At 44.7% G+C, this 57,671-nt stretch carries 51 protein-coding genes (2 of these 51 running past the window's edge); 33 read left to right on the forward strand and 18 right to left on the reverse strand.

The features are described 5' to 3' along the window. From tamL to EMP01_RS08790, 9 genes are all read left to right on the forward strand, one after another. Positions 1-1,824: the 3' portion of a translocation and assembly module lipoprotein TamL gene (gene tamL / locus EMP01_RS08750; RefSeq protein WP_129021129.1), read on the forward strand. Its footprint begins 495 nt before the window's first position; 1,824 of the gene's 2,319 nt are visible here — the last part of the coding sequence; its start codon lies beyond the left edge, outside the window; the stop codon is at positions 1,822-1,824. A 93-nt stretch (positions 1,825-1,917) separates the two neighbouring features. Further along, positions 1,918-2,286, forward strand: coding sequence for a hypothetical protein (locus EMP01_RS08755; protein WP_129021130.1), 369 nt, complete (start codon positions 1,918-1,920; stop codon positions 2,284-2,286). 119 nt (positions 2,287-2,405) lie between these two features. Further along, positions 2,406-3,200, forward strand: coding sequence for a FixH family protein (locus EMP01_RS08760; RefSeq protein WP_129021131.1), 795 nt, complete (start codon positions 2,406-2,408; stop codon positions 3,198-3,200). 54 nt (positions 3,201-3,254) lie between these two features. Next, positions 3,255-5,264, forward strand: a complete 2,010-nt coding sequence (locus tag EMP01_RS08765; protein ID WP_161971273.1) for a TonB-dependent receptor — start codon at positions 3,255-3,257, stop codon at positions 5,262-5,264. Positions 5,265-5,424: 160 nt separating this feature from the next. After that, entirely contained in the window at positions 5,425-5,721 is a 297-nt protein-coding gene (locus EMP01_RS08770; RefSeq protein ID WP_129021133.1) for a hypothetical protein, read from the forward strand. Positions 5,722-5,751: 30 nt separating this feature from the next. Continuing rightward, on the forward strand, positions 5,752-6,111 hold the full coding sequence (locus EMP01_RS08775) for a DUF6970 domain-containing protein (RefSeq protein ID WP_129021134.1): 360 nt from the start codon (positions 5,752-5,754) through the stop codon (positions 6,109-6,111). 48 nt (positions 6,112-6,159) lie between these two features. After that, entirely contained in the window at positions 6,160-6,411 is a 252-nt protein-coding gene (locus tag EMP01_RS08780; protein WP_129021135.1) for a BPTI/Kunitz-type proteinase inhibitor domain-containing protein, read from the forward strand. Positions 6,412-6,440: 29 nt separating this feature from the next. Next, positions 6,441-7,013, forward strand: a complete 573-nt coding sequence (locus tag EMP01_RS08785) for an RNA polymerase sigma factor (RefSeq protein ID WP_129021136.1) — start codon at positions 6,441-6,443, stop codon at positions 7,011-7,013. After that, positions 7,010-8,254 (forward strand): anti-sigma factor, encoded by a 1,245-nt coding sequence (locus EMP01_RS08790; RefSeq protein WP_129021137.1) that lies wholly within the window; start codon positions 7,010-7,012, stop codon positions 8,252-8,254. The genes EMP01_RS08785 and EMP01_RS08790 overlap by 4 nt, the downstream gene beginning before the upstream one ends. A 72-nt stretch (positions 8,255-8,326) precedes the next feature. Here the strand turns inward: EMP01_RS08790 and EMP01_RS08795 are convergent, their stop codons facing one another. Beyond that, positions 8,327-9,448, reverse strand: a complete 1,122-nt coding sequence (locus EMP01_RS08795) for an endonuclease (RefSeq protein WP_129021138.1) — start codon at positions 9,446-9,448, stop codon at positions 8,327-8,329. A 179-nt stretch (positions 9,449-9,627) separates the two neighbouring features. On the opposite strand from EMP01_RS08795, the gene EMP01_RS08800 reads away from it, so the two are divergent. Then, positions 9,628-11,610: an alpha-ketoacid dehydrogenase subunit alpha/beta gene (locus EMP01_RS08800; protein WP_129021139.1), complete on the forward strand. Its 1,983-nt coding sequence runs from the start codon at positions 9,628-9,630 to the stop codon at positions 11,608-11,610. Between the two features lie 62 nt (positions 11,611-11,672). On the opposite strand, the gene EMP01_RS08805 is transcribed toward EMP01_RS08800, so the two are convergent. Next, complete coding sequence (locus EMP01_RS08805; protein WP_129021140.1) at positions 11,673-12,413, reverse strand: phytanoyl-CoA dioxygenase family protein; 741 nt, start codon at positions 12,411-12,413, stop codon at positions 11,673-11,675. A 3-nt stretch (positions 12,414-12,416) separates the two neighbouring features. Then, entirely contained in the window at positions 12,417-13,196 is a 780-nt protein-coding gene (locus EMP01_RS08810; RefSeq protein WP_129021141.1) for an alpha/beta hydrolase, read from the reverse strand. Between the two features lie 127 nt (positions 13,197-13,323). On the opposite strand from EMP01_RS08810, the gene EMP01_RS08815 reads away from it, so the two are divergent. From EMP01_RS08815 to EMP01_RS08835, 5 genes are all read left to right on the forward strand, one after another. Beyond that, positions 13,324-13,695 (forward strand): hypothetical protein, encoded by a 372-nt coding sequence (locus tag EMP01_RS08815; protein ID WP_129021142.1) that lies wholly within the window; start codon positions 13,324-13,326, stop codon positions 13,693-13,695. Positions 13,696-13,732: 37 nt separating this feature from the next. After that, entirely contained in the window at positions 13,733-15,151 is a 1,419-nt protein-coding gene (locus EMP01_RS08820; protein WP_237559505.1) for an aminotransferase-like domain-containing protein, read from the forward strand. Between the two features lie 215 nt (positions 15,152-15,366). Continuing rightward, positions 15,367-16,815 (forward strand): glucosamine inositolphosphorylceramide transferase family protein, encoded by a 1,449-nt coding sequence (locus tag EMP01_RS08825; RefSeq protein ID WP_129021143.1) that lies wholly within the window; start codon positions 15,367-15,369, stop codon positions 16,813-16,815. Between the two features lie 330 nt (positions 16,816-17,145). Continuing rightward, complete coding sequence (locus EMP01_RS08830) at positions 17,146-17,949, forward strand: DUF3658 domain-containing protein (RefSeq protein WP_161971274.1); 804 nt, start codon at positions 17,146-17,148, stop codon at positions 17,947-17,949. Positions 17,950-17,960: 11 nt separating this feature from the next. Then, on the forward strand, positions 17,961-18,326 hold the full coding sequence (locus EMP01_RS08835) for a polysaccharide biosynthesis C-terminal domain-containing protein (RefSeq protein WP_129021145.1): 366 nt from the start codon (positions 17,961-17,963) through the stop codon (positions 18,324-18,326). Here EMP01_RS08835 and EMP01_RS08840 read toward each other — a convergent pair whose 3' ends face one another. Both EMP01_RS08840 and EMP01_RS08845 read right to left on the reverse strand, forming a co-directional pair. Continuing rightward, positions 18,327-19,460 (reverse strand): RsmB/NOP family class I SAM-dependent RNA methyltransferase, encoded by a 1,134-nt coding sequence (locus tag EMP01_RS08840; protein ID WP_129021146.1) that lies wholly within the window; start codon positions 19,458-19,460, stop codon positions 18,327-18,329. An 8-nt stretch (positions 19,461-19,468) separates the two neighbouring features. Beyond that, complete coding sequence (locus EMP01_RS08845; RefSeq protein ID WP_129021147.1) at positions 19,469-20,377, reverse strand: energy transducer TonB; 909 nt, start codon at positions 20,375-20,377, stop codon at positions 19,469-19,471. Positions 20,378-20,578: 201 nt separating this feature from the next. Between EMP01_RS08845 and EMP01_RS08850 the strand changes: the two genes are divergently transcribed. The 4 genes from EMP01_RS08850 to EMP01_RS08865 all read left to right on the forward strand — a co-directional run bounded on the left by EMP01_RS08850 (position 20,579) and on the right by EMP01_RS08865 (position 27,235). Continuing rightward, the gene (locus EMP01_RS08850; protein WP_129021148.1) at positions 20,579-23,614 is read left to right on the forward strand and encodes a fibronectin type III domain-containing protein; all 3,036 of its coding nucleotides are present in this window, start codon (positions 20,579-20,581) and stop codon (positions 23,612-23,614) included. Positions 23,615-23,748: 134 nt separating this feature from the next. Then, positions 23,749-24,585 (forward strand): carboxylating nicotinate-nucleotide diphosphorylase, encoded by an 837-nt coding sequence (nadC, locus tag EMP01_RS08855; protein WP_129021149.1) that lies wholly within the window; start codon positions 23,749-23,751, stop codon positions 24,583-24,585. Positions 24,586-24,592: 7 nt separating this feature from the next. Continuing rightward, positions 24,593-25,480, forward strand: a complete 888-nt coding sequence (locus tag EMP01_RS08860; RefSeq protein ID WP_129021150.1) for a diacylglycerol/lipid kinase family protein — start codon at positions 24,593-24,595, stop codon at positions 25,478-25,480. 99 nt (positions 25,481-25,579) lie between these two features. Beyond that, positions 25,580-27,235 carry a S41 family peptidase gene (locus EMP01_RS08865; protein ID WP_129021151.1) on the forward strand — a complete coding sequence of 552 codons (1,656 nt, stop codon included), beginning with the start codon at positions 25,580-25,582 and terminating at the stop codon, positions 27,233-27,235. Here the strand turns inward: EMP01_RS08865 and EMP01_RS08870 are convergent. Next, positions 27,194-27,634, reverse strand: a complete 441-nt coding sequence (locus EMP01_RS08870; RefSeq protein ID WP_129021152.1) for a type I restriction enzyme HsdR N-terminal domain-containing protein — start codon at positions 27,632-27,634, stop codon at positions 27,194-27,196. The genes EMP01_RS08865 and EMP01_RS08870 overlap by 42 nt on opposite strands. 114 nt (positions 27,635-27,748) lie before the next feature. Between EMP01_RS08870 and EMP01_RS08875 the strand changes: the two genes are divergently transcribed. Beyond that, positions 27,749-28,519, forward strand: a complete 771-nt coding sequence (locus tag EMP01_RS08875) for an AMP nucleosidase (RefSeq protein ID WP_129021153.1) — start codon at positions 27,749-27,751, stop codon at positions 28,517-28,519. Here the strand turns inward: EMP01_RS08875 and EMP01_RS08880 are convergent. The 7 genes from EMP01_RS08880 to EMP01_RS08910 all read right to left on the reverse strand — a co-directional run bounded on the left by EMP01_RS08880 (position 28,511) and on the right by EMP01_RS08910 (position 36,253). Next, positions 28,511-30,124, reverse strand: coding sequence for a M1 family metallopeptidase (locus tag EMP01_RS08880; protein WP_129021154.1), 1,614 nt, complete (start codon positions 30,122-30,124; stop codon positions 28,511-28,513). The two genes, EMP01_RS08875 and EMP01_RS08880, sit on opposite strands and share 9 nt — an antisense overlap. Before the next feature lie 105 nt (positions 30,125-30,229). After that, positions 30,230-31,150 (reverse strand): FKBP-type peptidyl-prolyl cis-trans isomerase, encoded by a 921-nt coding sequence (locus EMP01_RS08885; RefSeq protein WP_129021155.1) that lies wholly within the window; start codon positions 31,148-31,150, stop codon positions 30,230-30,232. A gap of 22 nt (positions 31,151-31,172) precedes the next feature. Next, positions 31,173-32,171, reverse strand: a complete 999-nt coding sequence (locus tag EMP01_RS08890; protein WP_129021156.1) for a DHH family phosphoesterase — start codon at positions 32,169-32,171, stop codon at positions 31,173-31,175. A 123-nt stretch (positions 32,172-32,294) separates the two neighbouring features. Beyond that, positions 32,295-33,050, reverse strand: coding sequence for an LVIVD repeat-containing protein (locus EMP01_RS08895; protein WP_129021297.1), 756 nt, complete (start codon positions 33,048-33,050; stop codon positions 32,295-32,297). Between the two features lie 5 nt (positions 33,051-33,055). Further along, positions 33,056-33,577 (reverse strand): hypothetical protein, encoded by a 522-nt coding sequence (locus tag EMP01_RS08900; protein ID WP_129021157.1) that lies wholly within the window; start codon positions 33,575-33,577, stop codon positions 33,056-33,058. 218 nt (positions 33,578-33,795) lie between these two features. Continuing rightward, positions 33,796-35,022, reverse strand: coding sequence for a 2-oxoglutarate dehydrogenase complex dihydrolipoyllysine-residue succinyltransferase (odhB, locus tag EMP01_RS08905; RefSeq protein WP_129021158.1), 1,227 nt, complete (start codon positions 35,020-35,022; stop codon positions 33,796-33,798). A 124-nt stretch (positions 35,023-35,146) separates the two neighbouring features. Continuing rightward, positions 35,147-36,253, reverse strand: coding sequence for a glycosyltransferase (locus EMP01_RS08910; protein WP_161971276.1), 1,107 nt, complete (start codon positions 36,251-36,253; stop codon positions 35,147-35,149). Positions 36,254-36,396: 143 nt separating this feature from the next. Here EMP01_RS08910 and EMP01_RS15770 point away from each other — a divergent pair, with 143 nt between their 5' ends. The 4 genes from EMP01_RS15770 (at position 36,397) to EMP01_RS08925 (ending at position 42,881) form a co-directional block, all read left to right on the forward strand. Beyond that, positions 36,397-36,531, forward strand: a complete 135-nt coding sequence (locus EMP01_RS15770) for a hypothetical protein (RefSeq protein ID WP_262707777.1) — start codon at positions 36,397-36,399, stop codon at positions 36,529-36,531. Between the two features lie 98 nt (positions 36,532-36,629). Further along, positions 36,630-39,053, forward strand: coding sequence for a TonB-dependent receptor (locus EMP01_RS08915; RefSeq protein ID WP_129021160.1), 2,424 nt, complete (start codon positions 36,630-36,632; stop codon positions 39,051-39,053). A gap of 148 nt (positions 39,054-39,201) precedes the next feature. Continuing rightward, entirely contained in the window at positions 39,202-40,851 is a 1,650-nt protein-coding gene (locus EMP01_RS08920; protein WP_129021161.1) for a S41 family peptidase, read from the forward strand. 110 nt (positions 40,852-40,961) lie between these two features. Then, on the forward strand, positions 40,962-42,881 hold the full coding sequence (locus tag EMP01_RS08925; RefSeq protein WP_129021162.1) for a T9SS type A sorting domain-containing protein: 1,920 nt from the start codon (positions 40,962-40,964) through the stop codon (positions 42,879-42,881). A gap of 55 nt (positions 42,882-42,936) precedes the next feature. Here EMP01_RS08925 and EMP01_RS08930 read toward each other — a convergent pair whose 3' ends face one another. Genes EMP01_RS08930 through EMP01_RS08940 form a run of 3 tightly spaced genes read right to left on the reverse strand, consistent with a single transcriptional unit; the run spans position 42,937 to position 44,895 of the window. Further along, complete coding sequence (locus tag EMP01_RS08930) at positions 42,937-43,587, reverse strand: hypothetical protein (protein WP_129021163.1); 651 nt, start codon at positions 43,585-43,587, stop codon at positions 42,937-42,939. A 28-nt stretch (positions 43,588-43,615) separates the two neighbouring features. Further along, positions 43,616-44,104 (reverse strand): hypothetical protein, encoded by a 489-nt coding sequence (locus tag EMP01_RS08935; protein WP_129021164.1) that lies wholly within the window; start codon positions 44,102-44,104, stop codon positions 43,616-43,618. Between the two features lie 11 nt (positions 44,105-44,115). Continuing rightward, positions 44,116-44,895 (reverse strand): alpha/beta fold hydrolase, encoded by a 780-nt coding sequence (locus EMP01_RS08940; RefSeq protein ID WP_129021165.1) that lies wholly within the window; start codon positions 44,893-44,895, stop codon positions 44,116-44,118. 133 nt (positions 44,896-45,028) lie between these two features. Here EMP01_RS08940 and EMP01_RS08945 point away from each other — a divergent pair, with 133 nt between their 5' ends. From EMP01_RS08945 to EMP01_RS08970, 6 genes are all read left to right on the forward strand, one after another. Then, entirely contained in the window at positions 45,029-46,612 is a 1,584-nt protein-coding gene (locus EMP01_RS08945) for a peptide chain release factor 3 (protein ID WP_129021166.1), read from the forward strand. 44 nt (positions 46,613-46,656) lie between these two features. After that, positions 46,657-47,307 (forward strand): LysE family translocator, encoded by a 651-nt coding sequence (locus EMP01_RS08950; protein ID WP_129021167.1) that lies wholly within the window; start codon positions 46,657-46,659, stop codon positions 47,305-47,307. Positions 47,308-47,539: 232 nt separating this feature from the next. Then, positions 47,540-50,302, forward strand: coding sequence for a bifunctional aconitate hydratase 2/2-methylisocitrate dehydratase (locus EMP01_RS08955; RefSeq protein WP_129021168.1), 2,763 nt, complete (start codon positions 47,540-47,542; stop codon positions 50,300-50,302). Positions 50,303-50,581: 279 nt separating this feature from the next. Then, positions 50,582-52,807, forward strand: a complete 2,226-nt coding sequence (locus tag EMP01_RS08960; RefSeq protein WP_262707778.1) for an aconitate hydratase — start codon at positions 50,582-50,584, stop codon at positions 52,805-52,807. Positions 52,808-53,132: 325 nt separating this feature from the next. Next, entirely contained in the window at positions 53,133-53,696 is a 564-nt protein-coding gene (locus EMP01_RS08965; protein ID WP_129021170.1) for an ExbD/TolR family protein, read from the forward strand. 77 nt (positions 53,697-53,773) lie between these two features. Continuing rightward, complete coding sequence (locus tag EMP01_RS08970) at positions 53,774-54,406, forward strand: YiiX/YebB-like N1pC/P60 family cysteine hydrolase (protein WP_129021171.1); 633 nt, start codon at positions 53,774-53,776, stop codon at positions 54,404-54,406. 79 nt (positions 54,407-54,485) lie between these two features. Here the strand turns inward: EMP01_RS08970 and EMP01_RS08975 are convergent, their stop codons facing one another. Both EMP01_RS08975 and EMP01_RS08980 read right to left on the reverse strand, forming a co-directional pair. Then, complete coding sequence (locus EMP01_RS08975) at positions 54,486-55,076, reverse strand: hypothetical protein (protein WP_129021172.1); 591 nt, start codon at positions 55,074-55,076, stop codon at positions 54,486-54,488. Between the two features lie 5 nt (positions 55,077-55,081). Beyond that, a complete protein-coding gene (locus EMP01_RS08980; RefSeq protein WP_161971278.1) occupies positions 55,082-55,528 on the reverse strand; it encodes a hypothetical protein in 447 nt (148 codons plus the stop codon). Between the two features lie 495 nt (positions 55,529-56,023). Between EMP01_RS08980 and EMP01_RS08985 the strand changes: the two genes are divergently transcribed. The 3 genes in view from EMP01_RS08985 to EMP01_RS08995 are tightly spaced (at most 3 nt apart) and all read left to right on the forward strand, a layout consistent with a single transcriptional unit that may run on beyond the window. Next, complete coding sequence (locus EMP01_RS08985; protein ID WP_129021174.1) at positions 56,024-56,599, forward strand: hypothetical protein; 576 nt, start codon at positions 56,024-56,026, stop codon at positions 56,597-56,599. A 3-nt stretch (positions 56,600-56,602) separates the two neighbouring features. Next, positions 56,603-57,226 (forward strand): hypothetical protein, encoded by a 624-nt coding sequence (locus EMP01_RS08990; RefSeq protein ID WP_129021175.1) that lies wholly within the window; start codon positions 56,603-56,605, stop codon positions 57,224-57,226. Continuing rightward, on the forward strand, positions 57,211-57,671 hold the 5' portion of the coding sequence (locus EMP01_RS08995) for a sensor histidine kinase (protein WP_129021176.1). The gene runs 313 nt beyond the window's last position; the window shows 461 of its 774 coding nt (coding positions 1-461); it begins with the start codon at positions 57,211-57,213; its stop codon lies beyond the right edge, outside the window. The genes EMP01_RS08990 and EMP01_RS08995 overlap by 16 nt, the downstream gene beginning before the upstream one ends.

Consider the following 57,671-nt stretch of genomic DNA (forward strand, 5'->3'; position numbering starts at 1 on the left):
TACCTCACCGGAGATACTACAGCGCTTGCTGCAGAGATCCGTAATGTGGCAGACAAGTCATTACTGAAAAAAGGAAACCCATACCTGCTCGATGCTGTAATGGCTGACCGCGACCGTATAGATGATTACCTCAAAAATATGGGGTACTACTATTTTTCTCCCGACTACCTGATTGCCAAAGTTGATACTGGAACCAATACAGATTCTATTGATGTGCATATGCAGCTGAAGTCGGATCTCATGCCACCTAAAACGTTTCAGCAGTACCGCATCAAGGATATTTATGTCAATACAAACTATATAGCCCGGAGCAATACAGACAGTACTGCGGCCAATCGCCGCCGTAATATGGATACTATTCCATATGAGCACTATAGTGTGATACAGCGCCGCGAGAATTTCAGGCCGGTACTCTTCAAAACTGCCATCCAGCAGAAACCCGGCGATCTGTACAGCAAAAGGAAACAGAATCTTACGCTGAACCGACTGGTGAGTTTGAACGCTTTTAAATTCATTAAAAGTGAGCTGACAGATACTTATGACAGTACCGGGCTGCCTCTGCTGACCGCATTATATAACCTTACTCCTGCGCCATCTAAAGCACTCAGTTTCGAAACTTCTGCATTCTCGCAGAATGATAGCAGGGTAGGGTCCCGCTTATCTGTCGGGTGGAAACACCGCAATATATTTAAAGGAGCAGAGCAGTTGGAGATAAAACTCAGCGGCGGATTTGAAATGCAGTATGGAGGGGCTCAGAAACGACCTAACCTCTTTCAGGCAGGGCTGGAAACGAATTTATCCGTACCGCGTTTGTTGTTCGGAAGTTTGTTTAAGGTGTCTACGACCAGTGCATTTGTGCCCCGTAGCTATGTTAAGCTGGGCTATAACTACTATTTGAGTGAGACCACTTATCGCCTCAATACATTTAACTTCGGGCTGGGCTATCAATGGAGAGAGTCTATTAATAAAGAGCATAAACTATACCCGGTCAATATTACCTTTGTACGTACCGATACGTTTAAGAATGCTTCGGACTTCTATATTAGCAACATTATCTTTAACGGGGTTATCATAGGATCAACATATCAGTTTACCTATAATTCACAGATAGCCGGTCGTAAAGATGTTAACTTCTTCTTCGACGGACTGTTAGACCTGTCGGGTAATATCCTGGGGCTGGCACAGAAAACAAGCCTGAGCAAAGAGCCGGAGAAAATATTCGGAAACCCATATGCACAGTATGTAAAAGTACAGACCGATTTCAGGGTGTACAAAACTTTTGGAAAGGAGAATATGTGGGCCAACCGACTGTTCCTCGGTGCGGGTTATGCCTATGGCAACTCCTACAAAATGCCCAATATTAAGCAGTTCTTTGCCGGTGGGGCCAGCAGTTTAAGAGGCTTCCGTTCCCGCTTCCTGGGGCCGGGCTCCTTCCATACCAGCAAAAGCACCACTAACTTCCTGGAGCTGTTGGGCGATATTAAGATGGAGGCCAATACAGAGTTCCGCACACCATTATACTCTACCTGGCTTAAAGGTGCTGTGTTTGCAGATGCAGGTAATATATGGCTCCTGAGAGATGATCCGACTATGCCGGGAGGTGTATTTTCTAAGAATTTTATCAGTGATATAGCAGTAAGCGGAGGTCTGGGCTTACGTTTTGACTTCTCTATCCTTGTACTCCGTTTGGACTTTGGTATGCCGCTGCGTAAACCATGGATGGACCCGGGAGAAAAATGGGTGATCAACCGCATTGATTTCAGTTCCAAAGCCTGGAGGCAGGAAAATATCGTGTTTAACTTAGCAATCGGGTATCCGTTCTAAAATATATCAAGTGGCTGACCAATTGGTCAGCCACTTGTCATTTAATACAGTTTCTTTGTCTCTTATTAATGGTAAATACCTACCTTTGCCGCGATGAAGAAAGGTATACTTTGCTTACTGTTCCTGGCAACGCTTTTGCAAGCGTTTAGTAAGGTAGTGATCTATATCGACTTCAAACTCAACGAAAATTATATTGCACAAACCTTATGTGAAAATAAGGCCCGCCCGCAGTTACATTGTAACGGTAAATGTCAATTGTCCAAACAGCTGAAGAAAGACGAGGAGAACAGCAAGGAAAATAAAAAGACCATACAGGAAGCCGTTTATTATTGTAATGCTGCTCATTTCGAGATCACGTTAGTAACCTACTTTCTTTCAGCGCCTGCCTACCAGACGCATGTCGCTTCTACTTTACAGGCCGATAAGCAGCGCATATTTCATCCCCCCGATTATTTAGTATAGTGATTTATTGTTGAAGCCACAAAGGCTTCTTTATGTTATCGTACATAGGTACGCTTGTATTGCTATACCAGCAATTATTGTCGTACCTGTATTTATCCTGTATTAAATAAAAAATAAAAATGAGAAAAATATTTGCGCTTGTATGCGTAGCCATCGCTTTATGTACCTACACTTCCTGTAAATCTAAAAATAATGATCCTAAGCCAGGTATCGAAACGCCGGCCAAAAGTCAGTTAGGAACAGCAAGCACCACAGACTATATCATAACCCTGTATGCAGATACCCCCTTACTATTTACAGGGTATAACAGATTATATGTAAAAGTACAGGACGCTACCGGTGCAGTCAGCAGCACAGCCAATGTAAGCATTCACCCGCTGATGGAGATGAGCACCATGTCACACTCCACCCCATACGAACAGGTAAGTTACGATGCGGCTACAGGGTTATATTCCGGTGCCGCAGTATTCATTATGCCTACGGCAGATGATGATGCCTGGAAAATGGAAGTAACTGTAAACGGACAAAAAGTAGCTATTCCTGTTACAGTAGGCACCTTTCCTACAAAAGTGATCAGCATAAGCATGGGTAGCGATAACACCACATATATTGTGTCCCTGTTGCGTCCGGCAACCTGGAAAGTAGGTATGAATGATGTAGAGTTTACCGTTCATAAGATCACCGATATGATGAATTTTCCTGCCCTGGATAACCTCACGATCGAAATGACCCCTGAAATGCCCTCTATGGGCCACGGTTCTCCGAATAACATTAGCCCGGTAAGCACCGGCAAAGGACATTATAAGGGTAAAGTAAATTATACCATGACCGGCGACTGGCGCCTGCACCTGAAAGTATCAGATGCCAGCGGAACTGTACTGTTACAGGACGCGTTTATAGATATTTTATTTTAACCGGAGCAGCCGGCGGTGTCCTTGATGCCGCCGGCCGTTCACAATAAGAAACATATGCGTATACCTTTATATGCCTTATTGCTGTGCTCCGTACCCTTTATGGTTCATGCACAATCAGAAACCGATTCCGTGCACCACAGCTATACACTCAGTACCGTCAATTATACCATTCTCGGACAACGATACCAGAAGAACTATACCCGCAGCCGGGAGCTGCAGCAATCTACAGATCGCTTGCTGGAACGCATACCTGGAGTAACCATGATTCGCAGGGGAAACTTTGCCATGGAGCCAACCTTAAGGGGCCTGAGCGCCGCACAGATCAACATGACGATAGATGGCATGCAACTGTTCGGTGCCTGTACCGATCGTATGGACCCGATCAGTTCCTATGTAGAACCCAATAATATGGAGCGCATACAGCTGGGCTTCAGTCCGAACGGAGAGCAGCATAATGCAAGTGTGGGTGGCGGACTTAATTTCAGCCTGAAACAAGCACAAACCGGTGTGGCAAAAGTATGGTCCGGGCTGGTCGGGGCGGGGTATGAGACCAATGCCACCGCTACACAAACCATTGCAGCACTGCAATATTCCCGTTCCCGTTTTGCCATAAGTGCAAACGGCGTCTGGCGCAGAGCCGGTAACTATACCGCAGGTAAAGGGCAGGAGATTGCCTTCTCACAATACAATAAATGGAACCTCGGTCTGAGTGCCGTATACCTGCTGAAGCCCAACCAGCAACTGAGGGTAGATTACCTGCAGGATGAAGGGTATAATATCGGTTATCCCGCATTGACGATGGATGTCTCTTTCGCCAAAGCCAAAATAGGATCGGCCAGTTATATATATACCCCTACAGGAATGAAGCTCAAAAGCTGGGAGAGCAAAGTATACTATAATTATATAGACCATGCAATGGACGACACCAAACGTCCGGCCTGGCAGGTACCCATACATATGGATATGCCGGGCACCTCGCAGACGATGGGCTTATACTCCAGGGCTAAATGGTATTATACCAATCATTTTCTGGAAGCACAGTTTACCGCATACAGCAACAGGCTGCATGCCGAAATGACGATGTATCCTAAGAATGCAGCAGAGATGTTTATGCTCACCCTCCCGGATGTGCAGCGCACCGTATATGGCATCGATCTTAAGGATAAAATATACCTGGGGCAGGACTGGACATTGAGCCCGTCGCTTACGGTGAATTATGTACAATCAGATATCTATACTGAACTGGGCAAAGAAACCCTGTCCAGCCTCTTTACCGGCTCCCTGGATCGTAAAAACCTGGTCTGGAATGCGGGGCTGAATGCGGAGAAGCAGATTAATGGCCGATGGATGCTGTTCGGGCAACTGAGTCGTGGTGCCCGCAGCGCATCTGCCCAGGAACTATACGCCTTTTACCTGTTCAATAGGATGGATAATTTTGATTACATCGGTAATAAAGACCTTAAACAGGAAACCTCTGTAAACGCCAGTCTGGGCATGTCCTATCATCAGCACCGGCTGCATATACAGCCGCAACTGTTTGTATATCGCTTCAGTAATTATATAGTTGGCCAGCGCAAGCAAGGCTACAGCACCATGACGATCGGTGCCAGTGGCGTGAAGCAATATGTCAATATCCCGGATGCTTTACTGTATGGAGGAGAATTATATGCAACGTACCGGCCATGGGATAAATGGTATATACAATCCACCAACAGCATCAGCATAGGACTGGACAATGCCGGTAATGCTTTACCACTCATACCCCCTTTTAAATCGATAAACCGTATCGAATATACACCGTCAAAATATGGTTTTTATGCAGAGAGTATCAGCCAGAGCCGGCAGGATCGTATCAGTACCGTAGTGTACGGAGAGCGGGCTTCAATAGGATTCACCATATTTAATGTAGGTGCCGGACGCAACTTTACCATAGGTAAGAATACCCTGAATGTACATGCAGCAGTCTATAATATACTGGATAAGCAGTATTACGAACACTTAGACATCCTCAAGCTCTACCGTCCGGGCAGGAATGTGGCCCTTAATCTTAGTCTTACTTTTTAGCAATACATACAATTGTTGCCATCATAATATGCTGTTTCTGAAAAGAAGCAGCATATTTTTTTTCATTTATCTAAGATTTGTTAAAAGGCCTGCGTCTATATATATAACCCTGTCCCCGGTAAAAGGGATTGTATATTTTACCCTGTAAACCCTGTCTATCATGAAAAAGTATTTAGTGGCTTTAGCAGTATGTAGCGTAACCGGACTGAGTTCCTGCATACGATGTGTAAAAATGAAGTATGTTACCGTTGTGAAAGACTGTACCGGCGTATACCTGAGAGATCAGCAAAAGGATTACCGCGTGTGTAATTATGAGATGCTGGATGGGTATAATAACGGAGCAAGCGTTCAGGCCCAATACAAGACTATCGGTTCCTGTCCTACATTGGATACCGGCGCCGTATGCGCAATGTTGCATCCTTCAGAAGGACTGATAGAATTATATTCGGTAGAATAATGCCCGTTATAACCCTTTAAATGATCCGTCATGAAAACGCTAACCCTATTTTCTATGTTGACACTGAGCACCCTATTGCTCAGTTGCGATAAGATTAATCCGCCCGGCTGTCCTCCTCCATTCGGGAAAGAATGTGTAGAGCGGAAGTTACTGGTCTTCCAGGAAGATGAAAATACCTGCGCAGATGCCACCATCAATTCATATATGTTCCAGGGCGAGCTGGTGTATGTGATGGATTATGGCACCTGTATTGCAGATATGACTTCTGAAGTGCTGAACGATGATTGCCGTACACTGGGCTACCTGGGTGGTTTTGCCGGTGGCAGTACCATCAATGGTGTAGATTTCTGGAGCAATGCCACATTCGTTGCCCAGATCTGGCATAAATAGTATTGAATAAATCCCTATTTATTATATAACCCTAAAAAAAGTAAAACCATGAAAGCAATCATCAGTATTTTAGCAGTAGCAATTGTAGGATTTTCTTCCTGCTCTAAAAAATGTTCAACCGCAGAAGGCCCTTGTAACGATAAAGTGCCTGTGGGTGAAGCTTGCCAGGCTTATTTTCAGCGCTGGTTCTTTAACCCTGCAACCAATAGCTGCGAGCTGAAAGCATACAGCGGCTGTTCCCAGAAAGGCTTTGCCACAGAGCAGGAGTGCAATGCATGTAAGTGCAAAAAAGATAGTTAAACGTAAAATTAATACAGGCAAACCTGTAGATGGATTATATAGACGAAAAGCTACATTACCTGATTTCCGGATGTATTAAAGGCGAGGCCTTAATGCAAAGGGAATTCTATTACACTTATTACAGCACCTTGATGAAGGTGAGTATCCGTTATGCGCCTACCTCCGAAGATGCGGAACAGTGGGTGCATGACGGTTTTTTGAAGATATATAATAACCTGGGACAATATAAATTTGAAGGATCTTTTGAAGGCTGGATCAAACGGGTAATGAGTCGTGTATGCCTCGACCAGTTACGTGCGATCAACGCCCTGAAAAATGAAGTAGACAAGAACACCATTTACAATACCGACAGTCATCTGCTCGAGAGTCCGATAGAGAATGAGATACACCGTAAACTATCTGCGGCAGATATTGTACACATACTAAAGAAACTACCGGAGAAGCAAAAAGTTGTATTCAACCTTTATGTATTCGAAGGGTACAGTCATAAAGAAATCGCAGATGTACTGACTATAACCGAAAACCATTCGCACTGGTTATTATTCCAGGCGCGGAAAACCTTGAAAAGTATTTTGACAAACGCACATAATTTTCAGATATGAGTGACGAGATCAGAGAGCAGGAATGGAAGGCCATGTGGGAAAACCAGGAGTTTAAACCTCCTGCAGACGGCTGGGAAAAGATGGCGCGTGCGCTGTCCGGAACAGACGTGGCCCCGGCTCCGAAGCTGATACCTTGGTGGGGCTGGCGTCGTTATGGTAAAATAGCGGCTGCAGCAGCAGTGCTGAGCTTAGGTACCTGGAGTATCTGGCAGTTCAGCAACCAGCCGGCTATGACCAGAGATGCTTCCGAAACCATGATCGCACAGGCTCCCGAACAGGAAGCGCCTACTCCTGCGGCCGTTGTCGCACAACCGCAAAGTGAGCCCACTACCGATGCCATAGCACCGGTAAGAAATGAAGCGCAGCATACCTTTGCAGCATCGGCAGCAGTGCCGGGAAAGGCTTTACAGGAGCCCGGCTATACCTTCCGGAAAAAGCCGGAAGTTGATATCCTGCAGGATGTTCCGGTAATCGTTAAGGTACAGGCCGAAGAGATAAAGGACCCGATCAATATTACACCAGCCAGGCCATTGCAGCCGGAGGTGTCCTCTAAAGAAGTGGCTGGCAATAAAAGCAATCGTTCCGGTTTCGAACCGATTACCCATCAGACCAGCTATTTTGATGAGCCGCAGCTGGACAAGTCAATGAGTATAGGACTGGCCGCAAACATCGGTAAACCCAACCTGGGTAATGTACAGTATAATGTAGGCGTTGTTCTGCGTAAAGAATGGACGGATGCCTTTTATACCGAAGCTTCTTTAAGCATGGCGGCAACAGATGTACGCTTCAATGAACATGCGCGATATGGTATCTCCTACAAAAGCGGAGAAATGGTGAGCTCAGACGGATTGAATGCCGCTGCTGCCAATACAATCGGGGAGACGCAGAATATATATGGAAACAATATCCTGGGTGTAGGTATTGCACCTATGGTCGGGTATAAAGTGACCAAACAGGTATCTCTGTCCATTGGGGTAGACCTGTATCGCAACATCAATACAGGCCTTAACCTGTATTATAACAGTGATATTGCCCAGAAGGACATTAAAGCGATGTCTATGGTGAAAAATGTATCTCCTTGGGATTCGGGGGTGAAAGGGCAGCTGGGTGTTCGTATCAATAAAGCACTTTCTGTACTTGGACAGTACCGCCAGGGACTGACCAATTATATCAGTACCGATCAGAAAAGCTATAAAAGTAGTCTCTTTAATATCGGGTTGATGTACCGCTTCCAGCCATAGGCCGGATTTGAAGTCTATAAAAAGTGTTGCGCGCCGGCTTTGCCGGCGCGCAACACTTTTTATACTGTATATTTATGCTTTAACCAGTTTACGGACGGCCAGGCCTTTGGCAGTCTTTACCTTAAGGATGTACACCCCCGAAGGGTATTCACTCAGGTTGATCTGTTTGCTGAAGCTAGTTGCATGCACTGCTTCAATACTCCAGATCATACGGCCATCCAGTGTTTGTACAGCAATCATCTGTATGGCATCCTGTACTGTTGTTTCAATATTGATGTACACTATACCCGTAGATGGATTGGGATACATGGCCACATAAGCCAGTTGCTCCTGTACCGGCATAATGGTGGTCGGCGTATCTGGTTCGCAATTCGTATTGCCCCAGATACAATCTACATATTCCGGGTGGTCAATATAAGGATTACGGTTATGCTGATAGGTATATGCAGCATTGTTACGGTCAATCTCTCTCTGGCTCACCGGGTCCTGGTGATGCCATTGTAATAACAGATCAGCATACCATTGCTGTAGTCCTCTTGTAGTGGTACCATCCAGTATATTACCCTGGCTGAAGCTGGGAATACTGCTCTGGTAGCGGGTTACAAAGTAAAAAGTTGCACGGGCTATATCTCCCTTGAATTCATCGATCGGCTCAAACACAGTGCCAGAGTAGCCTGCAGCACTGTTGGCCCCCAGTTTAGAACCATTGCTCGAAGTCCAGGTAGGGTTATTTACTTTTCCGTAAGGATAATTGCTGCGTTTGCCATTCACAAATCCGTCTGTAGGAATCACAAACTGGATGTCATGCTTCATCGGAGCATTACTGTTGAACAGGCTTTGTGGCACAATATGCTCCCGGTTATAACAGTCTCCTTCACCATTGTAATTACCACAGCGGTCACTGGTTTGCGCAGCGCTGTAGGTATACGCATCCGTACCACTCGGTTTTTCGGAATACATATCCAGCAGGGTACCGTCATTTTCATAATAATGATCTACATCGGTTGTCTGGTAACCAGTATACAATCCACCGTAACCATTATCTATATGCCCCAGGCTGATGATATTGGAGAGCTTTGTTTTCAGGGCATAACCCGTATTGCCGTTTGCCGCATTATAGTAACCGGCAGGGATCTGTGCCCATGCCGCAGCAGTACCTGCCATGAATAATCTAAAGCAGAGAATTTTTTTCATATCACACAAAAACAGGCGCCAAAGGTAGATTGATTATGTAATGATCGGCCTTTTGTAATATCATCTTTCTGTTAAATTGAGCGCGCATCAAAAACCTTGACTTGTGCATAATTTATCTATATATACGGCCGTGGCAGATAGGTAAAATATATTACCTTTGGGCAAATTTTTTAGAATCCATGCAATTTGATCATAAGCACTTCGACAAAGACCTGTTGATACAATTATATGCGGGCCTGGTAAAACCCCGGATGATAGAAGAAAAGATGTTGATTTTGCTGCGTCAGGGCAGAGTAAGCAAATGGTTTAGCGGTATTGGCCAGGAGGCGATTGCCGTAGGAGCTACTATGGCGCTGGACAGTGATGAGTATATCATGCCCCTGCACCGCAACCTGGGCGTATTCACCGCCCGTAAAATGCCTTTTTCTAAATTATTCCTGCAATGGCAGGGCAAAAAAGAGGGCTACAGTAAAGGCCGTGAGCGTTCATTCCACTTCGGTAGTAATGAGCATCATATCTGTGGTATGATCTCCCACCTGGGACCTCAGCTGGCTATTGCTGATGGTATTGCCCTGGCACATAAATTACAGAAAGAACAAAAAGTATCCCTTGCCTTTTCCGGCGATGGTGGTACCAGTGAAGGGGACTTCCACGAAGCGCTGAATACAGCAGCTGTATGGGGCTTACCGGTTATTTTCCTGATCGAAAACAATGGTTACGGATTAAGTACTCCGAGCAGCGAACAATTTATCTGTAAACAACTGGCCGATAAAGCTGTTGGTTATGGAATGGCTTCAAAAATAATAGATGGTAATAACATCCTGGAAGTATACCAGGCGATCAAAGAAGCCCGCGAATACTGTATTACAGAGCAGAAGCCGATCCTGATCGAAGCCATGACCTTCCGTATGCGTGGTCATGAAGAGGCTAGTGGCGTGAAGTATGTACCGAAAGAACTGTTTGAATTATGGGGTAAGAAAGACCCGGTACAGAACTATGAAGACTTCCTGAAAAAAGAAAATATCATTGATGATGCACAGATCGCAGCGATCCGTGAAGCGATTCAGCAGGAGATTGAAGCCGGTCTGGAGATCGGTTTTGCGGCTGAAGCCATCAAACCGGATACCGCAGAAGAAGTAGCAGATGTATTTGTGCCGTATAAAGCAGAAAATACAGTGATTACCGATAGCTGTGCAAAGAGCGAAAAGAAATTTATTCAGGCCATCAGTGATGCCATGCGCCAGGCCATGGAACGTCATCCTAAACTGGTTTTGATGGGTCAGGATATCGCTGAATACGGCGGAGCCTTCAAAGTAACCGAAGGTATGATGGAACAGTTTGGTAAGGAGCGTGTGCGCAATACACCATTATGTGAGAGTGCTATTATCGGTACCGCACTGGGGCTGTCCATCAAAGGATATAAAGCCATGATGGAAATGCAGTTTGCCGATTTCGCAACGGTAGGTTTCAATCAGATCATCAATAACCTCGCTAAAATTCATTACCGCTGGGGGCAAAATGCCGACGTAGTCGTGCGTATGCCGACAGGTGCCGGAGTAGGAGCGGGTCCGTTCCACTCTCAGAGCAATGAAGCATGGTTTACCCATACACCGGGATTAAAAGTTGTATATCCATCTACACCGGAAGATGCGAAAGGCTTACTGTTGGCATCTTTTGAAGATCCGAATCCGGTTATCTTCTTCGAGCATAAAGCCTTGTACAGAAGTGTAAGCGGACAGGTACCTGATGATTACTATACCATTGAGATTGGTAAGGCAAGACTGGTACAGGAAGGTAGCGATGTGTCTATCATTACTTATGGTAGCGGCGTACACTGGGCTACAGATTATGCGAAGCAGCATCCTGAATTTTCTATCGACATCCTGGATCTGAGAACGCTGTCTCCGCTGGATTATGAAGCCATCGAAGCCAGTGTGAAACGTACCGGTAAAGTATTACTCTTACATGAAGATTGTCTGATGGGCGGTATTGGCGGAGAGATTTCTGCGTGGATCTCTGAAAACTGTTTCCAGTACCTGGATGCGCCGATCGTGCGTTGTGCGAGCCTGGATACACCAATCCCATTTGCGATTGAACTGGAGCAGAACTTCCTGGCTAAGGGCAGACTGGATGAGTCTGTACAGAAGCTGATGCAATTCTAAAATATTATATTACAATTCAGAATAAAATAGCTGTGGCGCACCAAAGGTGCGCCACAGCTATTTTATGGATTCAAGCCATTAAGCTCCAGTTTCTCCGACCACTCCAATGGTTGGGGTAAATCCTGATTGCTTAATTCAATATGAAGAACTCTTCTCCTTTTCTGGCCTATGCTGCGGGCAGAGCTATGTAAAAGCAACGGTTTCATGAGCATGGCACCACCGGCGGGAACAAAACATTGCACTTCTTTATTCGTATTCCAGTCAATAAGCTCAGGTCTGTATACACCCTGTATATGAGAGCCGGATATTACTTTTAATGCCCCGTTCTGTGCATCGGTATCATCAAGATGTATCCTCACTGTATACATACGTTCAAGTAATTCGACCGGAGGTTGTACGGTGTACTGACCGGGTTTGTTACTCCATGGTCCGTAACCATCAATCTCAGTTTTCTCCGCCACTGTTATCATCATATCTTGATGGTAAGCCACAAACCAGTTAGCCTCTTCAGGCTTATCAAAATAGATACTTTTTACTATGAAATAATCTTTGCCAAATACCTCTTGGACTAGCTTCTTGAAGTTGTTATTATATATTAAGGATGTAAGCTCAGGAATTTTTTTAAGACATTGTCTTATGGCAAATACCTTTTGTGTCTTCTCTGAAGGCATGTCAGCATGAGCATTCAGATCAATGATCCGTATCATTTCACAAATCTCAGCATCTGTATATAATCGTGGTATAGTTGCGTGTCCGTCTCGTATAAAATTATCCTTAACGGTTGCATAATAGCTTAAGTTCATTGTTTATTTTTCTTGTAAAAATTGCTTTATATATCCATTGATCTCTGCTTGCTGGGCCTCTGTACCACCATCATCCATATCATTATGAATGGTAGCCGGTAGTTTAATGATTTTCATGCCCAGCTTTTTCGCCTCTGCTGCTGCAGGTAATACGCCCTCATCTGCAGGCTGATCGCTGGATCTGAGCGTGTAAATCTTTGGCTTCCTGGTGCGGGGCAGGGCCATACGCCTGTTGTCCAGTGCTATTACTTTCGAAACAATACCCGGATATTTTTGCGGAAACAGTGCACTCATATCTCCGCCATTGGAATGCCCGATCAGTACAATGTTGCGCGTATTACACTGTGCCGCATAATGCGACTGCGCATAGCGAATCACGAACAGGATATTATCCGCTCCTTTCTCCCAGAATGGTCTGCGAACAATCTGTGGCTTCCCTTCCATCGGAATCAGCTCATCGGTAGGGAGCTCATGCTGTATACTAATGACCATATAACCCTGCCAGGCCAGGAAGTTACAGATACCCCTATAGGTAAGGTAACTGCCAGGATCATTGGCCCCATAACCATGACTGAAGATGACGAGCCCGGGACTGATAATGCCAGGCATAGGTCTGAAAACAGCTATGGGTATAGGCCGGGAACGTGCTTTGTCGAATAGGGTAAGCGTATCCGGACGCACCGTCAACAGCGATTTTTGTTGTTTTTGCTGTGCATAAACTCCTTTAGGCAAACCAGGCAGTAAGCATAAAAGTAAGCCTAGCAGCGATACTATGCGATTCATAGAGATTGTGTTATGGCACTAAAAGTACAAAATATATGCAGGTTGAACTGTGTCCTATTTAATAGGTGTTTCTGTATCTGTGTCCATTCAAGTGTTCGGTCTAGCTTTACAGTATAAAAATCTGGTTATGAAAACAAAAGCTCATCAACACAGGGAAGTGCACTATAGTCCGGTATACCTGTCCGGTCTCAAATCATTGATTGATATTTACCGTGAACAAGGAGCAGGTACCGTACTTAATGCGGGTTTTGGACTGCCGCTGGTACAGGCCAGCCTGGGCACCGAAGTGCTTGGCTTTTCATCGGTCAGTATTTCAGAAGAGGGTAGTCCGGTCATCCGTTATTTTGGTAAAGCTGGGTTTGATACAACTGTTATCCGGCAAGAGTTAGCACACAGAGCGCAAGAAGAGCTGGATCATTCTTTCGGTAAGGTTGAGGATGTAGCTGCGATACAGGCACAGATTACCAGGTTGGTCGGCTGGCTGAATAATTGCAATTAGCCACCGGTATTATTATACCTTTGAAAGAGACAATATTATGGCTGTGAGAAAAGAAATACTTTATCTTAAGATAGCACGCGTACTGGAAGAGCAGGTCGTTAATGGCACCCTTAAACCGGGCGATAAATTACCTTCTTTGCGATCGGTACAGAAAATGTATAATGTAAGCCTGAATACGGCTAAACAGGTGTTCTGGGAGCTTGAAAGCAAGTCACTGGTAGAATCCCGTCCCCAGTCCGGCTATTTTGTGAGTCCGGCAGCGCAGCGCAAGCGCGCTCTGCCTTCTGTAGGCAAGATCAAGACAAGCAGTGGAGAACAGCCGCAGGACCTGATCACAAAAGTATTCGATACTTTGTATGATAAGGAGATCACCCAATTTTCTCTGGGGCTTCCCGATCAGAGCCTGCTGCCCATTGCCAAGTTGAACAAGGGCATTATCAACGCTGTGCGTAATATGAAAGATGGTGGCGTCAGTTATGAGCCGGTGCAGGGTAATCTTAATCTGCGCCGCACGGTAGCGAAATGGTCACTGATCCTGGAAGGTAAAATTACCGAAGATGATATCGTAACCACTTCTGGTACCATGAATGCCATTTTTAACTGCCTTATGGCCGTTACCCGGCCCGGCGATACGGTGGCGGTAGAGAGCCCGGTATATTTTGGCATCATTCAGATCGTCACTTCTCTGAAACTGAATGTGATCGAGATTCCTACGCATCCCGTAACGGGCATAGACCTGGATGCGGTTAAAAAGGTATTGCCTAAACTCAATGCCTGCTGTTTTATCAGCAATTTCAGCAATCCGCTGGGATGCCTTATGCCGGATGAGCATAAGCAAGAGCTGGTACGGATGCTTACTGAGTATGATATTCCACTCATAGAAGACGACCTGTACGGCAATCTCTTCTTCGGGCCTTCAAGGCCCAAACCTTGTAAATACTACGATGAAGCGGGTATTGTTATGTGGTGTGGTTCAGTATCTAAAACGCTGGCCCCCGGTTACCGGGTGGGCTGGGTAGCACCGGGCAAGTACAAGGACAAGATCCTTCACCAGAAATTACTACAAACCATATCCACGCCCTCTTTATACCAGGAAGTCGTGGCTGACTTTATGAATTACGGTCGCTACGACCATCACCTCCACACCTTCCGCAAAACACTGTATGCAAACTGTCTGCGATACCAGCGCGCAATAGAAATGTACTTCCCCGATCATACCCGTATATCGCAACCACAGGGCGGTTTCATGTTATGGCTGGAGCTGGATAAAAAAGTCGATACGGCCGAACTGTTTGACATAGCTATCAAACAAAAGATAGGATTTGCTCCTGGACGTATGTTTACACAGTACAACCAGTACAATAACTGTATGCGGCTGAACTATGGCCTGGCCTGGAACGATAAGTTGGAGTTTGATCTGAAGCGCCTGGGCAATATGGTTAAGGATGCATTATAATTGCACATACAGGCCTTTTTGTAATAAACTATCTGTTAAAATGTAATGTAAATTTTTATATACAACTTTGTTTGTATACTTTTCCGGTGCATAGCTGTCACACTAAGCAGCTATATACAGTATTTCCAACTAAAACCTATCAGCAGAATACTGTATCAGTATAAGGAGTAATGTGTAACCGACCCCCTAAGGTCTGGTGAAATTTATGATTTAATATGAGAGCACCACCGCTTTACCTGATTGTCTTGCATAAAACAATCAGCGCTTATGAACGTGCCATATTGCATGCTTTGTTAGAACATGCAGGAGATTATTGTGCTGTGTATATACTGAATACGGCACGTCCAGCAGTCAAAAAAAATCCCATTCTTTCATTTATAGATCGTCGTTTACTAACCTTTAAGGTACCTGCACTGGAGCCTTGTGCACTGGAAGATACCCTGTCTGATTATCCCGGTATGCAGCGGTATGAAGAAGGAATGATCGCAACGTGTACCTATGCCATATGCCTTACAGAAAGCGTACTGGAAGTACTTCCGCTGACATTCAAAAAAGCATATCGTCCGGAAATGGATAAAGATCACTGGTACGATGCAGCCATCAGGAAAGAACAGTATACCAATGTGCGGTTGTCATCACGCCAAAGCGGTCATACCTGGGAAACCTGCCATGAATTATCTTTTGCAACAATCAGGGGAATATATAATAACCGCGATAAGGCATTGTACTACCTGACCTACCTCGTATTAGGCCAGATCAAGGATAATCCCCGCCCGGTGCATCTTTCAAGATATCCATCCTATACGATGAGTCATCTGATAAGATACTATCTCAGACTTTGCCTGTTTTTATTAATACGTAAACTTTGTTTCTGGTCCGGAAAGTACAGCTGGAAGATAGCCCTGATCCGTCAGGAAAAAGTATCTTTTATCGGGCAGCCTGAGAAGAGCTTCTGGGCCGATCCCTTCCTGGTCCGGAAGGGCGGAGAAAATTTTGTCTTTTTTGAAGAGATGGATCGGAGTACCGGTAAAGGACATATTTCGGTAATCATGCTTGATGAAAATGGGAAATCATCCGGCAAGCCTGCGAAAGTACTCGGACAGCCGTTTCATTTGTCCTTTCCAAATGTATTCAAACACGAAGATCAGTATTATATGATGCCGGAACAAAGCAGCTCCGGTAAGCTGTCTGTTTATAAAGCAATACAGTTTCCCCATGTATGGGCAGAGGAAATGGTGATGATAGAAGGCATGAATATACTGGACCCCTTATGGCTATTTCATGAGGGTAAGTACTGGCTCTTCTTTAATAAAATAGAAGAGGAAGAGTATGATAATAATGAACGCTTATATATTTACTATTCCGACAATCTATTCAGCAACGACTGGAAACCGCATAAAAAGAACCCGGTAATTATTGACATGCACAAAGCCCGTAATGCAGGGCAGATCTATTGTAAAGAAGGTATTTTGTACAGGCCCTCTCAGAATTGCGGAGCAACCTATGGTTCCGAAATCATGATCAACAGGATCGTAAAACTGAGTGAGGAGGAATATGAAGAAGAGGCTGTAGAGCAGCTAAGCCGTTATAACAAATACTATGGTATGCATACCTTTAACGGAGATGAACAACTCCAGATCATAGACCTGTTGGTTAAAGGGTAAATTGCTTTATTTTCTGTGGAGCCGGAAAACCAAAAATACCCCGATAATCCCGGCCGGGACTATCAAAGGATATTTTCAGTTTCATAGGTTTTAGCTGTTAGGTGTGGTTCTGTTTAAGTGTGTTTTGTTTTAGTTTCTGAAGCAAAAGTATATTCAATATTCCAGCCAATAAAAAGTCCGGCACTAACTTTGGTTGTGTTTTTTCATAAAAGTATTGTTTACAGCAGTATGCAGCCATACTTTTGATGGGTATTGGATATCAAAGCAGCTGTCTTTCCCCTTTTAATATACCGGTGCATTGCATCTTTTTTGTAAATTGCGGCTATGAAAATGGTACATATCCTAGTAGGTGATATCGCCGGAGATGCGGTTAAGCAGGCATTGTCTTCAGATACAGAAGAGGCTTCTGTAATGGTGGTTAAAGATGTATTTAATGTAGGACCCCTGCGTTCAGAAACCCTTAAGTTTTCTGAGCTGCGCAGCCAGTTCTGGCAAGAGGTGTCGGGTGATCAGCATGAAATAGTGGTTGATGATCTCGATCGCCTGATGGAGCTGTCTACCGGTCTGACCAATGAAACCATTGATCAGGTATGCTTCTGGATGGGCAGTATTCCTGCAGATGTATGTACTTATTTCTGGTTACTGCATTTTCTCAGAAAGCATATGGGCAAACTGTATGTCATCAATATCAATGGCCTTCCATTCCTGGACGATGAGGGTAAACTATTCTATCCCGAAAGCATTGCAGCCTTACCTCCGCGCCAGGTATTGAAAGCGCTTAAACTGGCCAGAGCCATTACCCCATCAGAATGGGAGACAGAGGGAGATGAGTGGAAACGACTGATTCATGAAGAGGGGATGGGCATACGCCAGAATGAAGGCGGCCGTAAGATCAACAGCAAGCCCATTACTGCATATGATAAATTATTGCTGGATGCCTGTACGGCCCAGCCTCAGAAGATCAATAAACTCGTGGGCCAGCTGATGGCTAAGCATAAGATCTATACTGGTGACCGATTCCTGATCTGGCGCCTGCGTGAGCTGGAGCGTGCACAGAGACTCAGTCTCACAAAAGATACTGTAAAATTGTTTGACGGATCGGCCGCTACAACTTCGGAAGAAGTGGCTTCTTAAATTATACCACTATGGTACGCATTACTCCATTAGAATTAATCGGGACAGATGACAGGGGTTATACCTGTGAATACTTTCATGAACGCATGGGCAGACACCTGGTTATCTTTCGCAAAGCGGGTACGATCAGTGGCAACCATTATCATAAGGGCACATCACTCTCCAAACAACCGGAAATACTAATCCTGCTCTCCGGTACCGCCATCTTACGTTATGGCAATATACAGGAGGCGGCAATTATCCGTGTAGAGCTGGATGTGCCTTCTAAAATTGAGATAGATCCCTATGTATGGCATGAGCTGGAAACCAAGACCGACTGTACATTGATCGAGCTGGGTTCCCTTTCCGAGCATAATGCAGATACCTACCGTATCTGATTAAGGTTTGCGTTGGATTAGTGCAGCGTACATACTGTCCGCATGCGCATCCACTCCATTCAGTAACTGCTCTGCAACCAGCTCCATATCAGGGTTTGTTTGCAGGAGGCGTTGTACTACAGCTTCATTCTCAGCTGTAAATACAGAACAGGTAATATACAGGAAATAGCCGCCCGGCTTCACTTTACGACAGGTGTTGCGCGCAATGCTCCATTGCAGGTCTGCAAAATGCAGCAGCTTATCGGGGTGAAAGAAATAAAACTGTTCCGGTGTTCGGGCCCAGGTACCGCTGCCAGAGCAGGGCACATCAGAGATTACCCAGTCATACTCCCCTTGAATTTCGCCAGACACCGCACCGGCATCACTGCTATCCACCACTTTGGTCTGCACAAATTTATGGCCATATAACCTTGCCCGTTCTTTCAGGTTGTGCAGTATCGTAGGACGGATGTCTGTAGATAATACAGTAGCCTCCGGATAAGTATCTTTCAGCAATAACATCTTGCCACCTGCACCAGCGCAGGTATCCCATACTTTAATTGCTTTCTGGTCCGCATCCGCATGTTGTTTCAGCAGGTCCATACCATGCTGGGAGCTGTAATCCTGCACCACGTAATCCTTAGGGTCCAATAGCTTGTCGATCTGTGTGCTGTTCGGCAGGGATATAGCATGTTCATCAGGCAGGGTATAGCTGATCTCCTGCTGTTGTAATATTTGAAATGTTCGCTCGCGGTTATGGCGCAGGCGCAGGAATAATCGTGGTTGTTGCAACATCGCTTTCTTCCAGGTGTCTGCTTCCATGCCGCTGGTAAGCTGTATACCGGGAAATGGAGCTGTTATATCCCATTGCACCGGATGGGCTTCCATGCCATCCAGCATGCGCTGAAGGAACGCATTTTCTATGCCGCATTGCAACATACCTTCCCGGACAATATCCCATATGTTCTGACTGGATGATGGTGTCACAAACCGGGCAAACCGGTAATAAGTATATATCGCATCTGAAATCGCTCTGCGATCGCGTGAGCCCAGTTTGGGATGCGTTTTGAAATGTTGCTTTAAATGATGGCTAAGGGGCAGCTTCCCGTCGTATGAACCGATGAGGGTTTCTACTGCCTGTCTGAGGTAGTACATGAATTATTTTATCGGCCGGTACCGGCTTTGAAATTGATTATGATCACACCGTTTTGCTCAACAGGAGCAGACGGTAGTTTATTGAAGCGAATGGCTTTTACTTTTTGCTCTGCAATAGCACGTATGGTACTGTTTGCCGCAGAGAGAATCGTGTAGCGGGTAATGGCACCATCACGGTTCACCCATACTTTCACGCTTACTTTGCCCCCTTCGCGGAATTCAGCTCTTTTGTCCGGGCTGGCAACAATGTTGCGGCCATTAACCCCACCACTATAGCTTAATCCGTTAGGATCACCACCTGGCTTACCTTTCAGTCCATTGCCCGTACCATCACCACGACTGGTTGCACCTGGTGCATCCTGGTCTGAACCATTACCACCGGGACCAGTGCTGCCGTTATAAGAATATTTCGGAGTAGCATTACTGCGTGCTCCGGTATTGGTACTGGCTGCAGCATTACGGCTGTTACTGTTGTTAGATGGTTGCGGAGGTTTATTATTAGGTCGGTTATTGGATACCGGGGTATTGGGGTTCGGTGTTTTATTATTGGTCACTGCACGTTTCAGCACTGCAGTAGCATGTGCATGTTCTGTTGTCGCAACCTCATCATTGTTTTCATCCTGGTTGATGTCTGCTTCGCTGCTGGATGAAGTTTCTGTATTACCACCATCAGCACTGCTGCCGGCATCGGCCGTAGCGGTAAGCGGGGCAGGGGCGCCCATGACCATTTCAGCTGGGTCAATACCCAGGCCATTATCCGAAGTACCCAGTGCAGTAGTCAGTTCCACATCAAAGGTCTGCAGCTCAGGCGGAGCCACAGACTGGTATTTCACAAAGAAAAAGGCCAGCAGCAGCAATGCGTGTATGCCCAGGGTCAGCGATAATGCTTTGGTATTTTTGACGCTTTCGAAAGTCACTACAGAATGGTTTTACATGCAATAATACTTATTTTTTGCAAGATAAGCGGTTAAGGAAATACTTAAAATGCAGATATGGTAAACTTACAAAATGTTTAGTCCCGTATTTGACAACAATTTCTTAAAGAGGGATTAAGATTGCCTTAACCTGTGCCGGCTACTTTTGCCATTCAATTTTTTCTCCTGCTATATTTTTTTCTTATGAACAGAGTGTTACAACTACTGTGTGGCTTGGTGTGTGCAATATGTATGCCCTTCCTTGCTACAGCACAAGCCGTAAATCCTTATTTACAGGCCATCACGCCCAACTCGATTGTTGTTAACTGGAAAACCAATGCTGCGCTTAGTCCGCAGGTACGTTTCGGGCTTTCCCCGACCAACCTGGATATGCTGATCGGTGGCAGCACACAGTTAATGAACGATGTAAATTATAATAATGATTACTATTATCATACGGTGAAACTGCATGGTCTGCAACCAGCAACCAAGTATTACTATCGTGTCTTGAGTGGTACAGACTCCAGTGCGGTACAGTCTTTCCGAACCCTGCCTGTTGCCGGTGCAGCGCCCAATGCATCTAATCACCTGCGCTTCCTGATCCTGGGCGATAACCAGATCAAGGCCGAGCCGCGTTATGACTCACTGATGATGTCGGCAAAAAGAAAAATGACGCAGCTGTACGGTGCTAATTTTAATGATTCGGTTTCCTTTATCCTGAACCTGGGCGATCAGGTGGATGTAGGTACGCTGGATCACTATGAGCATGTACACCTGGATAAATCTAAATACCTGTCCGGCCTGTTGCCGATACAAACGGCAGTAGGTAACCACGAGACCTATGGTACACTGAAGATGCAAGCCTATTACGACCACTTCTTCCTGGATAGCATGCAATATAAAGGCATCTATTCCGGTTCTGAAGAGTATTATGCCTTCCAGGCAGGTAATATGGTGATCATCTACATGAACACCGAATCCAGCGCGGCCAATAGCACGCAGTTCAACTGGGTGAAACGTGTAATCGATACCCTGAATAATGATGCTTCTGTAAAATGGTTTATCACCATAGGCCACCGTCCTTATCAGGCAGAGCAATATGTTGGCGATATCTCTACATGGGTGCGTAATACAGTTGTGCCATACGCCTTACAGTCGCCTAAGTACTTTATGAATGTAGGGGCACATCACCACTTATACGCCCGCGGGCAGATGGAAAACCAGCCTGCCTATAATATCATCTCCGGTGGTACTGCATGGAACCAGTACTGGGGTATGGCTACAGAACAAAACTTTGATGATGTACAGAAGACCATTTCCAACTGGGCATACCAGCTGGTAGATGTGGATATGGCTAATGATAAAGTTTCTGTAGTAACCTATTCTATCGGTAGTATCTACGGTACTAAGGATAATGTCGTGATTGACTCTTTCTATCGCAGTAAACAACTGGCTGTGCCTAATGCACCGCAGATCACCAATACCTTCCCGGACTCCCTGCAATTGCCGGTAACCCTTACGGCATCAGCTTTTGCTTCTACTGCCAATGAGCAACTGAACTCAACAGAATTCCAGGTTGCCGCAGATCGCAACTTCGGTGTGTTAGAGAAGAAATCATATCGTCATTACGAAGACCTGTTCGGAACTGTGACCGGTTCCACACCAGATACCACCAAAAACCAGAACCTTGGCCTGGATATTACACAATATACGGTACCTGCTGGCGCGGTAGGTAATGGCTGGCATTATGTGCGGGCACGCTATCGCGATAGAAATCAGTCCTGGTCTGCATGGTCAGTTACCGATTCCTTTAAGGTGTACAATAGTGTTGTATTCAACCCGGCGATAAGCCTCGATACCAACCGCTATGGCATTGGAGACACCGTAAGAGTAGCTTTCTCTGGTAGCTCTACTAATCCTGCTGCATGGATCGGTATTTACCGCAAGGGAGAGAGCCCGAGTACCAATACCTCTGTTACCTGGAAAACCACAAATGGTAATGTGAGCGGTGTGCTGAAATTTAACCTGAGTACGAAAAATGAATATTATGCTGCACTGTTTCAGGACGGCGGTTATACTGAAATTGCACCACGCGTACCCTTCTACTACGGACCTAAGCCTACACTGACTACGGCACAGAGCAATTATAATGTAGGAACGACTGTACCGGTGACCTTCAGTAATGCACCGGCGATGACAAACGACTGGATCGGTATCTACAAAGTAGGTATGAATCCCGGTACAGGCGCAGGTACCAGCCCTTCTGTAAAATGGTCTTATGTTGGCGGTTCGGCTAACGGTACCTATAATGTAAGCGGATTGGCAAAAGGATATTACTTTGCCACGTACCTCCTGAAAGATGCGTACTTTGAAGCCACAGAAAGAACTTACTTCTCTGTAGGAGATAGTATTACCACCCTGACTACAGATAAGTCGAACTATAACCTTGGTGAGTACATTGGTGCTACATGGGTAGACGGACCGGGTAATCCTAAAGACTGGCTTGGTATTTACGGCGCAGCTATGGATCCTAATACAGACGATTTTGTAAGCTATACCTATATCGATGGCCTTCCTGCAGGTTCCCGCAGCATTCCGGATACCTCTATGCCGAACCAACCAGGCAACTACTTTATCGTACTGTTCACCAATGACTCTTATAATGAAGTATCTAACCGTGTGTATTTCCAGATGATCAGCACGCCGCTGGGCATGAACCTGATGCACTTCGATGGTAAAGTATTCGGCTTCGATCACCTGCTGAACTGGGAAGTGAATAAAGAAGAGCCGGGAGATCAGTTTACCCTGCAATACAGTACAGATGCCAAACATTTTACCGATCTGTATCATACGACGTATAATCCTGCTGCAAACGGGAAGTATGAGTATATGAATAAAGCGACACAAACAGGCAATAACTTCTACCGCCTGCAGATGCGCAGTGCAGACGGCACACAGGCCTACAGCGAGATTGTAAAGATTCATCGTGATGAGACCGGCGAAAATAAAGTAAGCGTTTATCCTAACCCTGCACAGAACGGAGGCCGTAGTATGATCGAATCGCCATACCCGATCGAGAAGATAGAGGTGGCCGATGCTACCGGCCGTACCCTGTACCAGAGCCGCAATGTGAATGATAATAAATTCTCTCTGCTGCACCAGGATTTACCACCGGGTACTTATTTTATCAAAATATACTCCCGTAAATTATACACCGCTAAACTGGTGATCACCCAATAGAAATTAAATCAGGATATAAGCCCGGCTGACAGCAATGTTGACCGGGCTTTTCTGTTTACGGAATATTAAATTATAGCGATTGCTTGGCAGGAGTAGGGATAAGCTTATATTTGCCCTGAATAAAAACGAGAAAGATGACTGCTCTTGAATTTATACACGCCGCCCTGGAAGAGGATGTGCGTACCGGTGATTACTCCACACTGGCCTGCATTCCCAAAGAAGCAAGAGGCAAGGCTATACTGAAAATAAAAGAAGATGGTATCCTGGCCGGAATGAAATGGGCGCAGGATATTTTTCATTACCTGGAGCCGGATGCCCGCTTTAATCTTTTTATGAAAGATGGTGATGCGATCCGCTACGGAGATATTGCTTTTGAAGTAGAAGCCGGTGTACATACCATTCTTAAGGCAGAGCGCCTGGTCCTGAATACCATGCAGCGCATGAGTGGCATTGCCAGCATGACCAAGCGTTATGTAGACAAGATCAAAGATTATCCTACCCGCATTCTCGATACCCGTAAGACCACACCATTATTCCGTATGCAGGAAAAGCAGGCGGTACTGATCGGTGGCGGACATAACCATCGTTATGGCTTGTATGATATGGTGATGCTTAAAGATAATCATATCGATTTCTGCGGAGGAATAGAGAAAGCGATCCTGCAGACGCAGGCCTATCTCAAAGCCCATCACCTGGACCTGAAAATAGAAGTAGAAACCCGTAATATAGAAGATGTACGCAAGGTGCTGGCCACCGGTGGCGTAGACCGTATTATGCTGGACAATTATAAACCGGAACAGATCATTGAAGCCGTGGCCCTGATCAATGGTGCGGCCGAAACCGAAGCATCCGGTGGTATTCACTTCGATAACCTGGAGCAGTATGCTGCTACCGGGGTCGATTTCATTTCCGTAGGGGCCCTTACGCATCATGCGGTAAGCCTGGACATCAGCCTCAAAGCAGAAATCTAAGCACCTTATGTCTGAACTGAAATCAATCCTGTTTATCATCAATCCCAAAGCGGGTGTTGATAGGGTAAAAGCGATACAGGATGCGATCGTAAACATACTGGATAAATCTGTTTTTGATATCCGTTTTGCCTATACTGAATACCCCAAACATGGTATAGAACTGGCACGCAAAGCTGCTGCAGACCGTATCGACATCGTCGTTTCTGTAGGTGGTGATGGTTCCTTGAATGATGTTGTGACCGGACTGCAGGGTAGTGATATCATACTGGGCATTATTCCCAAAGGTTCGGGAAATGGCCTGGCCCGTTCTATCGGCATTCCTTTGAAGCTGGAAAAAGCACTGGAAGTTATTAACGGTTTTAATGTACAGGCGCTGGATGTAGGCATGGCCAATGACCATTACTTCATCAGCAACACCGGTGTCGGCTTTGATGCCCTTATTACCAAAGCCTTTGAAGGCAACGATGCACGGGGCTTTAAAACATACCTCAGCCTTATCCTGAAACACTTTCGCCGGTTTAAGGCCCAGGAGTGGATACTGAATATCGACGGTAAAGAGGTGCGCGAAAAAGCCTTTATGATTACCATAGCGAATGCACCCCAACTCGGGTATAACTTCTTCATTGCCCCGCAGGCCAAGCTGAATGACGGTATGCTCGATATTGTCGTGATCCGGGAGCACCCCAGTCTGCTTACCCCGGTTATAGGTTTGCAGGCCTTTATGGGAGCCATACAGCAGAGCCGTTATGTGCAGCATTACTCCGGTAAGGAAATCCGGATCAGCAACCCTAAGAATAGTATCATGCAGGTGGATGGAGATGCTGTTTCCTGCCATGCCGGCGAGCCAATCGGGATCAGCATAATGCCTAAGGCTATCAAGGTATTAGTGCCCTGATTTTTTATGCACATATTGTGGGTTAATATAGGTCAATAAATAAAAAAAATTGGGTGTTTACATTAATATTCAATTAATTTTGCATACTCATTGACCATTATGTCCGACCGGCTGCCCAAAATTCGTACCAAAAACATCTGGATTCCTTTAATGCTCGCTATTGTACTGATAGTAGGGCTTATTTCTGGTTTCTATCTGAATAAATACCTGGGCAGTAAAAGAGACTTTGCGACCATCCTGGAGCGCAATGACCGCCTGGAAGAAATGATCGACATCATTCATGAAAAATATGTCGACTCTATCAGCTCCGATTCTTTGTATAACGATGCGATTGAGGGTATTTTAAGCCACCTCGATCCGCACACTTCTTATATTCCCGCTAAAGATTTTGAAGCCGTGAACGCCACGCTGGAAGGTAACTTCAAGGGTGTGGGTATGGAATACCAGATTGTGCGCGATACGCCTATGGTGTCCATGATCACGCTGAACAGTCCCGCATTCTTTGCCGGTATCGAAACCGGAGATCAGTTATTGAAGATCAATGATACTGTTGTAGCCGGGGTGAATGTATCCAAGGCGGAACTGGTGCGCCGCGTGCGTAAAAATCCTGCTCCGGAAGTAAACATTACCCTGTATCGTCCGATCGAACAACGTACCATCACCCTTAAGGTGAAGAAAGGGGAAGTGCCGGTGGGTAGTATTGATGCGGCGTATATGCTGGATAAAGAAACCGGATATATCAAGATCAAAAGATTCTCTGCCAATACTTATGACGAATTCCTGAAGTCCTGTACTTACCTGAAGGAAAGCGGGATGAAGAAACTGATCGTGGATGTGCGCCAGAATGCCGGAGGCTATCTGGAGGCCGCTACAGAGATCGCCGATGAATTTATCAATGGCAATAAACTGCTGGTATATACTTACGGGTCCAAGATCGGTAGAGAGAATTATAATGCATATCGCAACGGTATTTTTGAGACTGGTCGCCTGATGATTATGGTAGATGAGGCCAGTGCCTCTGCCAGTGAGATCCTGGCCGGTGCCATACAGGACTGGGACCGTGGCGTGATCATTGGTCGTAATACTTACGGTAAAGGTCTGGTACAGGAACAGTTTGAAATGGGTGATGGTGCAGCCATGCGCATTACCGTAGCCCGTTATTATACGCCGGTAGGCCGCAGTATACAGCGCTCTTACGAAGATGGCCGTGATAAGTACTTCTGGGAACAACAGCAGAATCGTGAGGGAATAGATACAATGATGCGCGGACCGAAATTCTACACAGGAGAAAATAACCGTGTGGTATACGGTGGTGGCGGTATTGAACCTGATGTTACCGTAACCCGCGATGAAGAATCTTACTCTCCGGTACTGGCCAAAATTATTAATGATCCAAGATTAGACCAGTTCATTTATCAGTATTTTCTGAGTCACTATAAGTTATTTAAGTCTTTACAATCCTTCCGGGATTTTGACGCAAGAGTGTATTTCGACCCAAGTCTGTCCCGCGCACTGGATGCCGTAGGTAATGAGATCTCACCACAATATGCCATGATTGTACGCATCAAACCTAATGAAATGAAGCTGTTACAAAACTATGTAAAAGCTTCCTGGGCAAGGATTTTGTATAGCAATGAAGGGTATTATAAAGTGATGAACCGTAGTGATAAGATGCTGAATGATGCACAGAAGATCATTAACGGGGAAGAGTACTCAAAAATTATAAACGGGCAGCGAGGTAAGCCAGCTCAGTAATCCATTTTTATTTTCTGCACAAAAGGTCTGCTGGCCGTTACTGATCATAAAGTACGGGCACTGCAGCATTTTGTAATAATTGAGGGTCTGTTTCAGTGTATCTTCATTCAGGTCTATAGCAGCTGCCTTAAACTCCAGCAGCATCCACGGTTTGCGGTCATGGTCGTAGATTACCGCATCATACCGCTTACGCATATTATTCACGAGCAGTAGTTTTTCTACAGAGATCAGGCCCTGAGGATATTGCGCCTTTTGCACCAGCGAGGCCAGCACATTCTGGCGCACCCATTCCTCCGGAGTCAGGATGACGTATTTCTTGCGGAAGGCATCAAATATCATCTGCTTGCCCAGCTCCACTTTAATATTGAATGAAGGTTCCGGAAATTCAAGTGCAATCATGATGCGCAAAGATGCCTAAAAAATCCGGCATTTGCAGCGCGTGTAAGCCCTTTAATTTTTTATTAAATGCCTGTAGTAGCTTTCATTGGCGGGGAAAATGTGCTAAATTGCCATATGAAAACAAAAAGCGAAATAGTTAATGATTGGCTGCCCCGCTATACCGGCCAGGCTTTGGAGCATTTTGGAGATTATATTCTGTTATGCAATTTTCAGAACTATGTAGAGATGTTTGCCGAAATGCACCAGGTGCCTGTGGTGGGAAGAGACAAGCCCATGACCTGTGCTACTGCAGACGGTATTACCATAATTAATTTCGGTATGGGCAGTCCCACAGCTGCTACTATCATGGACCTCTTATCCGCTATTACCCCTAAGGCCGTATTGTTTCTGGGCAAATGTGGCGGTATCAAGAGTAAAACGGTTGTAGGTGATCTTATTCTGCCCATTGCGGCCATAAGAGGAGAGGGAACCAGTAATGATTACTTTCCGCCAGAAGTGCCCGCCCTGCCGGCTTTTGCCTTGCAGAAAGCGATTTCAACCACTATACGCGATCACCATAAAGACTACTGGACCGGTACGGTATATACCACCAACAGGAGGGTATGGGAGCATGATGACCAGTTTAAAGAATACCTGAAAACGATTAGGGTTATGGCGATAGATATGGAGACGGCGACCATCTTCTCTACCGGCTTTGCCAACCAGATCCCAACCGGGGCTTTGCTGCTGGTTTCGGACCAACCCATGACACCCGATGGTGTGAAAACCTCTAAAAGCGATGTTTCTGTGACGCAGAATTATGTAAACCTGCATTTACAGATCGGTATAGAATCACTGAAGCAACTGATCAACAACGGACATACGGTAAAACACCTTTTATTCTAAACCCTTACAACGGATATAAAAGTCCGGGCTTGGCTTCACTTCTTTTACAGTTGCAGATTTAAACTGTTTAACCTTAGTTGCAGGCCGGAGCCATTTTGCTTGTCCGTCGATATATACCAGTACGGGCATGTTATACCCCTCAATGCAGGATTGCCATTGATAGGTAAATCCTTTTTCTGTTCTGATTAAGACCAGTTCCGGTACCTGGGTAGTGCGCAGGTATTGTGCAAACAATGGTTTTAATTTCAGCTTAGTCCGCTTTATGATAAAGCGCTCCAGCTCCGGTCCGGATATAGTTTTATAGCCGTAAGTACTGCCGATATCATGTAATAATTGGCGAAACTGCTGATCATCCTTCATCAGCATACGAATCATATGGATCATGGCGCTGCCCTTTACATAATGATCTCCGCTGCCGCCGTCACAGTTGCCGGGCATACCTTCCATAGGCTTATCATTACGGATCAGCCGCCAGCAGCCCCGCTGGTATTGAAAAGCCTTTTCCTTGCCGAATAGTGATTCTGCTAACAGCGTTTCTGAGTAGGTCGTAAAACCTTCATGTATCCAGGAATACGCCACATCATTAATTGATACATTATTGCCAAACCATTCATGCCCGCTCTCATGGACAATAATAAAATCAAACAATAAACCAACGCCCGTCTGGCTACGGTCTGCACCCGCATAGCCCATCTTATATCCATTGCCATAAGCCACTGCACTCTGGTGCTCCATACCCAGGTAAGGCGCATCTACCAGCTTATAGCCGTCCGGGTAAAAAGGGTAAGGTCCCATCCAGTATTCAAAAGCGCGCAGCATCGGTTTTACTACCTCAAATTGTTTGCGGGCTTTCGCTTCATTTGATTTTAATACATAATAATCCAGGGGCAGGGTGCCATTGAGCCCCCGGAAGGTATCGCGCATGTGCGTGTAATCTCCGATGTAAAAAGTAATGTCATACAGGTTTATAGGCTTGCTGACTTTCCAATGCCATTCCTTCTCTGTTGCACCATCATTATTGGTTTCGATTAATGTACCATTACCCACTGCGGTATAAGCCGCATCGGTAGTGTAATACAGGTCGGCACCCAGTTCCGGTTCATCTCCCGGGTAGTCCTTGCAGGGAAACCATACCGAAGCACCTATGCCCTGGCAGGCAACCGCAATCCAGGGTTTGTCCTGTTCATCTTTCTGTCTTACAAAACCACCATCCCAGGGAGCTTTCTTTGCCTGTACCGGTATACCCTGATACTGCAGTACTACAGAAAAAGTGTCATCTTTCATGATATAACCGGTAGGGATCAGGTAAGCATTTCCGTTTTTTAAAGCAGGGCGGTATATACCATTAACCTTGACCGTGCTTAATTGCAGGGGCGATTGCAGGTCTACCTGTATGGTATCGATCGTATGCTGTGTAGCTACTGCGCGAATAGTTACCGTGCCGTTGATACTTTCAGTTGTTGTGGGTATGTTAGCCTCCAGGGTGTAATGCACTACATTCCACCAGCTGCGGTAGGGATTGTTGGTACAATATAACTTGTCTTGTCCGCTTACTTTGTTTCCGAAGGCCAGCAGGCCGATCAGTGCAAGGAGATATAATTTCATCAGGAATATTTACGGGCTAAAAATACAAATTATCATGGCATATAAAAATGGTTATGGCGCACCAGAGGCGCGCCATAACCATTTTTATATGCTCATCCGTACACATTACTCTGCTTTCAGCAGATCAATGTCGAATAATAATACACTGTTCTCTTTAATAGGGCTTCCCGGCATAGCACGTTCTCCGTATGCCAGAGAAGATGGCAGAATAGCCGTTACTTTATCACCTACTTTCATTTTAGATACCATGATGTCCCAACCCATAATCATCTGACGCTGACCAACGGTAAACTCGATTGGTTGTACGTGGTTGAATTTAGGATCTTCGTTAGAATCAAATACAGTACCGTCCAGTAATTTACCGGTATAGTTTACAGATACTTTTTTGCCGTTACCGATCGGTAATGCAGTACCTGTTTTCTGCACGATATAATAAATGCCGGAAGCATCTTTGTATGCTACTTTAGGGTTAGCCTTAACCGGAGTTTTAGGTAAAGCTTTCACCACGATTTTATTATCTTTCAGGTATTTCTGGATAATGCCGTCATCAATAGTATTTTGTTTGGCAGCACGCTCTTTTTGCTCTTGTTCTACTTTTTCTTTGCTTCTTACAGAAACCATTTCTACATCCCAGGTTACATATCCTTCAGGTTTTACCCATTCAGGCATTGGTTGTTTCATTGCTTCGAAGAATGTCTTAGCCGGTAATCTGAAGACCATTTTATCTCCGTCTTTCATCATCAGTAAACCTTCAAATACATCGCCGTTATAAGTAGGCTTTTGTAAAGGCTGATCTACCGGTTGATTATTGTTCATTTTGTGAGAATCGAAAAACGTACTGTCACTTAATTTATAAGTGATGTGCATTTTCGCCATATCACCAGGTTTGCTTACATATGTACCGGTGCCTTTGTGCTCATAACGATATTCCAGTCCGCTGGCAGTTTTTTCATAAGATTGGCCTTTGCAGGAAACAGTCGCTGCCATTGCAATGGCACAGCTGAATAATAAAGTGTTTAATTTCATGATATGAATTTATCTGTTTTATTTATGGTATAATGTTACCGATTAGTGATTTCAGTTTTTCTATAGTGGCTTCAAAGCCCAGGTCAGATCTGCCGCCTGCAGCGTTAAAGTGACCGCCACCGTTAAAATGGGTCCTTGCAAATGTACTAACATCTATGTTTCCTTTACTGCGGAAAGACATTTTTATTTCTCCGTTTTTTTCTGTGATCAGTACCGCAACCTGTACGCCCTCAATGCTTAGTGGGTAGTTTACCAGGCCTTCTGTATCGCCCGACATCAGGTTGAAGGGCTCCATATCTTTGGAGGACAATGCAATGATACCATACTTACCCGAAGAGGCAATGTCCATTTTCTGATATAGGGCATAGCCGATAAAGCGCATACGGTTTGCACTCCAGCTGTCATATACATGCTGGTGGATGATGCTGTGCTCCAGGCCGCGGTGCTTGAAGAAGGCAATCATCTCATGCACGCTGCCCGTAGTTGCCGGGAAGCGGAACGATCCGGTATCGGTCATTGCACCGGTATACAGACATTGTGCAATGTCATTATTGATCAGGTCCTCATCTCCGCATTGGCGTATGAAGTCAAATATCATCTCACAGGTACTGCTCTTGTCAGGATTGCTGGTGCCACAAAAGAACACATCAGCTTCCGGTTGCAAGTGGTGATCGATCAGTACACGGGGTTGTGTAGCAGCTCTCAGCGGCGCTTCCAGCCCTTTGATGCGGCTCAGGTGGTTGAAGTCCAGGCAGAAGATCAGGTCACAGGCTGCAATAGCCTGCTCACACATCTTTGGTTCAGATTCATAATTCAGTACTGTTTCGATAGCCGGCATCCAGTGCAGAAAGTCCGGGAGTTCGTTAGGGATGGCTACCGTTACCTCGTGTCCTTTCTGGATCAGGTAATGGTACAATCCGAGAGAGGAGCCTAAAGCATCCGCATCCGGTTTCTGGTGTGTGGTAATAAATATCTTTTTGGGTTCCGCCAGTATGGGGAATATATACTCGATAGGGTGCATGCTTCGATTGCGCTTTTTTTAATTTGTGCTGCAAGTTACATAATCTGTATTAAAGAAGAAACGGACAACAGATGTACTGTTGCCCGTTATCCTTGTAATATGCCGTATGTCAATAAGCCTTGTTTAAAAGGTCTGCGACTGGAACACAGGGTCCTGCGGATTGCTGATGTCATAGATCACCATACCACCATCTACCATACAGATCAGTACATTGTCATAATCGTATGGAATGCAGTCGTAGAACGTGTACCCGGCACGGGTGCCTGTTAATGTTGCCCCGGAAGGGTTGCTTACGTCAAAGATGCGCAGGCCGCCCGCTCCGTCACACACATACAGGGTGTTGTCTTTTATACCCAGACCATAAGGGCCGTGCAGGGAATATGTATTTAATAATTGCGGATAATTCAGGTTGTCGACCTGGTAAATATATAAAGCGTTTACAGTTCCCCCGCAGGTATTGCCCGAGCGAACGGTTACATAAGCGTAATTATCCTTTGCTACAACCGGGTCACAGGCACGCACATGTGAGGCCATCTGCTCAAATTCCGGTAACTCAGGGTTGTTCAGTTTATAAATGTACATGGCCTCGCGGGAGCCGATGAATAATTTATCTTTATACGGATAAATCGTTTCAATGTCTGCACCCAATACCACGGTAGATACATGATTCAGGCTGCCGTCGGTGTTCATACGGTACGTTTTGAGCGCATTTTGATCCACGGCATACAGGTAGTTGCCGGCAATGGTAAATCTTGCCAGAGAGCCTCCCGTTCCTGTCGAAGGGGACATCTCGCTGTACCCGTCTTTGCTGCAGGAAGTGATACCGCAGAGGCTGGCCAGGCTCATCAGGGTAAGGATTGTGTATATTATTTTTTTCATGGAGATTAGTATTTACAGGTAGCTTCAATATTGTTTTTCTTTTCCCATCCGACCACAATACCTTTTGTGGTATCTACACATTGGAAGAATCCTTGCTGTGGCGGCAGGGTAGAAGAGCCTAAGGCAAAAGTGTTTTCCACCCGCGATTTTACCAGTACCTGGTCCATATTGCTGATGTCCAGGGTTACGATATCGGTAAAATTATTGGTGTATAAATAATGGCCTCTGATGGAGAGCTCCTGTGCACCGTAAACCTGTATAAATTTATAGGGTTGCGGTTTCTGATCTACCAGCTTGTATACATGTATACCGGCATTGGACTCCAGTTGAAATACAAAATCTTGCCAGGCATATATTTTGCCTCCGCTGCTTACGGCCTGTGGTGGTTTGGACCGGATGTCCCGGGCCTCAGATTTGCTCAGGTATTTTGGCACCCACACTGTGCCCTGTATAGGGGCACCCCGGTTGCAGGAAAACAGGCCTATGCTCATGCCGAGCAGGCCCAGGCTTAGTATTTTTTTCTTCATAAACTCAGATTGTTATATTTTTTCAGGTTGATACAGGAATGCTGTTAATAGATAAGACGTATTGTTTTAAGAAAATCTTAGCAAATCCCGTAAAATTTTTCACAGAACTCTTCTGTAATGAGTGGAAGCCAGTGCGGAGAAAGGTGTTTGCTCCGGGGAGAGGGCAAAAAAAAGCACTGACCAAGTGGTCAGTGCTTTTTTTATATAAATTGCTGTAATTATAATTCCAGTAATGCCTGAGTCGGGCTTTTGCCGATCAGCATCAGCTCCGGATTTTCCAGTAATTCTTTTACGCGTACCAGGAAACCTACAGACTCACGACCATCAATAATACGGTGGTCATAGCTCAGTGCCAGGTACATCATCGGACGGATCTCCACTTTACCGTTTACAGCCATAGGACGATCCTGTATTTTGTGCATACCTAAGATCGCAGACTGCGGGATGTTGATGATAGGAGTAGACATCAGGGAACCGAATACACCACCATTGGTGATGGTAAAGGTACCACCGGTCATTTCCTCGATCGTCAGTTTGTTATCACGGGCTTTAGCAGCCAGTTCACCGATTTTACCTTCGATCTCGTGCATACCCATGCTTTCTGCATTGCGGATTACCGGTACTACCAGGCCTTTAGGGGCAGATACCGCAATAGATACATCACAGTATTCGTGGTAAACGATATTGTCACCGTCAATATAGGCATTCACAGCAGGCCATTCCAGCAGTGCGATGGTACAGGCTTTGGTGAAGAAGGACATGAAGCCCAGGTTCACACCGTGTTTTTCTTTGAATTTATCTTTGTACTGCTTACGGATGCTCATGATGTTTGTCATGTCTACTTCGTTGAAAGTAGTCAGCATTGCAGTAGTGTTTTTCGCTTCTACCAGGCGACGAGATACTGTTTTACGCAGGTTGCTCATCTTCTGTACTTTATCCTCACGAGTGAATAAAGGTTTGCCTACCGGACGGCCAGGGTTTTCTAATGCAGCCAGGACATCGCTTTTGAAGATACGGCCATTAGCGCCCGTACCGGTAACGTTACCCGGGTTTACATTTTTATCAGCCATCATGCTCTTCGCAACAGGAGTCGCTTTTACATCAGCAGCAATAGCGGTTGCCGGAGCAGCAGGAGTTGTTGCTGCAGCTTTTGGCGCTTCAGCAGCAGGAGCTGCTTCCGGAGCCGGAGCCGCTGCACCCGCAGGGCGTTCCGCAGTTTCGTCAATTTTACAGGCAATATCGCCGATATTGATAGTGTCTCCTTCTTGTGCAACGTGGTGGAGGATACCCGCCTGCTCTGCATTTAATTCGAAAGTTGCTTTTTCAGATTCTAATTCGCAGATTACTTCATCACGATCTACCCATTCTCCGTCTTTTTTGATCCAGGTAACAAGGGTTACTTCACTGATTGATTCGCCAACAGGAGGCACTTTAATTTCTATCATAATATTGCTGTATTGCAGAAAATATATTTAAAAAATCAACAAAACCGGAGCCGATTTTGTATTTCGGCTGTAAAATTACTAAAGCGTAATGATTTTAACAACCGAAACTGGGCGATTTATGAATTTATTTGTAAAGCTGCTGCCGAAGCCACAGGGACAAGGCTTTGAGGCCATTGCCATTACGGTCTGTACTGGTTTTTGTTGAGATGTTATGGTGCTTATTGTATATATGTGCGATCCCTGCTTCCAGTTGAATATTGTCCTGGCTATATTGTACCGCCCTGCCCGAATCTGCCCAGTAACGGGCCAGGTATTCCTGTTCTGTTTGTCCCGGAGTAGGAATCAGTATGGCCGGTTTTTGCAGGTAGTCCAGGTCCATAAGGGTAGAGTAACCGCTGCGGCAGATCACCAGCCGGGCAGTAGCCATGGCCTCTTGCAGTGCTGCACCGCCCAGGTAAGGGTAATATTGTATATGTTCCGGACAATGATCCGGTGCTTTACCTTTTATATTTCCGGCAACAAAAATAAAACGGTAGTCGGTCAGGGTACAGCATTGGCACCAGAGCATATGCTCCAGCTGGCTGCGCATGGGTTCTGGTCCGGATAATAAAACCAGGCAGTGGTCAGCTGTAGTATCCGGCGCAGCATACCGCATAAACTGCGATAAGGGGCCTATATAAGTGGCATTATCCGGCATCTTTTCCGGATGGGCCAGTATACCCGAAAGCCCTTTGGTCGCATCATCTACCACCCAGCATTGATCAAAACGCTCCAGCATACTTCGGTGGCGGGATAGCAGCACTTTATCGGCAAGCTTGCCCATACCACTTAAAATCTGCACCTGGTGGGTCATGATAATGGATGTCAGCGCCGGATGGTATAATCCGTAACGGTTATCAGAAATGATAATATCAAACTGATGTTGTGCCTGTACCCGTTTCAGCCAGCGATGTTCATATATAATACGCCCGATGATCTTGGGGATCTGCAGGAGCAGCTTAGGCATAAACATCTTTGCATTGCGGCTGTAGCGGATTTCATATCCTTTTAACGGCAGCATCTGCAATCCTGGAAACTGTGCTTTCAATATACTTGCCGGTGCACCCTCTGCTGCTGCAATAACAGTGTGTCCTTCCTGCAACAATGCAGCTATGACCGGAAGGCAGCGGGTAGTATGACCCAGCCCCCAGTCCAGTGGTGCAATCAGTATTTTTTTAGGAAGAGCAGACAATATGAAAAGATTATGTAGGGATAAACGATTTATGCCTTTATTTTTATAATTTTGAAGGACACAATCCGCATCCGGAATGATCCTGTGCACAAAGAAAAGAAAAAAACAGGAATACCTCCGGCGGATATAAATGGTTGAAACAAATGAAGCGTAATAAAATATGGGGGATATTGGGTGTATTAATGGTGCTGTCCCTTTGCCTGCAAAGCTGTGCAACCGGTAAAAAAGGTTGTGGTTGTGGTAATGACATCAACCGTATGTATCAGAAAAAGCGCTAAACCCCGCCCGAAACCCGTTTTGCCTGCAAGAGCAGGAACGCCCACCCTAAAAGGTAGCAATAATCCGTGCCGGATTTTCGTTTACTTGAAAGATCACTATGCAATATAAAAAAAACTTATTCATACTCTTAGGCTGCCTGTGTAGCAGCCTGTTTGCTGTAGCGCAGAACAGTACCCTGTCCGGGAAAATCATGGATACCGAAGGTAAGCCTATTCGTGATGCACAGGTACAGCTGCAGAAAACAGAGCTTGTCGTATTCTCCGACTCACTGGGTAATTATACTATTGAAATTCCTTCCGGCAAAAGACTGAACCTGAAAGCATCATTGATGGGTTACGAATCAGAACCGTTCAATGTAACCGTAGAGGCAGGGCAGCACCTGGTACGAAATGTATATCTGGAGCAAAATGCAACTTTACTGAACGAGGTTGAGGTAAAAGATGAGAAGATAAGAGGTGAGGTGGGTACCATTGGTATCAATACTAAAGATGTAGATAAGTTACCGAGCACCATTGGGGGTATTGAAGGGCAGCTGAAGGTATTGGTAGGTAGCCGGAATGAACTGACTTCCCAGTATACCGTACGTGGTGGTAACTTTGATGAAAACCTGGTTTATGTCAACGATTTTGAGATCAATCGTCCTTTCCTCGTCCGCAGTGGACAACAGGAGGGCTTGAGTTTTGTAAACACTGACCTGGTAGGTAGTGTAAACTTTTCTGTTGGCGGCTTTCAGGCGAAGTATGGCGATAAAATGTCTTCTGTACTGGATGTAACTTATAAAAGACCTAAATCATTCTCCGGTTCGGCAATGGTAAGCCTGCTGGGCTTCCAGGCCCACCTGGCGGGTGCTTCCAAAAAACAAAGACTGACTTACCTGATCGGTTTCCGCCAGAAATCGAACCGCTACCTGTTGCAGTCTCAGATCACAAAAGGGCAGTACAATCCTTCTTTCAGCGATCTGCAGGCTTTAATCAATTATAAAATATCGCGCAGCCTGGAGCTGGAGTTTATCGGTAACTATGCCCTGAACCGTTTTCGTTTTGAACCGGAGAGTTCCCGTACCGCATTCGGTTCCATTACGCAGGCGCTTGCTTTTAATGTATTGTATGATGGTTCTGAAATAGACCAGTTTGACAATGCTTTCGGAGGGGTATCGCTTACGTATAAACCTAATGACCGCCTGAAACTGAAAGTACTGGGCGGTATGTTCCAGTCTAATGAGCAAGAGACCTTTGATATTATGAGCCAATACCAGTTATCGCTGGTAGAGCTGGATCTGGGTAGCAAAAACCTGGGTGAAGATAAGATCAGTCTGGGTTCCGGTGCCATACACCGTTATGCCCGCAACTTTCTCCAGGCAGCTGTGGCCAATGTCGGTTTACGTGGGTCCTACGATGGAGGTAAGCACTACCTCTCTTTCGGTGCTGACTTATCTCATGTGGTGATCTATGACCGCCTGATGGAGTGGGAGCGCAGAGACAGTGCTGGTTTCTCTATTCCATACGATCCGTATCAGGTGAATATGTACCAGAGCTTCCGCGCAGATAATGAACTGAATTATAATAAAGTTGCTGCATTTGTGCAGGACAATATTTTACTGAATAAGGATATGATCCTGAGCCTTGGGCTGAGAGGAACGTATTCTTTCCTGAATAAAGAAATGCTCTGGAGCCCAAGAGGTAACTTCAGTTTCAAGCCGGACTGGGATGCCAATATCCTGTTTAAGATAGCAGCGGGTATGTATGCCCAACCGCCATTCTATCGTGAGATGCGCGCACTCGACGGTACACTGAATACGGCATTGAAAGCACAGAAATCGGCACACTTCGCCGCCGGTACCGATTATAACTTCGTTGCGCTGGGCGATCGTCCGTTCAAACTTACAGCTGAGGTATACTACAAATCATTATGGGACCTGGTGCCTTATGAATATGATAATGTACGCATCCGCTATGCAGCCAATAACAACAGTAAAGGTTATGCCTACGGTGGAGAAGTAAGATTGTTCGGTGACCTGGTAAAAGACGCAGAATCCTGGGTGAGCCTGGGTTATCTGAAAACTATGGAGCGCATACTGGACCCGGCAACCAATACCTATGGCGATTATAAACCACGTCCTACCGATGGTCGGGTAACCTTTGGGGTATTCTTCTCCGATTACCTGCCGCAGAACCACAACTTTAAAGTATACCTGAATATGATGTATGCAACCGGCCTACCGGTGCCGCCTCCTGGTTATACCTTCAACAAAGTAGAAAGCTTCCGTCTGCCGGATTATAAAAGAGTAGATATAGGTTTCTCTGCCTTGCTGCTTGACGGGGTGAAGAATCCTGCCCGTGCTTACAGTATTTTTAAAGGCGTGAAATCGGTTTGGGTGAGCCTGGAAGTGTTTAACCTGCTGGGTATTTCCAATACACTTTCTTATGAGTATATCCAGTCGCTGAATACAGATATGAACTTCTATATTCCCAATCGTTTAACCTCAAGACTGATCAATTTTAAAATAGCCGCTAAGTTTTAATCATCACATTTAGAAGTATTATATAAAAAACGCCCGCGATATTTTCGGGCGTTTTTTATTGTGAAATTTTTTCTGGTAAATACCCCGTTCGGGGTTAGAATATTGCAGTTTAAAACTGTATTTTCGTCACATAATTTTTCTTATCATTATGTATAAAATATTTATCCTCTTTTCCTTTACCTTGCTCTTTGGTGCCTGTAAAACTGTGGAGCGGAATAACAGGCTGCGCAATACGGCCATATCTGTTCACAAGCTGCAGAAAGATATAAATTTTGTAGAAAAGAAACTGATTAAGAAGCATCCGAATTACGACTGGTATACGAGTAAAGAGGCCATGGCTTATAAGTTTGACAGCTTGCGTAAGGTGGTGAATCACCGCATGACACCAAATGAGTTCTTTCTGGCCATCAGCCCGGTAGTTGCATCGGTACACCAGGGTCATATGACTATGCTACCCCTGGCTAAAAAATATACCCGCAAAGAAGCGAAAGCCATGAACGAAGCGGGGAAAGGGCCGGTATCACAGTTTGACTATTTCTGGGAACAGGGGAAGCTGTATGTGCTCAATAACCATTCTATACACAAAGAGATCAAAAGAGGTGCAGAGGTACTGGCTATAAAAGGTGTCTGGACTAAAGCGGTGTACGAAAAATACAGAAATACTTTTACTTCCGATGGATATAACCAGACCTTTATCCGTAAGATATTTGCCCGAAGGTTTCCTGTATACCTGATAGAAGAGATTGGTGTGAATGACAGCCTGCCATTTGTGATACGCCAGGGCGATTCTACATTTACTACAATGGTACACCGCCTGAAAGATACTACGGCTGAAGAAGAGACACCTAAAAAAGAAAAGCAGAAGATTGCCAAAACAACCGTTTCGCCGGTAGTCAAAGACACTGTTTTGCAACAGGATTCTGTAACCAAAGCGACAGCGTTGGCCAAAAAAGAAACAGAAAAACAGGAAGAGCGTAACCAGAGTGTTTATGGGTATGATAAGGAAACAAAGAAGTATACCCGTAGCCTGAGCTTTGCCGGCAAAGACAGTGCTGTGGCTATTGTAACCATCAGACAGTTTATGGGTGGGCAATTCCGCAAAGCCTATGCAGAGATATTTGATTCTATCCGCAAGCAGGACTGTAGCACGCTGATTCTGGATATCAGGGATAATCCTGGTGGTAGCGCCAAGGAGATTGTAAAACTTTATGAATACCTGGCCGATACCAACTTTACTTTTTACAGACCTACACAGGTAGTGTCCAAAACAAGTATGCTGCGCGCCGGTTTGTTCCAGCGGGTACCTAAGTTTGCCTACCCGTTTATGGCACTATTCTATCCATTCTATGCCGGAGACCGTTTCTTTGGTACGCGTAAAGATGACGGAAAATATTATTATCATAACTTATATGGTACAGATGAAAACAAGCCCCGGGCCAATGCGTTCAAGGGCAAGATCTATGTGCTCATCAATGGTGGCTGTTTCTCTGCTGCCTGTCTGTTATCTTCTGAGCTGAAAGCCTTGCCTAATGTAACGTTCGTTGGAGAAGAAACCGGCGGAGACTTTAATGGTACAGTTGCAGGAGTAATGCCGCTGTTCCGTTTGCCACATTCCCGTCTGCCCTGGAGAATGGGCCTGATGCACATTCGTCCGGAAAATGGAACTGAAGTAAAAGGACGAGGTATCTTCCCGGATAAGGAGATTATCCAGACCTACGAAGACAAGAAAAATGATAAAGATCCGGAGATGGATTGGGTCATGAAACAAATAGAACCACAACCTCAATTACAACCATAAAACAAAAGAGCGGCAATAGCCGCTCTTTTGTTTTATATCCTTTATTTATGTGTTAAGCTTGCAAATAATATATATATGCTTTATTTTTATTGCACTATAAAACATTTCCCATGAAACATTTTTATTCCCTCTTTGCCCTGTTATCATGCTTTGTGACCACCGTCCGCGCCCAGGATTTTCGTTGGGCCAAACAGATTGGCGGCACCGGCAATGAATACATTACTGATAAGACCTTTGACAAAATGCAGCGCCTCGTCTGTGTAGGCAATGCAAACGCTGTTGCAGACCTGGATCCGGGGCCGAATACATTTACCGTGACAGGAAGTATCAATAACCCTAAAAGCTTTGTGACCAAAATGGACACTGCCGGTACTGTACTCTGGATCGATACCTTCGGGGGCAGTAATGGTGCTATGTATACAGAATCTGTAACGACCGATGCGGGTAATGCTATCTATATAACGGGCAGCTTTCGTGGTACCGTAGATTTTGATCCGGGACCAGGACAGCAGTTGTATACCAGTACCTCCAATACCGGATCCATCTTCTTTCTTAAATTAAATACCAATGGTGTCCTGCAATGGGTTAATGTTTTGAGCGGAACCGCATTAAACGTTAACCAGGGCTACGATATTATTGTATCTAAAGAAAACGGAATTCTCGTTTCCGGAACATTCGGTACCGGAAATATTGACTTTGATCCGGGACCGGGCACTTACCTGCTGACAGCACCGGTACGCCATATATTTGTAGCTAAGTATAACCTCGATGGCGGCCTGATATGGGCCAAAAGCTATGGTGGCGACGGACCGGAAGAATCCTGTAAGATGGATACCGATTACGAAGGTAATATTTACCTCACCGGCCAGTTCTCTTCTAACTGTGATTTCGATCCGGGCCCTGCTGCGGTGATTCCTTATCCTAACTCAGAGGAAAAGCTATATGTAGTAAAATGGGATAAAAACGGAAACTTTAAATGGGTCCGTTGCTTTATCGGTACCGGTGGCAGTTCCTACAGTAATGATATCGATTACGACTTGAAAGATAATCTATATGTCTGCGGCGGATATAGTGGCACCATGAATTTTAACGATGGAGGCGATGGTGGTATGATGACCTCTTCTCCTTACCTCAGTAGTTTTGTGGTAAAGCTGGATACTGCCGGTGAATTTAAATGGTCTTTCTCTGTAGACTACAGCACAGCAAACCGTGGCTATGTAGACAAGTTTAATAATTACTATATCACCGGCTACTATCATAATACTGCAGTAGATTTTGACCCGGGACCCGGTACGTATACGATACCTTCGGCGGGTAATGTGCAAACCTATATCTGTAAATATGATTCCAGTAAACACTTTCTCTGGGGCCGCGCACTGCAGTCTACTTTTGTCTCCCGTGGCAATACCATTGAGCTGGATACCACAGGTCAGATCTTTGTCAGCGGCGAGTTTAACCAGACCGTAGATTTTAATCCGGGTGCGCCAACTTATAGCCTCACCTCCAATGGTGGAGAGGATATATACCTGTTGAAATTATTTCAGTGTTATTTAGATCCGCGGGTAACAATACAGAACCAAACCCTGACGGCGATGGGTACTGGTATAAACTATCAATGGATTGACTGTAACACCGGGCAGCTGGTATCCGGTGCTACTAATGCTACATTTACGCCGACACAGACCGGAGACTATGCCCTGGCGGTCAGCAGCAGTAACGGTTGCCGCGATACTTCCGATTGTTTTCATATCACCATCAATACGAACAGCATTACAGAACAGCAGCTCGCGTCACGCATGCAGCTATATCCCAATCCTGGTTCTGGAGTCTATAACCTGGTACTGCCGGAAGGATATCATCAGGCAACTGCAGGTGTCTATGACGTATTGGGCAGAGCAGTTCAGAATAGTAACATAAACCAGCAAAAGAGTGTACTGTCTTTAGGTTTGCCTTCTGGTATATATATGCTTAAGATTACCCTTCCTGATGGACTGATCCTGCATCGCAAACTCATTCATACAAACCCTTAGATAATAAGCGTTCAACATAAAACAGGCTGCATGATTCATGCAGCCTGTTTTATGTTTATGGTGTTGTTGTTTTGTCTTCGCGCACTTTGTTGGGACCAATGAACCAGCCTATGGATAATGATAATTGTGGCGCAAATTCCTTTGCCGTATATTGATCATTTATACATAGTCCGTATCCTATAGAAAAATCTGTGTATAATCTATTAGATGTTAAGTAATTTAAGTGGCCCAGCTGTGCGGCATAGAAAAATACAGGCCTCATTTCGTAATTGTCTTTACCTATATATTCTATTTGTGCACCTCTGTAGCGAAGCAGCACACCGAGGTAGCCACCATTTGGCAGATAATTGCCGCGGTGTCTCAAGTAGTACCGGTAAGAGCCACTAACCATAAAACTGGACCATGCATGGAAATCTCCCAATAACGACATGTCTCTAGGATTTGGCTGTTGCTTTTGTGTGTTGGCAAATTTAGGGTCACTAAAGCCGGCTATAGTATAACCATATCCCCACCCCAAGGAAACACTATTCCAGCGGTTGATATTATATGATACTTTAGCCTCGGCAGATATAATGCCAAGCTCTATGCTTGTTCTTAATTTGGGATTCGGGAATTTAGGTTTGTGTTTTGTTTGTGCCAACAGGCTACCGCTCATCAATAATAGTGCTGCGGAACAAAACAATTTTCCGGGTAGAAATTGATACATATTGTTTTATGGGTATTCAGGAGAAAAATCAAAAAGGAATTCCTTTCAAAGAGTGCTCGATATGTACATCGATCATTTGTGAGAAGGAGTCATAGGGCGCATCCCAGATCATCTCACCTTCATCTGTATCATATGCGGGGGATATAGAGCAGTTCCAGGGCTTAGGATCGTCGCCTTCATCCAGGTAGATAAAGGTGCCACACTTGCCTTCAAAGATATGGACCATTACTATTGGCCGCGATATATCAAAGCCCCTTTTACCTAATTCGGCTCTAAAATACAGGGATGCCTTCGGGATATTTTTACCACCTTCATTCATGGAGATACAATTGAAATCTCCTCCGATATACAGATACTCCCGAAAGGTTTGCGGAAAAGGCTTTGCCTCATTGAGTGCCAGTTCCATTTCCACGATCTCTGCTTCGCTAAGACCGCTTGGAATTCCGAACCGTGCAATTTTAGGCCCTAATCCTTTACGTTTATAATCTTCGTAATTTTTTAGAAAATGTATGGTCATGTAACAGTTGACTATTTGCCCTTTTGTAAAAAGGAAAATACTTCGCGGTTAAATACATCCGGTTGTTCTACATTCACCACATGACCGCAGTCCGGGATAATGTGCAGTTGCGCATTACGATGGTGCCCGGTCAGCTTTTGAATAGCAGGCAGGAACATGTAGTCTTCTGCACCCATAATGTATAAAGTACGTACATGTGTCTCCTTCATACGGAAGAATGCTACCAGTGGGTTCAGGGTAGTAAAGAGGGTTACCCATTTCTTAAACTCTTTCTGGTATAATTTCTTCGCTTCGTTGATGAACAGCAGTCTCGACTCTTTGTGATTCTTTTTAGGCATCACAATAAAGGCAAAGAAGCTGTACAGGAACATATAAGGAATAACAGACTTGCTGAGGCGGGCAATATTCATCAGGAAGCGTGAACGAAGATTCAGCTTCATCACCGCACCGCCCATCACCAGGCTGCTTACCCGGTCAGGGTAGCGCTCGGCCAGGTCACGGATGATGACCGTACCCAAAGAGATGCCCACAAAATGGCTTTGCGCTATACCGGCATGCTCCATAACCTCGATGATATCATCGCCGATCTCAGAGAAGGAATAGCGGCCTTTCTGTTTTGTTTTATGATCTTTAGAACCGCCGTGCCCGCGCAGATCCACCATCAGCAGGTTATATTCTGAGGCAAAAGTCTTGATCTGTTTAAACCAGATGGTGCTACTACCCCCCGCGCCATGCACGAAAGTGATCCAGGGAGCATCGTCCCGCAGTATGAATGTCTTATAATGAAGCAAAATTATCTCTCTTAACGGGCGCGAAAATACGACTTTACTACGGAATATTATAATATATAGTATCTCTTATCAGTGATATGCATAGCTCTTTGTTTCACGTTAACACATAAGGTATTATCTTTGCACCCGAATTATGAAATACCAAAACGAAATTAATCGTCGCAAAACCTTTGCTATTATTTCCCACCCGGATGCCGGTAAGACCACATTGACCGAAAAACTGCTGTTATTTGGTGGTGCCATCCAGGTAGCCGGAGCGGTAAAAAGTAATAAGATCAAAAAGGGAGCCACATCGGATTTTATGGAGATCGAGCGCCAGAGAGGTATCTCTGTTGCCACCTCTGTAATGACCTTTGAGTACAAAGATCTCCTGATCAACCTGCTCGATACACCAGGTCACAAGGACTTTGCTGAAGATACTTATCGTACCCTCACTGCCGTGGACAGCGTTATTCTGGTGATTGACAGTGTGAATGGGGTAGAGGAGCAGACCCGCCGCCTGATGGAGGTATGTCGTATGCGCGATACACCGGTAATTGTGTTCGTTAATAAAATGGACCGTGACGGTAAGTTTCCTTTTGACCTGATCGATGAGATCGAAAAAGAACTGAATATTTCCTTGCATCCTCTGACCTGGCCTATTAATATGGGTCGCGAGTTCAAAGGGGTATATAATTTATACGAAAAAAGCCTGAACCTGTTTACGCCTAGTCAAAAGGCAACAGAAGAGAACAGTGTGGCCATCAATGATATTAATGATGCATTACTGGATCAGAAAGTAGGGGCAAAAGATGCAGCACAGCTGCGCGAAGATGTAGAACTGCTGGATGGTGTATATGGCGAGCTGGATGGCGAAGCCTATATGAAAGGACAAATAGCGCCTGTATTCTTCGGTTCGGCCGTAAATAACTTCGGTATCCGTGAGATGCTGGACACATTTGTGCGTATTGCGCCAAATCCATTGTGCCGTGCCACAGATGTAAGAGAAGTATGTCCCGGCGAGCCTAAGTTCAGCGGGTTTATCTTTAAGATTCACGCCAACCTGGACCCTAGACACCGTGACCGTATCGCCTTCCTGCGTGTATGTTCCGGTCGCCTGGAGCGCAACAAAAGCTATAAGCATGTGCGACTGGATAAGGATATGAAGTTCAGTAACCCGTATACCTTCCTGGCCCGCAGCAAAGAAGTGGTGGACGATGCCTATCCTGGTGATGTAGTAGGTCTGTTCGATACCGGTAACTTTAAGATCGGTGATACACTGACAGAAGGGGAGAAAATGATGTTTACCGGAATGCCGAGCTTCTCTCCGGAGCTGTTCCGTGAAGTGGTGAATAAAGATCCGATGAAGACCAAGCAACTGGAAAAAGGTTTACGCCAGCTGACGGATGAGGGGGTAGCACAGTTGTTTACCCAGCACGGTGGTAACCGTAAAATAATCGGCTGTGTGGGAGACCTGCAGTTCGAGGTTATTCAATATCGTTTATTACAGGAGTATGGTGCTTCGGTAGATTTTGTGCCTTTGTCTTTCTACAAAGCATGCTGGATTACCGGGGAAAAGAAAAAGATCGATGAGTTTACCCGCTTCAAGCAGGCAAATATCATGGAAGATAAAGATGGTAACCTGGTTTACCTGGCACAGAGCGAGTGGTTCCTGAACACAGAACGCCAGAATAATCCGGATATTGAATTCCATTTCACCAGCGATTATAAACACTAATAATCGTATCTTGCTTTTTCATTGCATATTAAACCGAAACTCTTTTGACGTACTCTGAAGCAATCATAAAAGGTATATTCCTTGGGCTGTTCATGGCGATCTCAGTGGGGCCAACGCTATTTGCAATTATCCGCTACAGCATGCACCATAGTTACAGGGCTGGCCTGGCCTTTGTACTGGGAGTAAGTGTGAGCGATATCCTGTATGTGACCCTGGCTAATATTGCTACACAATGGATGACCTTCCTGGAAGATCACCAGAAAACGGTAGGATATGTGGGCAGTGGCCTTTTCCTGATCATGGGTTTGTACGGCTTACTGAAGAAATTTAAGCCCAAAAAACCAAATCGTGATCAGAAGACGATGAAGATCAGCCGTAGTGCTTATTTCCAGATATGGCTCAGTGGCTTCCTGATGAACACGCTGAATCCTGGAGTAGTACTTACCTGGGTAGGTGCAGTAGCCCTCATTGCCGGTCCTTCTGTAGAGGCTTCTCATAAAGTAGTCCTGTTCAGTACCTGTCTGGGACTGGTATTAGGTATCGACTTTCTGAAAGTATTCCTGGCCGATAAGATCCGCCATAAACTAAACCTGCGTACAATTATGTACATTAATAAGATCAGTGCTATATGCATTTTTGCACTGGGCCTTATCCTGCTGATCAAAACCCATTTCAACCTGGGCGTATCACACTAATCCAGATAATTTAATGATAAACATGTATATACATCCTTTGTAGCTGAGTTTGCTTATAAAGGATGTATATACTTATATAGATGTTTTTTACATTCTCGTGACGATTTTGTCGAAGGGTTTTTTTTAGTTATGATTATTGATTAAATTTGCAAGCCTTGGAGCACATGCTCAAACACAGTTTAACAAAGTAAATGGCAGCATCTGAATCTGCCGACTATATTTTCAATTTTATATGAACATCTACCAGGATTACCTTAAAGAGATCGAAGAAAGAAAAGCCGAGGGGCTTCATCCAAAACCCATTGATGCTGCTGAGCTGTTATGGGAAATTATTGCACAGATCAAAGATACAGCCAGTCCGTATCGTGAAGATTCTCTTCAGTTTTTTATCTATAACACATTGCCGGGTACTACAAGCGCAGCCAGTGCTAAAGCCAGGTTCTTAAAAGAGATCATTCTGGGTGAATCCGTGGTAGAAGAAATTACACCTGCTTTTGCTTTCGAACTGTTATCTCATATGAAAGGTGGTCCTTCTATCGAAGTATTGCTGGATCTGGCGCTGGGAGCAGATGTTGCTATTGCACAAGCTGCTGCTGAAGTATTGAAAACACAGGTTTTCCTTTATGATGCCGATACAGATCGTTTAAAAGAGGCCTTTAAAAACGAAAACGCAGTTGCTAAAGATATCCTGGAAAGCTATGCGAAAGCAGAGTTTTTTACCAAGCTGCCGGAAGTTCCTGAGGAAATCCAGGTAGTTACATTTATTGCCGGTGAAGGTGATATTTCTACGGATTTACTGTCTCCGGGTAACCAGGCGCACTCCCGTTCTGACCGTGAATTACACGGTTTATGCATGATCACTCCTCAGGCACAATCTGAGATCAGAGGGCTGCAGGTACAGCATCCTGATAAGAGCGTGATGCTGATTGCTGAAAAAGGTACCATGGGTGTGGGTTCTTCAAGAATGTCAGGAGTAAACAACGTGGCACTCTGGACCGGTAGAAAAGCCAGTCCGTATATCCCGTTTGTGAATATCGCCCCTATTGTAGGTGGTACTAACGGTATTTCTCCGATCTTCTTAACTACAGTTGACGTAACCGGTGGTATCGGTATCGATCTGAAAAACTGGGTGAAGAAAGTGGATGCAGACGGAAATGTAGTACGTAATGAAAACGGAGATCCTATCCTGGAAGAAGTTTACTCAGTAGCTACAGGTACGGTATTGACCATTAATACAAAGAAGAAAAAATTATACAACGGCGATCAGGAACTGATTGATCTTTCGAAATCATTTACGCCTCAGAAAATGGAATTCATCAAGGCGGGTGGTTCTTACGCGATCGTATTTGGTAAGAAAATCCAGACGATTGCCGCAAATATCTTAGGCATTGAGCCGGCTGCTGTCTTTGCTCCTTCTAAAGAAATTTCTATCGAAGGTCAGGGTCTGACTGCTGTAGAAAAAATATTCAACAAAAATGCGGTAGGCATTACTCAGGGCAAAGTATTACATGCTGGTTCTGATGTACGAGTAGAAGTAAATATCGTAGGTTCTCAGGATACTACCGGTCTGATGACGGCACAGGAACTGGAATCTATGGCGGCTACCGTTATTTCTCCGATCGTAGACGGTGCTTACCAATCAGGTTGTCACACCGCTTCTGTATGGGATAAAAAAGCGCAGGCTAACATTCCTAAGCTGATGAAGTTTATGAATGACTTCGGTGTAATCACTGCCCGTGACCCTAAAGGCGAGTATCATTCTATGACCGATGTAATTCATAAAGTATTAAATGATATTACGATCGATGAATGGGCTATCATTATCGGAGGTGACTCACACACCCGTATGTCTAAAGGCGTAGCTTTCGGTGCGGACTCCGGTACCGTTGCCTTAGCTTTAGCTACTGGTGAGGCTTCTATGCCAATTCCTGAATCTGTAAAAGTAACATTCAAAGGCAGCATGAAAGAGCACATGGATTTCCGTGATGTGGTACATGCTACACAATTGCAGATGCTACAGCAGTTCGATGGTGAGAACGTATTCCAGGGTCGTATCATCGAGGTACATATCGGTACATTGCTTGCAGACCAGGCATTTACCTTTACGGACTGGACTGCAGAGATGAAAGCAAAAGCATCTATCTGTATCTCCCAGGATGATACCTTAATCGAATCTTTAGAGATCGCGAAAAGCCGCATCCAGATCATGATTGAAAAAGGTATGGATAACAGCAGACAAGTACTGCAAGGCCTGATCAACAAAGCTGATAAACGTATCGCTGAAATCAAATCTGGTGAGAAACCAGCGCTGATGCCGGATGCAAATGCAAAATACTATGCAGAAGTTGTTGTGGATCTGGATGTGATTGATGAGCCGATGATTGCCGATCCTGATGTAAATAATGCAGATGTATCTAAGAGATATACGCACGATACCATTCGTGAACTGTCTTTCTATGGCAATGATAAAAAAGTGGATCTTGGTTTCGTAGGTTCTTGTATGGTGCATAAAGGCGATTTGAAAATCGTTTCTCAGATGCTGAAAAATTTAGAAGAACAGCAGGGCGAAGTTACCTTCAAAGCACCTTTAGTAGTAGCAGCACCTACTTACAATATCATTGATGAATTGAAGGCAGAGGGCGACTGGGATATGCTGCAGAAATATTCCGGCTTTGAGTTCAGCGATTTATTGCCAAAAAATACCGCACGTACAGAGTATGAAAATATCATGTACTTAGAGCGTCCGGGTTGTAACCTGTGCATGGGTAACCAGGAGAAAGCGGCCAAAGGAGATACCGTACTGGCTACCTCTACCCGCCTGTTCCAGGGCAGGGTGGTAGAAGATGCCGAAGGTAAAAAAGGAGAGTCTTTACTGGCTTCTACTCCGGTAGTAGTACTTTCTGCTATTCTGGGTCGCATTCCTAGCATTGAAGAATATAAAACAGCTGTACAGGGCATCAACTTAACTAAGTTTGCTCCGGTAGCAGTTAACTAATAGTTTTAAAATAATAGTTCAGGACCTCTAAGCCTTTAAAAGCTTAGAGGTCTTTTTTATGTGGCGCCTCCCTGTCTTTGAAGACATGAAAAATTGATGAAAACACAGGTTACTTATGGGGCTGTTGGCTGCAATTATTAATGACAAGCTATTTAACAATAAGTAAATTCAACATCACAATTTTTTTTCGTAAATTGTCACTACTTTCTGACAATAGATAAATTAATAAAATTAGATATGGCCTTCGATTTAGATTTAATCAAAAAAGTGTACGCTGAAATGCCTGCAAAGATAGAGGCTGCACGTAAACTGCTTAATCGCCCTTTAACCCTTACAGAAAAAATCCTTTATACACATTTAGACAAAGCAGCTGACAGAGCATTTGTACGTGGAGAGGATTATGTAGACTTCCGACCGGACAGAGTAGCGATGCAGGATGCAACGGCGCAGATGGCATTATTACAATTCATGACCTGTGGCAGGGATAAAGTAGCGGTACCGTCTACGGTGCACTGCGATCACTTGATTCAAGCTAAAGTTGAGGCGGGTACTGACCTTCAGGTTGCCGTAGATAGTAATAAAGAAGTATATGATTTCCTGTCCTCTGTGTCTGATCGTTATGGCCTGGGCTTCTGGAAAGCCGGTGCGGGTATCATTCACCAGGTAGTATTGGAAAACTATGCATTTCCGGGTGGTATGATGATCGGTACGGATTCGCATACGCCTAATGCCGGTGGTCTGGGCATGATCGCGATCGGTGTGGGTGGTGCTGATGCCTGTGATGTAATGGCGGGCCTGGCCTGGGAATTGAAAATGCCTAAACTGATTGGTGTAAAACTGACCGGAAAATTAAACGGTTGGGCTACGCCTAAAGATATCATTTTATGGGTTGCCGGTAAACTGACCGTAAAAGGTGGTACCGGTGCGGTGGTAGAATATTTTGGAGAAGGAGCAACCAGCATCAGCTGTACCGGTAAAGGTACGATTGGTAACATGGGTGCAGAGATCGGTGCGACTACTTCTACATTTGGTTACGACGAGTCTATGGAGCGCTACCTGAGAGCGACAGGTCGTGCCGCAATCGCAGATGCAGCTAATACCGTAAAAGATCATCTGACCGGTGATCCGGAGGTATATGCCAATCCTGAAATGTATTTCGACCAGGTGATAGAATTAGACCTGTCTACTTTAGAGCCATACATCAACGGACCTTTCTCTCCCGATCTGGCTACGCCGATTTCAAAAATGAAAGAAGCTGCTGCTGCCAATGGATGGCCAACCAACCTGGAAGTGGGGCTGATCGGTTCCTGTACCAACTCTTCTTACGAAGACATCAGTCGTGCAGCTAACCTTGCGGAACAAGCGATTGCCAAAAATCTTAAAACTAAAGCAAAATATACCATCACTCCGGGTTCTGAACTGGTAAGGTTTACCATCGAGAGAGATGGATTCATCAATACTTTCGAGAAGATCGGCGGTACGGTGTTTGCCAATGCCTGCGGACCATGTATCGGTATGTGGGCGCGTGAAGGTGCAGAGAAAAAAGAGAAAAATACCATTATTCACTCGTTCAACAGGAACTTCGCGGCACGCCAGGACGGTAATCCTAACACCTATGCATTCGTAGGTAGTCCTGAGATCGTCACAGCGCTGGCGATTGCCGGTGACCTGACGTTCAACCCGCTGACTGATACCCTGACTAACGAGAATGGAGAGCAGGTGAAACTGGACCCGCCTACCGGCTGGGAATTGCCGGTTAAAGGCTTTGCCGTAGAAGATGCCGGTTACCAGGCACCAGCTGCCGATGGCAGTCAGGTAACGGTTGTCGTATCTCCTACATCTGCACGTTTACAATTGTTAGCACCATTTACGCCATGGGAAGGAACAGATCTGAAAGGACTGAAAGTACTGATCAAAGCAAAAGGAAAATGTACTACTGACCATATCTCTATGGCAGGTCCATGGCTGAAGTTCCGTGGTCACCTGGATAATATTTCCAACAACATGCTGATCGGGGCTACCAACTTCTTTAATGAGAAAACCAATACCGTTAAGAATCAGCTGACTGGTGAGTATGGTGAAGTACCGGCGGTACAACGTGCCTACAAAGCAGCCGGTATCGGTTCCATCGTAGTAGGGGATGAAAACTATGGTGAGGGCTCCAGCCGTGAGCATGCCGCTATGGAACCACGTCACCTGGGTGTGCGGGTAGTACTGGTCAAATCATTTGCCCGTATTCACGAGACCAACCTGAAAAAACAAGGTATGCTGGGACTTACATTTGCCGATAAAGCAGATTATGATAAGATCCAGGAAGATGATGTGATTGATGTGTTAGGTCTGACCACATTCGCTCCTGATACCCCGCTGACGCTTGTGTTGCACCATGCAGACGGTACCAGCGAAGAGATCAAAGCAAATCATACCTACAATGCTCAGCAGATTGAATGGTTCAAAGCAGGTAGCGCATTGAACATCATTCGCAAAGAGTTTGGGGTAGCATAATATAAGTACGATCTGTAACAGATCATGTAGTAAATAAACAGGAACCATAATCATATTATGGTTCCTGTTTATTTTTGCTTTAATTGAGTGCCCGCTTTCAAGAAAGAAGTATGATTTTTATTCAGCGATAGACATTTTGATTGGTACTTCGGGAACCTCAGCAACCGGAAGCCTTGTGCCCTTAGGGGCTCGAAGCGTAGACTATTAAATCCCATTTTTGCAGAGAATATTTTGTGCAGAATACTTTCACTTGCGTCTTAAATTTAAATACCATTTTTAACCAGGGAAACAGAATGCAGATTCCTTTCCCTTCAAAAAAGAAATTATGGCTGCAATGGAAATTAAAGGAGGGAAAGGTGCTCCCCGCGTAGATCTCACACCTATGGTAGACTTAGGCTTTCTGTTGATTACGTTCTTTATGTTTACGACTACCATGTCTAAGCCGACGGCTATGGAAATTCAGATGCCCTATAAGGAGCATGATATGGATCGGTCAAAGAGTAGTCTGGTCAAAGAAAGTACGGCAATGACGATACTTTTAAGCAAAGATCATCGTATCTATTATTACTATGGTATGGGTGCTGATCCTAAAAGGCCACCGGAATTAAAGGCGACAAGTTTTGAAAATATTGATGGTATCAGAGATGCTATTATAGCAAAGAAGAAAGAGATCCAGGGTATGATTGATCAGGGTAAACCTGCACTTGATATAAGCGATAAGCTGACCGTCATGGTAAAGCCAGCAGACAACTCAAATACGGAAGACCTGATTAATATACTGGACGAAATGAGTATCAATGCTGTTCCCATATATGCAGTTGTAGATATTACCCCGGAGGATGAAGCATTTCTTGCTGCAATAGAAAAAAGAATGGGATTCGATAAATAGTTACTGTATGATTACTGAAGCGGCACCTGTTTCCTATACTCCTGAAATAGTGTAAATTTGTCCTTCAAATAATTAGAATGAGATACTTTTTAGTATTATTATACTGTTGTGCAGGCCTTTCTGCCTTTGCGATCAAAAAAACGGAATTGAAAGCCGGAGACCTTATATTTCAAAACCTGGATTGTGGTGGGATGTGTGATGCTATTGAAGCCGTAACAGAGGGGTATCATAACAGGGATTTCTCCCATATGGGTATGGTTAGTGTGATGCCGAACGGTACCTATTATGTACTGGAGAGTATTGGCAAGGGCGTGCAGGAAACCGAGCTGGATGAATTCCTGAAACGCAGTACCCATCCGCATCTCGTGGCCCGTGTAAAGAAATCGTACCGTAGCCTGATACCTGCAGCAGTGGCTTTTTGCCAGTCAAAAGTAGGCGGTGCCTATGATGAGGAGTTCCTGTATAATAATGGTAAATATTACTGTTCAGAACTGATCTATGATGCCTTTAAATCGGCTAATGAAGGGCAGCCGTTTTTTCAGCTATATCCGATGACCTATAAAGATCCGGCAACGGGCTCTTTCTACCCCGTGTGGGAAAGCTATTTTCGTAACCTGAAGGTGAGCATTCCGGAAGGGTTGCCGGGATGTAATCCGGGAGGAATGTCGACTTCTGATAAGATAAAAGTACTGGGCGATCTGGAAGGATAATGCAACAATAAAACTTAAATACATCAATAAGGAATGAGGAAAGCGTGCAGCACGTTTTCCTCATTCCTGTTGCGGCAGCTTAAAAGCGATAGCTAATCTGAAAGTTAGTTTGCGTCATCGGTTCATTCAGAGTGAATGCATCGCTAACCTTACCAGTTAGATGAGACCTCATTTTCAATGTAACAATCTTACCAATTCCGAATTCCATACTGATATGGATTCGCTGACTGATGTTGAAGCCTACATAATTATTTAGCATCGGGCCGGCTTCCCAGATATCGTATTTATTTCCTTCAGGTGGGGTGCCGATGCCATAGTCAGTAGACTGTCCGCTTACATAGTAGTAAGAAATGCCTGCACCATAAGTAAATGATTTTCTTTTGATCGGGTAATACCGGAATCCTGGATTTACGATCATCCAGTTTTTGTTTTTTTTACCGAAGTCTACGTTGAAATAATTATTCATAAAGGTATATAGTATGGGTATATTTATTCCCCAACGGCCTTTATTGTCGATTAGTCGTTCATAAGCAATGCCTACACTCCAGTTGTACCTGTTGTAAGTCGCAATCGGGACAATGCTTAAACTGTTTTTAGGAATGACAGCTTGCTGGCCAAAGCTGTTATAACTGCAGATAAGAATCAGGAAAGTGTAAAATGTGTTTCTCATATGGTTTAAAAACGGTATCCGATGCTGAAATTTGCATGACGCATGGTATTGATCTTAAAATTGTAATTGTCAAAATGATCCTTTTCATTCTCGAAATGATTATAAAAACTTGGTCCGTACCCAATTTCCAGATTCAGGTTTATTCTTTTTGATACATTGCATGACAATGAATTGTTCAGCATCAGGCCCAGTTGCCTTATTTGGTAGCGTACAAAGGAGTATGGGTATGACTCATCTATTTGTCCACTAAGGTAAAATACAGAAAGTCCTATGCCATAACTTAATGTCTTCTGGCCGAAAGGATAAAACTTTATTCCGGGGTTTACTTTGAAAAAGTTTTTATAGGTGGATGTTCCGTAGTAGCTATCATCTGATACTTTATTCTTGCCAAAATATACCGGAATGCTCCAGGAAAACCTGTTATCTCTGGCAAATGTACGTTCGTAAGCCACACCCATCTATAATCATAAGTTGTGAAGTAAAGATCAAAAGTAGCCGCAGGAATTATTTTCAGGTTGTTGCGCGGATAGACTTTCTTTTGTGCCTTCGCCGTTCCAAAGACGCTAAGCAGGGAAAGAGTAATTAGTAAATGTTTCATGACTGGAGTTTTGATAAAAGGCCACCCTAAAGGATAATCATGATAAATATATAATCTGTAAGTCAAAAAGTAGTGAGTTTGATTGTTATTTATTTTAGAAGGTCTGTAATGCTATACTGTTTTGCTTTTGCTAAAATGTTATACAAGAGCAATACCCTTTATTTTTCAGGAAAAATCCCCATTTTACGCTGCTTCTTTTCTGCTAGTATTGCAGTGTAATCAACAGTGTATACAGATTAAGTTTTGCTTAAATGTTCAGTTATCCGTGATAATGTTCTGTGGCACTATATGATTTATAATACATTTGTTATAATTTGTACATGTTTCACCACCTAAAAACAAAAATAATATGCGTTCAAAAACTACTCCAGTATTGACTACGGTGCTGTTCCTAGCACTGGTTTTTTCCGGTTATTACATGTATAAGCAAAACCAGGAAATCAAAACACTTCAGGCAAAGATCAGTGAACTGCAGTCTGGTAGTACATCCTGCTGCGGGGATAGTGTTGTGCCTGCATACAGCAGCATCAGCTACGAAGAGTTTGAGCAAAATGTGAATTACTTTAAAACAAGTATTGGGGGCAATGCTATTGATGCGGAGTCCGAAACAAAATCTTTATGGATGAGCATGGAGGAGATGCAGAACTACCTGTGTGTCGTGCGCAATCATGCCAAGGAAATGGGGCTTAATGCAAATGATCTTGGTCTGAGAATATACTTTATCCGTTACAAACCTTCTGGTACTGAATTTGATAATAAACTGTCTGTTGCCTTTATTCCAACATACAAAAGTGAAAGAGGTACATCAACCGATTATGATGCAAGCCGTTTGAAAAGCACTACGATTATGGAGGGCGGACAGACATTTATCATGAACCGTATTATGCCTTGTCCGGTCAATTGCGATGGGGTGCTGCTGAAATAACTTATGTTGCTGGCCACATTTTCTTACCTGCTCCTGCTGATTACAATGATCATCGGGTGGATCACTTTCCCAAACAGGAAAGGGGTACTACGGTTATTGCCCGTATACATTACCCTTGTGTTCGGACTGGAGATGCTGGCTTACTGGCTGATGAAGCATAAGAGACATAATATGGAGGTGTATGATATCATGTCCATACTAGAATTTTCTTTTTACAGCCTTTTATATTATTACGTAACGGTCCAGCGGTATACACGCATACTCATCGGCATTTTTGCATTGCTGTTCGCCTTATCGCTGGTCTTGTTTTACGGGCATATATACCGCTATACTTTTTACAATATTATTTCGACATTCCTGTCCATGTTCTTTATGGTCATCATGGCGGTCAATTACCTGGCAGAGGTATTGCGTTCCGACAATATCATTTCTTTTAATGATAACCCCATGATCTGGATCAGTATAGGCTTATTGCTGTACCTCAGTTGTTCGGCCTTCCTGGTTACCAGCAACTATTTCAAGATTGTATACGCACACCATAGCCTGGTGCACAATGTAGTAACATTTATCAGTGTGCTGTGTCTGTATACCTGCATGACAACGGCACTTTTATGCAAACGCAGATGAATAATAATGAACTTGTATATATTGCTACCATCATACCAGTACTGCTTGTCATTACGGTGATCGTCATTATTGTCCTGTTTATCCGTAAAAAGAATAAACTGCTGATCGAACAGCAGCAAAAAGAACTGGACTTTCTGTCCGAGATCAACAAAGCCCGTATAGAGGTAAAAGACACCATCTTAAAACAGGTAGCAGGAGAGTTGCATGATAATATAGGACAGATACTGGCATTGAATTGCATGTACCTGAAATCGATACGGAAATCGTATAGCGAAGAGCAGCTGGATGTGATTGCAGAGCTGGCCGCTAAAGCACTGAATGAGGTGCGCCAGCTGAGCCGCCTGCTGAATGATGACCTGGTGCATAATTACAACCTGGTAGACTCTATACGCAAGCTGCAGGAGTATTTAAGTAAGCTGTCTGCTTTAAAGATCAATCTTGAGAT

The organism is Edaphocola flava (genome assembly GCF_004118155.1).
Classification (GTDB): domain Bacteria; phylum Bacteroidota; class Bacteroidia; order Chitinophagales; family Chitinophagaceae; genus Edaphocola; species Edaphocola flava.

Bases quoted from the DNA above. Each gene is read 5' to 3' on its own strand.
- EMP01_RS08755 (WP_129021130.1), top strand. From the start codon at position 1,918: ATGAAGAAAGGTATACTTTGCTTACTGTTCCTGGCAACGCTTTTGCAA.
- EMP01_RS08760 (WP_129021131.1), top strand. From the start codon at position 2,406: ATGAGAAAAATATTTGCGCTTGTATGCGTAGCCATCGCTTTATGTACC.
- EMP01_RS08765 (WP_161971273.1), top strand. From the start codon at position 3,255: ATGCGTATACCTTTATATGCCTTATTGCTGTGCTCCGTACCCTTTATG.
- EMP01_RS08770 (WP_129021133.1), top strand. From the start codon at position 5,425: ATGAAAAAGTATTTAGTGGCTTTAGCAGTATGTAGCGTAACCGGACTG.
- EMP01_RS08775 (WP_129021134.1), top strand. From the start codon at position 5,752: ATGAAAACGCTAACCCTATTTTCTATGTTGACACTGAGCACCCTATTG.
- EMP01_RS08780 (WP_129021135.1), top strand. From the start codon at position 6,160: ATGAAAGCAATCATCAGTATTTTAGCAGTAGCAATTGTAGGATTTTCT.
- EMP01_RS08785 (WP_129021136.1), top strand. From the start codon at position 6,441: ATGGATTATATAGACGAAAAGCTACATTACCTGATTTCCGGATGTATT.
- EMP01_RS08790 (WP_129021137.1), top strand. From the start codon at position 7,010: ATGAGTGACGAGATCAGAGAGCAGGAATGGAAGGCCATGTGGGAAAAC.
- EMP01_RS08795 (WP_129021138.1), bottom strand. From the start codon at position 9,448: ATGAAAAAAATTCTCTGCTTTAGATTATTCATGGCAGGTACTGCTGCG.
- EMP01_RS08800 (WP_129021139.1), top strand. From the start codon at position 9,628: ATGCAATTTGATCATAAGCACTTCGACAAAGACCTGTTGATACAATTA.
- EMP01_RS08805 (WP_129021140.1), bottom strand. From the start codon at position 12,413: ATGAACTTAAGCTATTATGCAACCGTTAAGGATAATTTTATACGAGAC.
- EMP01_RS08810 (WP_129021141.1), bottom strand. From the start codon at position 13,196: ATGAATCGCATAGTATCGCTGCTAGGCTTACTTTTATGCTTACTGCCT.
- EMP01_RS08815 (WP_129021142.1), top strand. From the start codon at position 13,324: ATGAAAACAAAAGCTCATCAACACAGGGAAGTGCACTATAGTCCGGTA.
- EMP01_RS08820 (WP_237559505.1), top strand. From the start codon at position 13,733: ATGGCTGTGAGAAAAGAAATACTTTATCTTAAGATAGCACGCGTACTG.
- EMP01_RS08825 (WP_129021143.1), top strand. From the start codon at position 15,367: ATGAGAGCACCACCGCTTTACCTGATTGTCTTGCATAAAACAATCAGC.
- EMP01_RS08830 (WP_161971274.1), top strand. From the start codon at position 17,146: ATGGTACATATCCTAGTAGGTGATATCGCCGGAGATGCGGTTAAGCAG.
- EMP01_RS08835 (WP_129021145.1), top strand. From the start codon at position 17,961: ATGGTACGCATTACTCCATTAGAATTAATCGGGACAGATGACAGGGGT.
- EMP01_RS08840 (WP_129021146.1), bottom strand. From the start codon at position 19,460: ATGTACTACCTCAGACAGGCAGTAGAAACCCTCATCGGTTCATACGAC.
- EMP01_RS08850 (WP_129021148.1), top strand. From the start codon at position 20,579: ATGAACAGAGTGTTACAACTACTGTGTGGCTTGGTGTGTGCAATATGT.
- nadC (WP_129021149.1), top strand. From the start codon at position 23,749: ATGACTGCTCTTGAATTTATACACGCCGCCCTGGAAGAGGATGTGCGT.
- EMP01_RS08860 (WP_129021150.1), top strand. From the start codon at position 24,593: ATGTCTGAACTGAAATCAATCCTGTTTATCATCAATCCCAAAGCGGGT.
- EMP01_RS08865 (WP_129021151.1), top strand. From the start codon at position 25,580: ATGTCCGACCGGCTGCCCAAAATTCGTACCAAAAACATCTGGATTCCT.
- EMP01_RS08870 (WP_129021152.1), bottom strand. From the start codon at position 27,634: ATGATTGCACTTGAATTTCCGGAACCTTCATTCAATATTAAAGTGGAG.
- EMP01_RS08875 (WP_129021153.1), top strand. From the start codon at position 27,749: ATGAAAACAAAAAGCGAAATAGTTAATGATTGGCTGCCCCGCTATACC.
- EMP01_RS08880 (WP_129021154.1), bottom strand. From the start codon at position 30,124: ATGAAATTATATCTCCTTGCACTGATCGGCCTGCTGGCCTTCGGAAAC.
- EMP01_RS08885 (WP_129021155.1), bottom strand. From the start codon at position 31,150: ATGAAATTAAACACTTTATTATTCAGCTGTGCCATTGCAATGGCAGCG.
- EMP01_RS08890 (WP_129021156.1), bottom strand. From the start codon at position 32,171: ATGCACCCTATCGAGTATATATTCCCCATACTGGCGGAACCCAAAAAG.
- EMP01_RS08895 (WP_129021297.1), bottom strand. From the start codon at position 33,050: ATGAAAAAAATAATATACACAATCCTTACCCTGATGAGCCTGGCCAGC.
- EMP01_RS08900 (WP_129021157.1), bottom strand. From the start codon at position 33,577: ATGAAGAAAAAAATACTAAGCCTGGGCCTGCTCGGCATGAGCATAGGC.
- odhB (WP_129021158.1), bottom strand. From the start codon at position 35,022: ATGATAGAAATTAAAGTGCCTCCTGTTGGCGAATCAATCAGTGAAGTA.
- EMP01_RS15770 (WP_262707777.1), top strand. From the start codon at position 36,397: ATGAAGCGTAATAAAATATGGGGGATATTGGGTGTATTAATGGTGCTG.
- EMP01_RS08915 (WP_129021160.1), top strand. From the start codon at position 36,630: ATGCAATATAAAAAAAACTTATTCATACTCTTAGGCTGCCTGTGTAGC.
- EMP01_RS08920 (WP_129021161.1), top strand. From the start codon at position 39,202: ATGTATAAAATATTTATCCTCTTTTCCTTTACCTTGCTCTTTGGTGCC.
- EMP01_RS08925 (WP_129021162.1), top strand. From the start codon at position 40,962: ATGAAACATTTTTATTCCCTCTTTGCCCTGTTATCATGCTTTGTGACC.
- EMP01_RS08930 (WP_129021163.1), bottom strand. From the start codon at position 43,587: ATGTATCAATTTCTACCCGGAAAATTGTTTTGTTCCGCAGCACTATTA.
- EMP01_RS08935 (WP_129021164.1), bottom strand. From the start codon at position 44,104: ATGACCATACATTTTCTAAAAAATTACGAAGATTATAAACGTAAAGGA.
- EMP01_RS08945 (WP_129021166.1), top strand. From the start codon at position 45,029: ATGAAATACCAAAACGAAATTAATCGTCGCAAAACCTTTGCTATTATT.
- EMP01_RS08955 (WP_129021168.1), top strand. From the start codon at position 47,540: ATGAACATCTACCAGGATTACCTTAAAGAGATCGAAGAAAGAAAAGCC.
- EMP01_RS08960 (WP_262707778.1), top strand. From the start codon at position 50,582: ATGCCTGCAAAGATAGAGGCTGCACGTAAACTGCTTAATCGCCCTTTA.
- EMP01_RS08965 (WP_129021170.1), top strand. From the start codon at position 53,133: ATGGCTGCAATGGAAATTAAAGGAGGGAAAGGTGCTCCCCGCGTAGAT.
- EMP01_RS08970 (WP_129021171.1), top strand. From the start codon at position 53,774: ATGAGATACTTTTTAGTATTATTATACTGTTGTGCAGGCCTTTCTGCC.
- EMP01_RS08975 (WP_129021172.1), bottom strand. From the start codon at position 55,076: ATGAGAAACACATTTTACACTTTCCTGATTCTTATCTGCAGTTATAAC.
- EMP01_RS08985 (WP_129021174.1), top strand. From the start codon at position 56,024: ATGCGTTCAAAAACTACTCCAGTATTGACTACGGTGCTGTTCCTAGCA.
- EMP01_RS08990 (WP_129021175.1), top strand. From the start codon at position 56,603: ATGTTGCTGGCCACATTTTCTTACCTGCTCCTGCTGATTACAATGATC.